51 protein-coding genes are annotated in these 52,664 nt (G+C 62.8%); 5 read left to right on the forward strand and 46 right to left on the reverse strand.

Translation table 11 applies throughout. The annotated features are described in order from the left end of the window. Nucleotides 1-82: 82 nt before the first annotated feature. The 37 genes from E3O11_RS15010 to E3O11_RS15190 form a co-directional block, all read right to left on the reverse strand. Nucleotides 83-367: an ATP-binding cassette domain-containing protein gene (locus tag E3O11_RS15010; RefSeq protein ID WP_092452689.1), complete on the reverse strand. Its 285-nt coding sequence runs from the start codon at nt 365-367 to the stop codon at nt 83-85. 54 nt (nt 368-421) lie between these two features. Further along, entirely contained in the window at nt 422-1,522 is a 1,101-nt protein-coding gene (locus E3O11_RS15015) for a substrate-binding domain-containing protein (RefSeq protein WP_092452692.1), read from the reverse strand. A gap of 93 nt (nt 1,523-1,615) precedes the next feature. Further along, nucleotides 1,616-2,500, reverse strand: coding sequence for a GntR family transcriptional regulator (locus E3O11_RS18605; RefSeq protein ID WP_092452695.1), 885 nt, complete (start codon nt 2,498-2,500; stop codon nt 1,616-1,618). A gap of 215 nt (nt 2,501-2,715) precedes the next feature. Further along, nucleotides 2,716-3,684 carry a hypothetical protein gene (locus tag E3O11_RS15025; protein ID WP_134495610.1) on the reverse strand — a complete coding sequence of 323 codons (969 nt, stop codon included), beginning with the start codon at nt 3,682-3,684 and terminating at the stop codon, nt 2,716-2,718. A gap of 615 nt (nt 3,685-4,299) precedes the next feature. Next, entirely contained in the window at nt 4,300-5,205 is a 906-nt protein-coding gene (locus tag E3O11_RS15030; RefSeq protein WP_092452698.1) for a cytochrome b/b6 domain-containing protein, read from the reverse strand. Continuing rightward, nucleotides 5,202-6,203, reverse strand: coding sequence for an electron transfer flavoprotein subunit alpha/FixB family protein (locus E3O11_RS15035; RefSeq protein WP_092452701.1), 1,002 nt, complete (start codon nt 6,201-6,203; stop codon nt 5,202-5,204). The genes E3O11_RS15030 and E3O11_RS15035 overlap by 4 nt, the downstream gene beginning before the upstream one ends. Before the next feature lie 38 nt (nt 6,204-6,241). Further along, nucleotides 6,242-7,006, reverse strand: a complete 765-nt coding sequence (locus E3O11_RS15040) for an electron transfer flavoprotein subunit beta/FixA family protein (protein WP_092452704.1) — start codon at nt 7,004-7,006, stop codon at nt 6,242-6,244. Further along, a complete protein-coding gene (locus E3O11_RS15045; protein WP_092452707.1) occupies nt 7,003-8,388 on the reverse strand; it encodes an FAD-dependent oxidoreductase in 1,386 nt (461 codons plus the stop codon). The genes E3O11_RS15040 and E3O11_RS15045 overlap by 4 nt, the downstream gene beginning before the upstream one ends. Beyond that, nucleotides 8,385-9,761 (reverse strand): MmgE/PrpD family protein, encoded by a 1,377-nt coding sequence (locus tag E3O11_RS15050; protein WP_166787601.1) that lies wholly within the window; start codon nt 9,759-9,761, stop codon nt 8,385-8,387. The genes E3O11_RS15045 and E3O11_RS15050 overlap by 4 nt, the downstream gene beginning before the upstream one ends. Next, nucleotides 9,758-10,375: a hydantoin racemase gene (locus E3O11_RS15055; protein ID WP_139226687.1), complete on the reverse strand. Its 618-nt coding sequence runs from the start codon at nt 10,373-10,375 to the stop codon at nt 9,758-9,760. Before E3O11_RS15055 ends, E3O11_RS15050 begins: the two co-directional genes overlap by 4 nt. Nucleotides 10,376-10,412: 37 nt before the next feature. Then, nucleotides 10,413-10,721, reverse strand: coding sequence for a muconolactone Delta-isomerase (locus E3O11_RS15060; RefSeq protein WP_092452713.1), 309 nt, complete (start codon nt 10,719-10,721; stop codon nt 10,413-10,415). Nucleotides 10,722-10,731: 10 nt separating this feature from the next. After that, nucleotides 10,732-11,436, reverse strand: coding sequence for an ABC transporter ATP-binding protein (locus E3O11_RS15065; RefSeq protein ID WP_233205658.1), 705 nt, complete (start codon nt 11,434-11,436; stop codon nt 10,732-10,734). Further along, nucleotides 11,436-12,152 (reverse strand): ABC transporter ATP-binding protein, encoded by a 717-nt coding sequence (locus E3O11_RS15070; RefSeq protein ID WP_092452716.1) that lies wholly within the window; start codon nt 12,150-12,152, stop codon nt 11,436-11,438. The genes E3O11_RS15065 and E3O11_RS15070 overlap by 1 nt, the downstream gene beginning before the upstream one ends. Further along, nucleotides 12,149-13,195, reverse strand: coding sequence for a branched-chain amino acid ABC transporter permease (locus tag E3O11_RS15075; RefSeq protein WP_198415608.1), 1,047 nt, complete (start codon nt 13,193-13,195; stop codon nt 12,149-12,151). The genes E3O11_RS15070 and E3O11_RS15075 overlap by 4 nt, the downstream gene beginning before the upstream one ends. Continuing rightward, a complete protein-coding gene (locus E3O11_RS15080) occupies nt 13,192-14,199 on the reverse strand; it encodes a branched-chain amino acid ABC transporter permease (protein WP_092452719.1) in 1,008 nt (335 codons plus the stop codon). The genes E3O11_RS15075 and E3O11_RS15080 overlap by 4 nt, the downstream gene beginning before the upstream one ends. A gap of 5 nt (nt 14,200-14,204) precedes the next feature. Continuing rightward, nucleotides 14,205-15,437 carry an ABC transporter substrate-binding protein gene (locus E3O11_RS15085; RefSeq protein ID WP_198415609.1) on the reverse strand — a complete coding sequence of 411 codons (1,233 nt, stop codon included), beginning with the start codon at nt 15,435-15,437 and terminating at the stop codon, nt 14,205-14,207. Between the two features lie 183 nt (nt 15,438-15,620). Further along, complete coding sequence (locus E3O11_RS15090) at nt 15,621-17,084, reverse strand: dihydroorotase (protein WP_092452725.1); 1,464 nt, start codon at nt 17,082-17,084, stop codon at nt 15,621-15,623. Between the two features lie 10 nt (nt 17,085-17,094). After that, nucleotides 17,095-18,564 carry an MmgE/PrpD family protein gene (locus E3O11_RS15095; protein ID WP_092452728.1) on the reverse strand — a complete coding sequence of 490 codons (1,470 nt, stop codon included), beginning with the start codon at nt 18,562-18,564 and terminating at the stop codon, nt 17,095-17,097. Beyond that, nucleotides 18,561-19,373: a cyclase family protein gene (locus tag E3O11_RS15100; RefSeq protein WP_092452731.1), complete on the reverse strand. Its 813-nt coding sequence runs from the start codon at nt 19,371-19,373 to the stop codon at nt 18,561-18,563. Before E3O11_RS15100 ends, E3O11_RS15095 begins: the two co-directional genes overlap by 4 nt. After that, nucleotides 19,370-20,566: a CaiB/BaiF CoA transferase family protein gene (locus tag E3O11_RS15105; protein ID WP_198415610.1), complete on the reverse strand. Its 1,197-nt coding sequence runs from the start codon at nt 20,564-20,566 to the stop codon at nt 19,370-19,372. The genes E3O11_RS15100 and E3O11_RS15105 overlap by 4 nt, the downstream gene beginning before the upstream one ends. A gap of 154 nt (nt 20,567-20,720) precedes the next feature. Continuing rightward, nucleotides 20,721-21,581, reverse strand: coding sequence for an HpcH/HpaI aldolase/citrate lyase family protein (locus E3O11_RS15110; RefSeq protein ID WP_092452734.1), 861 nt, complete (start codon nt 21,579-21,581; stop codon nt 20,721-20,723). A gap of 14 nt (nt 21,582-21,595) precedes the next feature. Then, entirely contained in the window at nt 21,596-22,372 is a 777-nt protein-coding gene (locus E3O11_RS15115) for an IclR family transcriptional regulator (RefSeq protein WP_092452737.1), read from the reverse strand. 288 nt (nt 22,373-22,660) lie between these two features. Beyond that, complete coding sequence (locus E3O11_RS15120; protein WP_092452740.1) at nt 22,661-23,905, reverse strand: hypothetical protein; 1,245 nt, start codon at nt 23,903-23,905, stop codon at nt 22,661-22,663. A gap of 2 nt (nt 23,906-23,907) precedes the next feature. After that, complete coding sequence (locus E3O11_RS15125) at nt 23,908-24,174, reverse strand: hypothetical protein (protein WP_092452743.1); 267 nt, start codon at nt 24,172-24,174, stop codon at nt 23,908-23,910. A gap of 143 nt (nt 24,175-24,317) precedes the next feature. Then, nucleotides 24,318-24,929 carry a hypothetical protein gene (locus E3O11_RS15130; RefSeq protein WP_139226689.1) on the reverse strand — a complete coding sequence of 204 codons (612 nt, stop codon included), beginning with the start codon at nt 24,927-24,929 and terminating at the stop codon, nt 24,318-24,320. Beyond that, the gene (locus E3O11_RS15135) at nt 24,902-25,477 is read right to left on the reverse strand and encodes a helix-turn-helix domain-containing protein (protein ID WP_092452749.1); all 576 of its coding nucleotides are present in this window, start codon (nt 25,475-25,477) and stop codon (nt 24,902-24,904) included. The genes E3O11_RS15130 and E3O11_RS15135 overlap by 28 nt, the downstream gene beginning before the upstream one ends. Nucleotides 25,478-25,508: 31 nt before the next feature. Further along, nucleotides 25,509-25,916, reverse strand: a complete 408-nt coding sequence (locus E3O11_RS15140) for a sulfate permease (RefSeq protein ID WP_174775761.1) — start codon at nt 25,914-25,916, stop codon at nt 25,509-25,511. Nucleotides 25,917-26,362: 446 nt separating this feature from the next. Then, nucleotides 26,363-27,880 (reverse strand): NAD-dependent succinate-semialdehyde dehydrogenase, encoded by a 1,518-nt coding sequence (locus E3O11_RS15145; RefSeq protein ID WP_170851602.1) that lies wholly within the window; start codon nt 27,878-27,880, stop codon nt 26,363-26,365. Then, on the reverse strand, nt 27,877-29,100 hold the full coding sequence (locus tag E3O11_RS15150) for an iron-containing alcohol dehydrogenase family protein (RefSeq protein ID WP_241994748.1): 1,224 nt from the start codon (nt 29,098-29,100) through the stop codon (nt 27,877-27,879). Before E3O11_RS15150 ends, E3O11_RS15145 begins: the two co-directional genes overlap by 4 nt. After that, on the reverse strand, nt 29,097-30,170 hold the full coding sequence (locus tag E3O11_RS15155) for an NAD(P)-dependent oxidoreductase (RefSeq protein WP_092452755.1): 1,074 nt from the start codon (nt 30,168-30,170) through the stop codon (nt 29,097-29,099). Before E3O11_RS15155 ends, E3O11_RS15150 begins: the two co-directional genes overlap by 4 nt. Before the next feature lie 34 nt (nt 30,171-30,204). Beyond that, nucleotides 30,205-31,728 carry an aldehyde dehydrogenase gene (locus E3O11_RS15160; RefSeq protein WP_241994749.1) on the reverse strand — a complete coding sequence of 508 codons (1,524 nt, stop codon included), beginning with the start codon at nt 31,726-31,728 and terminating at the stop codon, nt 30,205-30,207. Next, a complete protein-coding gene (locus E3O11_RS15165; RefSeq protein WP_092452758.1) occupies nt 31,725-32,828 on the reverse strand; it encodes a mandelate racemase/muconate lactonizing enzyme family protein in 1,104 nt (367 codons plus the stop codon). Before E3O11_RS15165 ends, E3O11_RS15160 begins: the two co-directional genes overlap by 4 nt. After that, on the reverse strand, nt 32,825-33,373 hold the full coding sequence (fae, locus tag E3O11_RS15170; protein ID WP_092452767.1) for a formaldehyde-activating enzyme: 549 nt from the start codon (nt 33,371-33,373) through the stop codon (nt 32,825-32,827). Before fae ends, E3O11_RS15165 begins: the two co-directional genes overlap by 4 nt. Then, nucleotides 33,373-34,311 (reverse strand): glycine betaine ABC transporter substrate-binding protein, encoded by a 939-nt coding sequence (locus E3O11_RS15175; protein ID WP_092452770.1) that lies wholly within the window; start codon nt 34,309-34,311, stop codon nt 33,373-33,375. The genes fae and E3O11_RS15175 overlap by 1 nt, the downstream gene beginning before the upstream one ends. An 81-nt stretch (nt 34,312-34,392) precedes the next feature. Then, entirely contained in the window at nt 34,393-35,181 is a 789-nt protein-coding gene (locus E3O11_RS15180; RefSeq protein WP_198415611.1) for an ABC transporter permease, read from the reverse strand. 1 nt (nt 35,182) lies between these two features. Beyond that, on the reverse strand, nt 35,183-36,223 hold the full coding sequence (locus E3O11_RS15185; protein WP_277871288.1) for an ABC transporter ATP-binding protein: 1,041 nt from the start codon (nt 36,221-36,223) through the stop codon (nt 35,183-35,185). Continuing rightward, on the reverse strand, nt 36,216-36,878 hold the full coding sequence (locus E3O11_RS15190) for an ABC transporter permease (protein WP_307725708.1): 663 nt from the start codon (nt 36,876-36,878) through the stop codon (nt 36,216-36,218). The genes E3O11_RS15185 and E3O11_RS15190 overlap by 8 nt, the downstream gene beginning before the upstream one ends. Nucleotides 36,879-37,162: 284 nt before the next feature. Here E3O11_RS15190 and E3O11_RS15195 point away from each other — a divergent pair, with 284 nt between their 5' ends. Beyond that, on the forward strand, nt 37,163-37,906 hold the full coding sequence (locus tag E3O11_RS15195; RefSeq protein WP_241985244.1) for an IclR family transcriptional regulator: 744 nt from the start codon (nt 37,163-37,165) through the stop codon (nt 37,904-37,906). A gap of 132 nt (nt 37,907-38,038) precedes the next feature. Here E3O11_RS15195 and mobF read toward each other — a convergent pair whose 3' ends face one another. The 4 genes from mobF to E3O11_RS15215 form a co-directional block, all read right to left on the reverse strand. Continuing rightward, the gene (gene mobF / locus E3O11_RS15200) at nt 38,039-41,530 is read right to left on the reverse strand and encodes a MobF family relaxase (RefSeq protein WP_092452833.1); all 3,492 of its coding nucleotides are present in this window, start codon (nt 41,528-41,530) and stop codon (nt 38,039-38,041) included. A 438-nt stretch (nt 41,531-41,968) separates the two neighbouring features. Continuing rightward, nucleotides 41,969-43,036, reverse strand: coding sequence for a GTP pyrophosphokinase (locus tag E3O11_RS15205; protein ID WP_092452779.1), 1,068 nt, complete (start codon nt 43,034-43,036; stop codon nt 41,969-41,971). A 383-nt stretch (nt 43,037-43,419) separates the two neighbouring features. Beyond that, the gene (gene istB / locus E3O11_RS15210) at nt 43,420-44,184 is read right to left on the reverse strand and encodes an IS21-like element helper ATPase IstB (protein WP_092452782.1); all 765 of its coding nucleotides are present in this window, start codon (nt 44,182-44,184) and stop codon (nt 43,420-43,422) included. Continuing rightward, on the reverse strand, nt 44,181-45,029 hold the full coding sequence (locus tag E3O11_RS15215) for a Mu transposase domain-containing protein (protein ID WP_241994750.1): 849 nt from the start codon (nt 45,027-45,029) through the stop codon (nt 44,181-44,183). Before E3O11_RS15215 ends, istB begins: the two co-directional genes overlap by 4 nt. A gap of 112 nt (nt 45,030-45,141) precedes the next feature. Here E3O11_RS15215 and E3O11_RS18320 point away from each other — a divergent pair, with 112 nt between their 5' ends. After that, nucleotides 45,142-45,282, forward strand: a complete 141-nt coding sequence (locus E3O11_RS18320; protein ID WP_166787599.1) for a hypothetical protein — start codon at nt 45,142-45,144, stop codon at nt 45,280-45,282. Between the two features lie 202 nt (nt 45,283-45,484). Here E3O11_RS18320 and E3O11_RS15220 read toward each other — a convergent pair whose 3' ends face one another. Both E3O11_RS15220 and E3O11_RS15225 read right to left on the reverse strand, forming a co-directional pair. Then, complete coding sequence (locus tag E3O11_RS15220) at nt 45,485-45,736, reverse strand: hypothetical protein (RefSeq protein WP_092452788.1); 252 nt, start codon at nt 45,734-45,736, stop codon at nt 45,485-45,487. A gap of 425 nt (nt 45,737-46,161) precedes the next feature. Next, on the reverse strand, nt 46,162-46,743 hold the full coding sequence (locus E3O11_RS15225; protein ID WP_092452835.1) for an ArsR/SmtB family transcription factor: 582 nt from the start codon (nt 46,741-46,743) through the stop codon (nt 46,162-46,164). A 55-nt stretch (nt 46,744-46,798) separates the two neighbouring features. Between E3O11_RS15225 and E3O11_RS15230 the strand changes: the two genes are divergently transcribed. Beyond that, nucleotides 46,799-48,019 (forward strand): MFS transporter, encoded by a 1,221-nt coding sequence (locus E3O11_RS15230; RefSeq protein WP_092452790.1) that lies wholly within the window; start codon nt 46,799-46,801, stop codon nt 48,017-48,019. 607 nt (nt 48,020-48,626) lie between these two features. Here the strand turns inward: E3O11_RS15230 and E3O11_RS15235 are convergent. The 3 genes from E3O11_RS15235 to E3O11_RS17735 form a co-directional block, all read right to left on the reverse strand. Then, a complete protein-coding gene (locus E3O11_RS15235) occupies nt 48,627-49,934 on the reverse strand; it encodes an MFS transporter (RefSeq protein WP_092452793.1) in 1,308 nt (435 codons plus the stop codon). Between the two features lie 12 nt (nt 49,935-49,946). Next, nucleotides 49,947-50,534: a helix-turn-helix domain-containing protein gene (locus E3O11_RS15240; protein ID WP_194087759.1), complete on the reverse strand. Its 588-nt coding sequence runs from the start codon at nt 50,532-50,534 to the stop codon at nt 49,947-49,949. Nucleotides 50,535-50,880: 346 nt separating this feature from the next. Then, a complete protein-coding gene (locus tag E3O11_RS17735; RefSeq protein ID WP_166787602.1) occupies nt 50,881-51,060 on the reverse strand; it encodes a hypothetical protein in 180 nt (59 codons plus the stop codon). Between the two features lie 60 nt (nt 51,061-51,120). On the opposite strand from E3O11_RS17735, the gene E3O11_RS17740 reads away from it, so the two are divergent. Then, nucleotides 51,121-51,432 carry a hypothetical protein gene (locus tag E3O11_RS17740; RefSeq protein ID WP_092452802.1) on the forward strand — a complete coding sequence of 104 codons (312 nt, stop codon included), beginning with the start codon at nt 51,121-51,123 and terminating at the stop codon, nt 51,430-51,432. 37 nt (nt 51,433-51,469) lie between these two features. After that, a complete protein-coding gene (locus tag E3O11_RS15250; RefSeq protein ID WP_092452805.1) occupies nt 51,470-52,402 on the forward strand; it encodes a hypothetical protein in 933 nt (310 codons plus the stop codon). The last annotated feature ends 262 nt before the right edge of the window (nt 52,403-52,664 follow it).

A 52,664-nucleotide genomic window follows, 5' to 3' on the forward strand; every position in this document is an offset into this window, starting at 1 on the left:
CTGTGAGGAACTTTGAACGGTTCTCACTGACCATCGCACGGTGGTTCGTTACGTTGTTATTCCAACGATCGAACCCCGGGAATTACACCACTGCACGGGACGTGACCTGATGCACCACGCTTATACCGAGCGCCAACGCATCCTTGGGACTGCGTAACCGAACAATCTGATCTCCGACTCGGATTTCGCCGGCATCCGGTACAACCCCGCCACCTAGAACTTTCATGAGAGTGGACTTGCCTGCACCGTTTTCTCCGGCCAGCGCGTGGACCTCGCCGGCCCGCAGATCAAAGTCCACCCCTTTGAGCGCAACTACCCCCGGGTACTGTTTGGTGATGCCACGTAGCTCAACTAACGCGTGTGTCATAGGATTCTCCGGTCAGGCGTAACTGATGTACGTGAATTCCACGGCGATTGTCAATTAGGCGCATGGGTCGACAGGCGTTTCGAAGTCACCCCAGCCATTGGGGATCCATTCATCGGCATTGTCCGGGACTACTGCCGGCAGGCTCGGGAGCTGCAGTTTTAGACCCGGCTCGTCGTATGCCTCCGCACCAGTAATCTCCTCGCCCTGAAGTGCCAAGATGGCCGCTCGGACACCTATATCGCCGATAAAGGGACTGTAGTTTCCATCGGCTTGGAACCCGCCGTCGCGGACCCACTCAAAACCTGGGGCTGAACCGTCATGCGTATAGTGCCTGATGCCGTCATCACAGCGCCCAGCGTTGGCTATTGCCTGCTGAGCTCCCCATGAAGACTCTTCAGCGTGCGAGAAGACAGCATCAATTTGGTCGTATTTCGTGAGCCAGTCATCCATCACTCCGACGGCAGGTTCCCGAACCCACTCCCCGTCGCCTACCGCAAGGATTTCGATACCGGGGTATTCTTCCAGCGCCTGACGCAGACCGGCACTGCGGTCGGTAGCAGCGGAGGACCCAGACAGGCCTGTAATCTCTAGAATTTTGCCCTGACCGCCCAGGTCATCGATCATTGCCATCGCAGTGTCATAGGCCATCTCCACGTTCGATTGACCGACAAACACGGTTTTCTCCGCAGGCACATCACGGTCCAGCACAATCAACGGAATTCCGGCGTCCATTACGCGCTTAGCAGCAGGTGCAAGTCCGGCCGATTCCACCGGGCTGAGAATGATAGCGTCCACTCCACGCGACATCAGATCGGACACATCATTCGCTTGGTCTGCCACATCGCAATTACCGTCAGTCACGACAAGCTCAACTCCAGGGTGCCGTGCGACCTCAGCTTCCGCGCTTTCAATCATGGCAGTCCGCCACGGATGGTTAAAACATGTTTGAGAAAAACCGATAGTGATCACATCTGAGTCGGCACCGCCAATGGCACCTTCATCCACGGGCAGAATATCCGTGTAGGGCAAACTCTCGTATTTTTGGCCCCCACCGTCTGTTGATCCGCTATTGCTGGCGATACTTGAGGCCTGGCACCCGGTCGAAGCCAATACCAAGGCGACGGCCGCAACTGAAAAACCGACTTTTTTCAACATGAACTCTCCTTTGAGTGATGCCTATTGCCCCTGGCGACTGCCGCGAGCTTGGGTGTTAGTTAGTTAGTTGGTTGAACGAATAAAATTTGGATGCTAGCTCGGTGAATGAGAAAGCTCGACGCGGTACTCGTACCGATCCGCCGGAAACGTCATGACAGTCCATTCAACCGGTCGGTTCGACGGCGTGTAACTAACACGTCGAACAATGAGAGTAGGGCTGTTGGGAAGACACATCAGATGATGCGCTTCTTCATCGCTCGCCGCTCCGGCCCGCACAGTTTCGACTCCGCGATCCAACTGGAGCCCGATCTCGGGACCCTGCAGCAGTTCATAAAGAGAGTTCGCTTCGAGAACCTCGGCGTTGAACAGATCGAGCCTCCCAACGAGCACTTCAACAGGTAGCCATGTTTCAGCTAAACCAATCGGGTTGCCATCAGCGAGCAACAACCGCCGCACAAACTGACACGAACCGTTCAATCCGATTACCGACTGAATGACCGATGGACTATCGACAATTGCGGAATCCAAGAGCCGCCTCTTAGGGTCATAGCCTTGCGATCTCATGTTTTGAGTGAATGACGTGAGTAATGACTGATGACTTGGACGGGGCTTACCGACGAAAGACCCAACTCCCTGAATCCGCTCAACTTGACCGTCAGCCACTAGCCGTGACAGTGCTTGGCGAATCGTTTGGCGCGAAACCTCATAGGTCTGAGCTATCTCCGCCTCAGTGGGCAATTTATCCCCGGGCGCCAGTTTCCGCTCATGGATATACGACAAAAGCGCCTGCTCCAGCTGGACATAAAGGGGAGCGGGACTGCGTCGGTCCATCCTTGTTGTCATGACAACATGTTTACCCATCAACTGGATGGTGTCAAGGGTTTCTCTCGAACCCGCGTTTTCTCCGCCACGCTTCCCAACCACGCATCCGCCAAGTGCTGATATGCGATTGGATGTCTCATCTCCGGACCGGTGCATCCAGGCTTAGAGGTCTTCGCTTCGTCGCCTACCGTCTCATTCAAGGAGCGAATTCGCCGCGCCGCCGCATTCCCACCAATAACCAGTCACACCGTCGAAGACACTGTCCACGAATAAAATACTTGATCAAAGCCGTACTTAAGTCCGGAGGTCAAGATAAAGGGTCTTTCCTGCCGCTTCTTTCATGTAACAGCGGGAGCCACTGCCCAAATCGCCTATCCGAGCAATTGGCGGTCGATAGGATCGTCGCCCAGTGCATCTGGCGTCTCGAAGGACCCGGCAAAGTACTGCTTCGCGATGCGGGCAGCGTTTCGCGCGTCATCGGCAGTGAGCATATTCCTAGGCACACTCTGAAAGACGTTCTGCAAGGCGAATTCCACGATCAGCGATTCGAGAGCAACTGGCGCCATTCCGCGGTTCACCCTTGCTCTATTCTCAAATTTCGAGTCGGACGAATACCGCTCCCTATTGCGGTTCGCATTTCTAACGACTGTCTTAACTAGATTGCCAAACTGCCGCTGCCGCCCCACCCGCCGAACCTCAGCCTTCGTGCTTCGCACGGCCGCGGCGACGTCGCGGCCGGTCAGGAGGTCGACCCGGCGCATCCGCTCTGCGACTATCTCCACGGTGCGGGCGTACACGACGTCCTCCACCGACACCGGCGGTAGCCCGACGCGTGCACGCGATGACACGTAGGCCTCGGCGAACTCGCGCATTCGCGCACCGTTCTTGAGCATGTGCTCGGTCAGCGATTCAGCGAACACCGTGAATTGCCGCAGGTGGTCGGGCCGCGACGGGTCATGGAAATACGCGTCGGCCTCGCGCTCGTTGATCCGGCGCTCAGCCGCGGTCGCTACGTGAATACGCTTCGGTGGGAGGCCGGCCCGGCTCAGGCTGCGCTTCAGCCGCCGCGCGGCAGCGTTGGCCTCCAGCTCGGACTGGTATATCTCCGGATCGCTGCGCCGATTGCGCTGCAACTCGGCCCGACGCTCCTTGTTGCGCTCAGCCCACTGCCGCGTGATCTGCTTCGTACGCTCCGGGTCCGCATCCCGCTTGGCCGCAGCCCGGGCATTCACCTCGTCACGATGAGCCTCGTAGTAGCAGTTGTAGTACTCGCGTACCTTCTCGCGATTCTCCGCCACCCACCGCTGCTGAGACTCACGCCGGCGCTCCGGATGCTCCACCCGCCAGCGCTCCGCCCGCTCCCTCCCCCGCGCCCGCACCGCCGCCTCGCGTTGACGCCGAACCGCGGCCCGACGCATCGAATCACGATTGAGCTCCCGGGCCCGGTCCAGGTGTTCCGACCGCCAGAGCCGATTCAGCTCGCGGATCCGCGGTCCGTGGGACGCGTCGAGGTACCCGACTGCTGCGAAAAACACGGCAACCGCTGGTGCCAGCATGTCAGCCCGGCATCAATGACATTTCAGCAATGACCACAGACGAAATGCAAAGGTGACCTTAACGCCTTGGCGCTCGGCTGGCTGGCGGGTTACTTCTGGATAGCTGCCATTGAAAGAGACTGAACGATTTGAATTGCTGGGATCCGGGTACCAGCCCGCAGTGCCGATCATGCGTTTATCGAACCCCACGGCGAGCAGCTGGAGGAACGGAATGGTGCATCGTTCCAACGCCGTCACTGGACGAAAACTCTGGTCTGGATACAGTTGGAGCGGCTCGCGACTCCCATGACAAACTTGACTTACGTGACTTGAGCAACATTTCTATTGCCTTTCCTTGGCTGGACTAACGAGTCAACACTCAGAATCTAAACTTTTAATGACGGCCCTGATCATCTATAACTAGCGGGACACCGAGCCGGTCAGCGAGGCAATAGACCGCAGCACCAACGGCCTTGATACCACCCACACAATGATCATGAGAACAAGCGACGCTGCGAAAATCCAAAACCCTACCCAGCTGTCGTCACTGCGAGCGGCGTACATATGGTTGAGATTTCGCAGCGCCCCGGTCGCCAGCACAAGGGTCACGTGCACCGCCGTGAACGCCACAAAAAAGATCATGACCGGAAAGTGAATTGCGCGCGCCACCGTGATCGGCACGAGCTTGCTGAATCGGGATGAGATGCCGGCGGGTGACATGCGCAGCCCCGTGATCAGCGCCAGAGGAGCGGCGATGAACACGACCGCAAAATAGCTGAGCGTCTGAAGTGCGTTGTAGTTGACCCAGCCGTCTTCGACCGGCCAGTTCAATGACAGGTATTGCAGCGCCGCCGACAATGCGTTCGGAATGATTTCATAATCAAGCGGAACGATGCGCACCCACTGCCCCGTCACGAACAGCAGCACATAGAAAACGACACCGTTGATGACCCACAACGTGTCCGATGTGAGGTGCGCCCAGAGGTTGAGGCTGATGCGGGTCGGCGCTCGCTTGGTGCGAATGCGCCCTGTATTGTTGCGCTGCCAGTACGCTGCTGGGCGGGTGGAGGTGCGCACTTGCCAACCGGATCGCACGATGAACAGCAGAAAAAATACGTTCAGGCCGTGCTGCCAGGCGAGCCAAGCGGGGATGCCGACCGGCGCGGTCTCCGGTAACGTAGCGGTCCCAGGATAGGCCGCGAGAAAGTTCTGGCCGGCCGCGGTCTCCCGCAGAGCCCGGGCAGCCAGAACCAAAGCCAGCAGTATTGCGAGGGCGAGGGGTATCGCCCAGAGCAATCGGATGAGAGTTTTCGACGGTCGTGTCATGCGGCGCTGTCGCGGGCGGCGATGGCCGCGATAAGTTGCGGCACCACAGCGAAAACATCGCCGACGATACCGAAGTCGGCGATGTCAAAAATGGGGGCGTTGGCATCCGTGTTGATGGCCACGATGGTGCTCGCTGTCTGCATGCCGGCGCGGTGCTGGATAGCACCTGAGATGCCCAGAGCTACGTAGAGCTCGGGCGACACAGTCACGCCGGTCTGGCCCACTTGGGTAGTTTGCTCGGCGAAGCCGGCGTCGACTGCCGCGCGAGATGCCCCGACCGCCGCCCCGAGCGCTGCGGCCAACTGTTCTACGAGTGCGAACTGTTCACGGGATTGCATGCCGCGGCCCCCTGACACCACTGCGCGTGCGCCACGCAGGTCGGGGCGGTCGGATCCGGCCTCAACGGCATGAAATGCCTCGATCACGGCAGAGTGGGCTCCGGCCACATCCGTATCCAAAATGTTGATTGTCGCGACCGGATGCTGAACTACAGGAGTCTCGTCGGCCGTACTCTGCCGCAGGGTCACTATAGCCGGCTTCCCGGTGACCGCCGCGTCGACCAGATAGGAGCCGCCGAAGATGGAGTGCGTCGCTACTATTCGATCGTTGTCCTGTCGTACGTCGAGGGCATCCACGAGGAGTGTGCCGCCGAGGCGCACCGCCAGGCGACCGGCGATCTCTCTACCCTCGATGGAATTGCACAGCAGAACACCGGAGGCGGCGAGCGTGGTGGCGGCAGTAGCCAGTGCCTCAAGTTGCGGCCAATGCATGATCACGCCGACGTGCTCGCTCGCAACCAGGTAGACCTGCTCGGCTCCGAGCGTCCCGAGGTGCTCGCTGATGCGTGCGACCAGTTGCCGGTTATTCGTGATCTCGGCACGCACTGCGGCGACAGCCACAGGGGTTCCGAGCCGCGCCGCTGCACTCAGGAGCTGGGCAGCAGTGTTAGCGATCTCGCCAGCGGGTGTGATGTCGATGAGGGTGATGATGTGTGACACGTGAGTCTCCTTACAAGTGAGATGAGCAGCCGGCAGCGTTAGATGAGGCGTTTGCCAGCGAGAAAGCCGGCCAGCTCGGTTCCGGCGTCGCCGGCGTCGACGATCTTTATCCCGGCGGCGCGTGCGGGGGTGCGTTGGGCAGCGAGAGTGATGGCATCCGCTCGGGGAGCAGTGTCGACTGCCAGGTCTGCGAGGGTCATCACCACGACGGGCTTCTTCTTGGCGCGCATGATGTTTCGAAAAGTGGCGAACCGAGGTGTGGCTGACAGCTCGGTTATCGAGATGACCGCCGGCAGAACGCTGCTCACAGTGAGGGTGCCAGCCTCAGTGGCGCGCTCCCCACGCAATGCGTCGACTCCGATCACGACCGAATTTAGATTTGTGGCCTGTGACACGCCGAGTAGCTCGGCCACCATTGAGGCAATGACGCCTCCACGACCATCCGTCGATTCGTTGCCGGCGATCACCAGGCCGAAACCTGTCTGACGCAGCGCTGCGGCCAGCACTGTGGCGGTGCGCACCAGATCAGCCCCAGCCAGCAAGGGGTCGAGCACGTGCACGGCAGAATCGGCGCCCATAGCGAGCGCCTTGCGCAGCGAGTCTTTGGCTTGCTCTGGTCCCATGGTGAGCACCACAACTTCGGCGTCGTGCGAATCCTGGTACGCGAGCGCTACCTCGAGGGCACGTTCATTGATCTCGTCGATCACAGCCGCGCCAGTGCGGTCAATCCATCCGGTGTTCAGATCGAGCGTGCGCTCATTCCAAGTGTCGGGCACGTGTTTAATCAGTACAACAATTTTCATGACACATTTCCAGCGTTGGCGTGCAGGTGTTCGGCGGCCAGATAGGCCAGGCCGAGTGCAGGAAGCAGCCCGTTGCCGGCGAGATAGCCGGCGGCGCCGTGACCAGAGATGCCCATTGCAGCGCCACCGGATGCGTAGAGTCCGGTGATCGCGTCACCCGTGTCGCGCAGTACCCGGCCTTGACCGTCCACTCGCAGGCCACCCTGGGTGTGGAACAGGGCGGGCTGCACGAAGATGGCGGCGAGTTCGCCATTCAGTGGCGCTTCCCAAAGGGTGCGACCGAAGGCATCCGCTGCCCGCGCCGCTGCGTACTCGCGAGTCTCGGCGAGGGTTTGGGTGAGACCCGCGGAGTCGATATTCACGAGTTCGGCTAGCTCGGCCGCGGCGGTGGCCCAGCGGATCCCGTTGAGATTGACGGTGTCCTGGTAGTCCTGAAACGACAGGCACGCCTCGTGAATACGCCGGTCGAGAATGATCCACGCCCGGCCGTTCGCATGCCGGAGCGACTCCTGCGCGTACTCGGAATAGCCGCTGGTCTCGTTGCCGAACCGTGCACCCGCCTCGTTCACGAGAAACCCGCCGTGCATGACCGTGGCCCAGCCGGCGAGGGTGGCCGAGGGCATCGCGAGGGCGGCGTGTCCCTGGTAGGCGTCGAGATAGGCCGTCGCGGCGCCGAGCCGGGCGCCGATTTGAAGCGCCGTTCCGGTGGACTCGTCACTGCCGTAGTAAACGGCGCCGGCGATCTCCGGCAGGTACCGGCCCACGAGCTCGGCGTCAGCGCCGAACCCGTTGGTGGCGAGCAGCACGGCCCGGGTGTGGATCGTCTCGAGCCCCGCAGGTGTGTCGACGACCACCGCCGACACGGTGCCGTCGGTCATGATCACATCGATAAGCCGGGCCGGCACGAAGAAATCGATGCGTGGTGAGCTCTGCGCCGCTTCGGCCAGGTGCTTGAGCAACACGGCGCCGGCGCGGCCGGGCACGGTATGGCAGCGCAGCTGAGAGTGCCCCGGGTAGGGAAAATCGGTCACGAGAGACATGGGCAGGCCCACCTCGTCGGCAAGCCATTCCACGAGGGGGCCGCTCACCTCGGCGAGGGCCCGCGCGAGATTCTCGTCGGCCTGCCCCTTGGTCTTGGCCACGATGTCGGCGTAGAACGTGTCGGCGGAATCCGCGATGCCGGCCTCGGACTGCCAGCGCGAGCCCGCCCCGGGGATCATCGCAGTGGACATTGCCGTGTTGTTCGCGCTGAGAAAGTGCTCGCTGGCATCGATGACGAGCACGGAGAGACCGTGCTGCGCCGCCCGGATGGCGGCGACCAGGCCGCCCCCTCCCCCAGCTACGACGAGGTCAACAGTATCTTCGTCGGGATTGTCGGTCATAGTGCGGCTCCTTGAATCGTGGGCGAGAGCGCGGTGAGGGTCGCCGCAGCGTCGGCGCTGGTGGCGAGGGTGCCGACCAGGTCGGTAACGTGTGCGGTGTCGCCACGCCCGATTAGAACTTCGAGCTTGGCGGTGATCTGCTGCGCACCGAGCGGAGAATTGTCGGCATCCCCGATGGCGTTTGGCGATGCGTCGGTGAGCACCGTTCCGTCGGTGAGGGTGATATCGACCCGTACCCAGCGAGCGTCGGGCAGCAGCCGGTCGAAATCGTCCGACGCGGCCATGCGCACCCGAGTGCTGAGCGCCTGCGCTTGGGCGAAGGCCGGCAGCGCCGGGTTCATTGCCTGCGGGTCGACGCGTTCATTGAGCAGGGCGGCCGCCACAACGAAGGGGAAGGAGAACATGGCCGATAGTCGGTTGTGGGCGGCGCCGTCGAACAGAGGCCGTGCCAGGGCTGTGGTGGTCACGAGCACATCGGCCACATCGGCCAGGGCGAAGGCGCGCCGCGCCTTGAGCGCCTGGATGATGTCGATCGCGCCGTGCGTGAAAGCGCAGCTTGAGTGCGACTTTACGTAGCCCTCGGTGATAAACCAGCGCTCACCGAGGTCGTCGACCAGGGCTGCGGCGTCGAGGGTGCCGATGATGGTGCCCAGGCTGCTTGCCAGGGCACCGGTGTTGGCGACCAGTCCTGACCCGGCCAGCCGCGCGGCGTGCAACCCCGCTGTGCCGGCGTTGGCGGCCCACAGGTTTCGGGTGAAGTTGCCCTCGAGCGCCATGGACCACGGCGTCACCGTCATAAGCCCACCCGAGGCATCCATCGCCGCCGCGATGCGCTCGGCCGGTTGCCCGGCAACCAGTGCCGCGGCGCACGCCGCTCCCACTGCACCCCAGTGTCCGTGTGGGTGCCACAGCGGATGTCGATCCAGGGCCCGGCCACACCGTGCGGCTACCTCGTACCCCGCGACCACAGCCACCAGGAACTCCGCCCCAGTCACTGCCTGGCGGGAGCGTTGCACTGCGGCCATGGCGGCGAAGACGATGTGCGCCGCCGGGTGGCCCTGCGAATGCTTGTTACCTTCGTCGAGCTCAAGCACGCAGGCCGAGACGGCGTTCAGAAAAGCGGCCTCCTCAGCGGTCGTAGTGTCGCTCGTTCCGAGGATGGGGGCACGGCCAGGCTCGGCGTCCCACTCGGCGAACAGCCGCGTCAGTTCAGGGGTGCGGGCACCGGCCACGGTGACGCCCCACAAGTCAGTGAGCAGCAGGAGCACCCGTTCGCGCACGCTCTCGGGCAGGCTCTCGAACGTGAGCGCGGCCGCGAATTCGGCCAGCTGGTTGACGGCCCCGGTCAACGCAGTGCGGTCGGTGGTGCTCACGCTGCCGCCCGCGGCGGCAGCTGTAGGTTGGCCCTTACGCCGAGTAGTTGCAGCGCGAGGGCCGTGGGGTCGATGAGTCGGGTCTCTCCGGCCTGCACGTCTACCGCGGAGCATCCGTTGATGACCGCATCGTCAGTGGCGGTGGCCAGGAGGTCTCGCGTGGCTCTCGCCCACCGGGCTTCGTCGGAGATGTCGTCGACCGAAAGTTCGAGTACAAAAGTGCTGCTGTCGCCGCCGCCGTAGAGCGCGAGCTGGCGATCCAGCTCCCGCGCAATCGTATCGTTGCGAGCGACGGCACCCACAGTGAGGCCCTGGCCGAGGAAAAAAGTAGTCGTGAGTTTGAGAATGCCGTAGACCGGCCGGGCAAACAGGCCGGGCGGGCTGTCGACTACCGGGTCGAGAACGCAATCCGGCAGGAAGCCGCTCCAGCCCGTACCGTCGACGGCGCGATAGCGCGCAATGAGACATTGCTCCGACGCCACGATGTCGTCGTGCGTCTCGAGTGATCGGGGTGCTTCGGAACCGTCACCCAAGTTTTCCACGAGCACACGCACGCCCGCCGGCACGAGCCGGTCGTAGCGATGCTGGCGCCGGGCGATTTCTTCCACGCTCACGGCAATCGGAGTGATGGCAAGTAACTGCAAAACGACCTCAGCTCTGAAGTTGGGGAACGATCCCGAGGACACGGGGATCGTTCGGGTGGAGGGCGAGTGGATGCGCGGTGATCGACATCCAGGGATACAGCGGCAGCGAGGATAGGGCTTCATGAAGTTCGGTGGCATCGGCCACCTCGTAGAGACTCCAGTTGGCCCAGCGCCCAGGAATGCGCCATATTCGCCTGAGTTTCCCGGCGCGGGCAAGAACCTGGCCCTGTTCAAGCTCCCGCTGAAAGATTGCTTCCTTGCGGGCCGCGTCACCGTCGGCCGGCCAGGCTATGTCAATATGAACGAGAAATTCCATGCCGTGCCCCTTACATACCGAGATAGGCTTTGCGAACCTCGGCGCTGTCGGCAAGCTCTTGCCCGGTGCCCTCAAGCACGACAGAACCGCTCTCGAGCACATAGGCACGATCGGAGATCGCCAACGCCTGTGATGCGTTCTGCTCCACGATCAGCACGGTCGCGCCATCGTCGCGAATCTTCTGGATCGCCGCGAAGACCTGAGCGACCAAGTTGGGCGCAAGTCCGATCGACGGTTCATCGAGCGTGAGACATTTGGGCTGCGCCATGAGCGCACGACCGATGGCCAACATCTGTTGCTGCCCGCCTGACATGGTCTCGGCACGCTGGGTTCGCCGGGATTGCAGAATGGGAAACAAGTCGAAGACACGCTCGAGGGATGCACGAACCGACGATTTCGGCTGCGTATACGCACCCATCACCAGGTTTTCGATGACCTGAAGCCCACCGAACAGCGCCCGGTCCTGGGCGACGTGCACGAGACCGGCCCGCACGATCTGATCCGGTCGGGCGCTCTGCAGGGGAACACCCTCGAACAGAATTTCCCCGCTACTGGGGTGGATGAGACCGGCCAGCGAGCGCAAGGTGGTCGTCTTGCCGGCTCCGTTGGCGCCGATCAGTGATACGATCTCGCCGCTGCCGACGTGCAGCGACAGCTCGTGGAGAATCTCCAGTTTTCTATAGCCTGCACGAACATTCTTGACCTCGAGCAGCATCAGTAGTCCTCTCCCAGATAGGCATCCACGACCGCTGCATCCTGGATAACGTCTGCCGGAACACCCAGTGCCAGCTGTTGGCCTTCGTGCATCACCAGAAGTCGCTCCGACAAAGCCAGCACGGCGGCCATGATGTGCTCCACGAACAACACTGTGACGCCGTCCTGGTGAATCTCGCGAAGCAGGTCGATGATTGGTGCCCGTTCCGTCGGCACCAGACCGGCCAGAACCTCGTCGAGCAAGAGCACGCGCGGTTCGAGGGCGAGCGCCCGGGCGAGTTCAAGGCGCTTGAGACCCGCGGTCGGCAAAGTACCCGACATCGCATCTTTATAGGTCCCGAGTCCGACGCGGTCGATCACGTCGGCGGCGTGGTCGCGCGCTTTTGGAATGGACCGAATCTTGTTGTGCGAGGCGATCGCCACGTTTTCCAGCACCGTCATGCTTTCGAAAGGCCGCATCAATTGAAAGGTGCGCACGAGTCCGACCGAGGCCACTCGATCGGCCGACCAGCCGGTGATGTCCTGCCCATCAAACACGATCTTGCCTGAGGTCGGGCGCAATTGGCCGGCCAACACCGACAGCAGCGTGGTCTTGCCGGCACCATTGGGGCCAATGATGCCGAGATACTCACGATCGGCGATTTCGAGGTTCACATTGCCGAGGGCGGCCAAGCCGCCGAACGACTTGGAGAGCCCGTCAAGAACGAGAAGACTCATTTGCGCCTTCTTTCACGGATTGTGCCGTATATGCCCTTGGGGAGGAACACCACGATCAGGATGAGCAGGATGGCGTAGATGGCGATGTCGAGACCGCTCGTACCGTACAGAAACTCCAAGAATGGCGGCGGGTCCCGCAGGAATCCGGCCACGACGGCGGAGAGCGGACCGATCACGGCGGCGCCGATAAGCGGTCCCCAGATCGTTCCGATGCCGCCGATGACAGCGGGGATAATCGCGTCGGTTGATACGTGCAGTCCAAACGCCTGATCCGGCCCAATGAAGAGGTAGTACTGGGTGTAGAAGGCACCGGCGACGGCGGTCACCGCGCAGCTCAATGCCACCGGAATCAAGCGATACTTCATTACCTTGATACCGAGCGACTCCGCCGCCGTCGGGTCGTCGCGAATGGCTTGGGCAAACTGGCCCGGTCGCGAATAAACGAACGAGATAGAGACGGCCACCGCGACGCCCAATAGAACGAGCGGAATCCAGTAGTAGTACAGACTGCCCTGGTCAAACTGCAGCATGGACCACGACTCCTCGGGCAGCAGCGGAATGTTGATGCCCTCGCTCTTGTTGAGAAACTCCATGTTGAGCGTGACGAGCAAGAACATTTGAGCAAAGGCGAACGTCGCCAGCGCGAAGTACGAGCCGGCCAGCTTGTACTTCAAACACAAGTAAGCGATGAGAACGCCCACACCCGCCGAAAGACCAGCACCCACGATCATGCCGATCCAGGGAGAGACGCCGAAGGCGGTGAGCAGATAGGCGTTGGTGTACGCGCCCACTCCGAAGAATGCGGCGTGGCCGAAGCTGAACATGCCGCCGTACCCACTCATCAGGTTCCAGCCGACGGCCATGATGGCGAAGATTAGGGTACGAATCGCCACGGGAAGGGCAGATTCCGGCACGACGAGGGGTAAGAAAGCCATCACGACCAGCACGAGTGCCAGTACCGAAAAATGTAACCGAGCGCCGGTGGGAAGGCGTCGTTTCAGGTCGGCCAGTCGCTCTGGCGCGGCAACTCCTAACGCAGTCACTTGTTAGCTCCAAACAGTCCTTGAGGACGAAGAAATAGCACCAGCACGAACATGCCGAACACCAACAGGAGCGGTCCGCTTCCCGGTAGGAACAACGAGCCGACCGTCTGCAGCAGCCCAATGAAAATGCCGCCCACGAGCGCGCCAGGCACGCTGCCCAACCCACCCAGGACCACGATTACGAAGGCCAGCGTGGTGAATTGGTCGCCCGCCGACGGCACGAGGCTGGTGAACGGGGCCAGCAGTCCCCCGGCAACACCAACGGATGCCGCGCCAAGACCGAAGGTCATCGCGTAGATACGCTTCACGTTTACCCCTACGAGCGACGCGCCCGTTCCGTTCGCCGCGACGGCACGAATGGCGAGACCGACTGGGCTCTTGCGCAGAATCACGATGAGCCCGCCCGCGACGATTACCGCTCCGACGAAGGCGATGATGCGGGGAACATCGGCGATCGCACCGAGAATCTGTACGGAACCCGCGTAGGGAGAAGGCACGTTCAACGGGCGGCCGCCGAAGATCATCAGCAACGTGTTCGAGATCAAAAGAGACAGGCCAAGGGTTACGAGAAGCGGTCGTGAGTGACCGACATCCGTTATGAGCCTATTCATGAGGGTCGACTGCACGAGCCAGCCAAAGCCGAACATTATGGGCGCGCTCAGGACCACGGCCAGATAAGGATTGATACCCGCGGACGACACCATGAAATAGACCAGGTACATGGCCATGGCCAGCATGGCGCCCTGGGCGAAGTTGACAATGCCCAACACCCCGAAAATGAGGGTGAGACCGAGTGAAACCAAAACGTAGACGCCACCGAGCAGCAGGCCCGTTACAACCGTTTGAGTGACCAGATTGCTGTCCTTGCCGCCGAAAAGGTACACCGCAGCGATTCCGAGCACAGTGATGGCGAACAGGCCCAACACAATTCGGCCACGCTCGGTCGTCAACAAGTTCACACTCCTGGTCGGTGTTTCGACCGGTATGGAGACGTCTACGCTCATGGCGGCTACCGGCTGAACGCAGGAAGGATTGCTTCCTTCGTTGCGATTTCGGTCGGGAAGACCTGCTCTACGGCACCGTCTTGAACCTGCATGACCACGACCGTGGCATTGATGTTCTGACCGTTCTCGTCGAACTCGATCGGCCCGTTGAATTCCAGCAGCGGGTCGGTCAGGCTCAGAGACGAGATGGCGTCGCGCAGCACCTCTGGATCAACTGAACCGCTCTCTTCGAGGGCTGCCGCGATGACCTCTACGGCCTGGTACGACAGCATCGACGCCGTCTCCATTGACTCACCGTTGGCGGCTTCGAAGCGGGTGCGAATGTCAGCGGCACGATCGCTCGTCGCGCTGTAGTGGTAGTTGGCACTCAGAATGTTGCTGGCTGCTTCGCCCGCCGCTGCCGGGAACGAGTTGTCGTCGTAGGCGCCGCTGGCGATGCCGAATACCGCCTTGATGTCGGGCTTCAGCGCGTTCACTGCCTCGGCTATGAGCAGGTTGTCAGGAAAGTAGCCGGTGACCACGATGACGTCAGGGTCGCTGGCGAGGGCCTGGGTGACCTGCGTAGTCGCGTCCGAGAAGTTTGCGCCGGAGTAGGTGATCTCGTCGGCAACTGTAATTCCAGTAGCTTCAGCCTCGGTCTTGAAAGCCTCGAATACGCTGCCGCCAAAGGCTCCCTCGATGTGGATGTAGGCGACCGTGTCAATCTCCGTGCCGGTAGCCTCGCCCATCGCGATGAGCGAACGCGCACCGGAGGCTCCCATGCTCGTGGCATCCGGCTGGATGCGGAAGCTGTACGAGTACCCCTGCTCGAGAATCTTATCGTCGACGGCAACGTCGATGACCAGCGGCACCTTGGCACGTTCCGCGACGGAGGCCACGTTTTGCGTAACGTCTGACTGGTAGGTACCAATCAGGGCCACCGCGCCCTCACTGATCAGCCGCTGCGCTTCGCTCTGGCCGATTTCGGCCTTACCCTGACTGTCACCCTCGTTGAGAACGAGGGTCGCGCCGCCAAGGCTTCCAATGCCGCCGGCCTCGTTGATGTCGGCGACAGCCATCTTGGCGCCCGCATTCATCAAGCCACCGACACCGGAGAGCGAGCCACTGAGCGGGTGGATGGAACCGATGGTTACGCTGTCCACGCTGTCCCCACTAGCTGCCACATTGCTGGTCCCGCTGCAACCCGACATGCCCAGTGCGACCGCTACGGCCACTACAACCAATGTGTGTTTTTTCATGATGCTCCTTTGCTTCATAACCAGTTCCGCTTAGCGGACCGAGAATCGATTCGAGGAATCTCTCAATTCCTATTCTGTCGACTTGCTGCCTTATTTACTTACAATTATTTGAAATTTCTCCGAGATCCTTATTCCGCTGAGCGAACCCATGCTGGTTTCGCTCAGCAGAAAGAAGCAGAGACTCTATTCGCCGGACCGGTTAAGGAATCGCCCGCGTGGTGCGCCAACGATCTCACCGTCGGCGAACACTCCGGATCCGCGCAGGTAGGTATCGGTAACCTTGGCCGTGAGCTCGAAGCCCTCGAACGGCGTATGGCCTTGGCTCGAGAGCGAGTCCTCGGCCCGAACGGTGTAGGTGGTTGTGTCGTCAACGAGGCAGAAGTCGGCATCGAAGCCAACAGCCACATTGCCCTTGCCCGCCAGCCCAAAGCGCTCGGCCGGGTTCTTGGAGACCAGCTGCGCGATCGAGTTGTACGAAAGCCCGCGCTTGCGCCCCTCGCTGATGAGCCCAGCCAGGAGATACTCCGCGCCGCCGAAACCGGACTTGGCCAGAAAGACGTCGTCGCGCGGGTCACCGAACTTGGTCTCATCTTTGCAGCAGGCGTGATCGGAGGTCACCCAGGAGAAGTGACCGGCCAGCAGGTGATCCCAGAGCGCGTCAACATCTTCGCGAGAACGTAGGGGCGGGTTCACCTTGCCGCCGAGGTTGGCCGTCGTGAAGTCGGCCAGCAAGTGTCCCACGGTCACTTCCCTGCGAAAGTTGATGTGTGGGAAGGTTGCCTGCATCATCATGGCCGCCTCGATCGCCTTGCGCGAGGTGAGGTGGAGCAGATTGATGTTGGGGAGCTCGGTCTCGTAGGCCAAATACGAGGCGATTGTAATAGCGAGACCCTCAGAGTGCGGCGGCCGGGACGCACTGTACGCTTCGAGGCCGGTGAGGGTTCCCTCAGCCTCGACCAGCTTGGTATAGGCACGCATAATTTCGGCTGTCTCGCAGTGCAGGGAAAGTGAGATCTGGTCCTTGATCTTCGCGTACTTGGGATCGCGCCGAGCCTGTTCTATGCCACGCATCACGAATTCAAAGTGCGCAAAGTCATACGACTCGTCTTCGGGGATCATGAGAAATTTGCCCTGATCGTTCGAGTTTCCGTGCAGACCGTGAATTCCGTAGAACATAAAGATCTTGAATGACGGAACGCCCATATCGATCAGATCGGAGATCTCGTCGATATGTTCCTTGAGAATGGGGGCAACGTGGAAACCGTAGTCGATGAAGGCGCGTCCCTCAGCAGCGGCCAAAATCTGTGGAAAGATCTCCCGATAAGGGCCACTCTTGTTCATGTAATAGGCGCCGGTGCGAATGTAGGTAATGCCGCTCGTGACGCCGCCCTGCGCGCTCGCGCGGCTCTCAGAGTCGGTATCTTCGCTGAGCTCGTTGTAGATGCCCCAGTGCTGGTGCGCGTCGACGACTCCGGGGAAGAGATGCTTGCCCCCTGCATCGACGACCTTGGCGGCGAGGCTCACGTCGAGGTCCTGCTCGATCGCCGCGAACTTGCCGTCCTTTACGGCAACATCGAGCCTCTCAGTGGAATCGCTGTCTGGCCGAACGACTATGCAGTTTTTGATGATGAGGTCATAGGTAGACATGGTTCTCTTTCTAATCGTCTAAACGAGAGTGAGTTGCATCGGCGAGAGCGGCCGACAGCAGGGGGTCGACCGCGATCAAGTCCGCGAAGAGGAGCTGAACGCTGGTCGTGTCCTGCAAAGTGCGACAGGTCCGTTCCAGAGAGTCCATCGCCCCCTCTGACATCACGCGCCGGGCATTGTCGCGAAACTTGCGCGTGAGCTGATCGAAGCTCAGCGGATTGCCCGGTCCGCCGCGATTGACCAGAACTTCCTCAACGACTGTGCTGCCGTCATTGAGACGGGCCGTGACCACGGCCGGAAACTGGGAGGGGAAGATTGCGCTGCAGCGGTCATCCGCCACGACGTCGACCTTGTCCATCAGCGCGCGCCGATCGGCATCCCGGGCGAGTTCGTCTGTGTAGTCGTCGAGGCCCACCTCAAGTCCACCACCGCCGAGCAGTCCGGCGGCGATTGCATACGGGCCAGAGAACTGCGCCATATAGCCCGTCTCAGGGCGACGTTTGACCTCGATCGGTTGCCCGATCGTGCGCAAGGTCGGTAATGGCACCCCGAGCGTCACCGACGCTATGTCGGCAGGAACGATGCCCGCGCGACGTAACGCGGCGGCCGCGTCAACGGCCGCGTGGGTGAAGTGGTTCGCCGGGTAGGGCTTGAAGAATATACCTTCAATCGACCACTCCGCGCCCAATCCGGCCGTGATCGCGGTGGCGTCGAACTCGCCGTGCAGCCATGCCTCGAAGAAGCCGAACCGCCCCTCCAGTACTGTGGGCGGCCCGGTGAGCCCAACACGCACGAGTTCGACGGCGGTGACGGCCGAGTGAGCGGCCCAGCCACAGTGCATCCGCTTGACGGTACCGCCGGTTCGGTTCGACTCGATGATTCCCGAGGCCATCGATGCCGCTATACCAAGCGCGTTGCAGACGTCGGCTTCGGTGCCCGCGAGAGCCGCGACCGCGGCGGCGGCACCCATCGCACCACAGATCGACGTCGCGTGTTGGCCGTGCTCAAAGAAGGTTGAGTTCTTCGTCTCAGTGTTGTACCCCGCCATGCCGATGCGCACACACACCTCCAGGCCAATAGCAATGGCTCGAATCGCGTCTTTACCGCTGGCGCCGGAGGCTTCAGCCGCAGCGAGAACGGCGGGGATGACACTCGCGCTGGGGTGCAGCACCGAGGGAAGATGGGTGTCGTCGTAGTCGAGCGAGTGCGCGAGCACCCCGTTCACGAAAGCTGCCTGCGCGGCGGGCAAGGGACCAGCCACACCGACGGCGCTGGCCTGGGCGACACCGCCTTGAGATTCCACCCATTGACGCACCGCGCGACTCGTGTCGAGAGCAGATGCCGCGGCGCAGATTCCGAGGATGTCCAGCACCCGCGACTTGACGCTCTCCACGACGCCCTCGGGCAGATCGTCGAAGCGCGTCTGCACAGCGAAACGCGCGAGTGACTGCGCCAGGGTGAGATTCTGATCGGCGCTCATGCGGCCACCACGGCCAGGGGGCGCACGGGCGAACCCGTTGCCCCGAAGATATTGAGAGGAACGAGCACCAGGGTGAACTCGTAGATCTTACGCGCGGAGAGTTCTTCGAGGTCGAGCGCCTCGACTATGTAGATACCGTTTTCAACGAGAAAAATGCGGTGCGCCGGCAGGTGGGCGTGACCACCGCCGGGGGCGAGCCGTTCGAAGGCGATGGTGTCGGCGCCGACGGTATGAATTCCCTGAGCGGCCAACCAGGTGGCACCTTCCTCGCTGATGCCAGGAACGCCCGAGGTGCCACCAAGATAGGCGGCCCCCTCGGCAAACTTCTTGCCCCAGCCGGAACGAATGAGGACAACGTCGCCAGCGCGGATGACCGTTCCCTGACTCTGCAACGATTGCTTAAGGTCGCCGACGGTGATTTCTCGGCCGCCCTCCAGATCGGAGACTCCCAGCCAGGTCGGCGGATCGATCAGGATGCCCCGTCGGATCATGGGTTCGATCGTGTGCACCCCGTGTTCAACATACTTTCCGCCCAAGCAGGACGCCGAGGCGTCTACCCCTCCGAATAGTTTGCCATCCTGGCTCACGTGCGCCAGGGCATCGATGTGCGTGCCCACGTGCGTTCCGGTGGTGATCATGTCGTTGGCAGCACTTCCCCCGTCGCTGCGCATCACGTCGCCGTGGCGGCGCGGCATCGTGTGCCAAAATTGCGGGTGGTTCGGCGATTGCGGCATCCCCACTTTGAGCTGTCGCCCCAGGTCGATGACCTGCACCCCGCTTACAACGGCATCCAACAGGAGGTCACTCATCGAACGGACTCACTTTCTTTCAGGGCGGTAATGGCAGAACTGTCATATCCAAGCTCGCTCAGAATGACGTCCGTGTCTTGGCCGAGATCGCGCCCGGTGAACCGGATACTTCCCGGCGTTTTGCTCATACGCCACATGACGTTGTGCTGCAGCACCGGACCGAGGTCGTCATCCGGGACCTCGACGAGCATCTCGGTGGCCTGGATGTGCGGATCTTCGACAATGTCGCGGGCGTCGTATACCGGGGCAACGGCCGCACCAGCCTCGGCGAAAATGGCGAGCACTTCGGCTCGCTCGTGCTGCCCCACCCAATCGCTCACGTAACCGTCGAGCAGGTCGACGTGCTGGACCCTCCCGCTGCCGGTAGCAAACCACGGTTGAGTGATGACTTCGGCGTGACCGACGATCTCAAGGACCTTCTCGGCAATGCGTTGGGCGCTCGTCGAGATAGCGACCCAGCGGTCATCTTTGGTGAGGTAGGTGTTGCGCGGCGCGTTGTTGGTGGAGCGATTGCCATTGCGCTGCCCGATCAGGCCGAGTTGCTGGTAGACCGTAGGACCTGGACCAACGGCTGTCATGATCGGCTCCAGAATGCTGATGTCGATCACCTGGCCTTCTCCGGTGGCGTCACGGTGACGAAGAGCCATGAGCACGGCCGATGAAGCGGCAATCCCGGCAATGCTGTCAGCGAGGCCGAATGCTGGCAGCGTGGGAGGGCCATCCGCTTCGCCGGTGAGGTGGGCGAACCCACTCATCGCCTCGGCAAGGGTGCCGAACCCCGCGCGGGAGGCATACGGGCCGGTCTGTCCAAAGCCGGTGAGGCGCAGAACGACCAGTCCGGGGTTCAGCTCGAGAAGCAGTTCGGGGCCTATGCCCCAGCGCTCGAGGGTGCCCGGTCGAAAATTCTCGACCAAGACATCGGCGGTCTGGATCAGCTTGCGAAAGATATCGGTACCCTCAGCGGTACTCAGGCTTAGGCCCAGAGTGCGCTTGTTGCGGCTGATCTCCTTCCACCACAGCGGTACGTCGTTCTTGCTCTCGCCATGCCCACGCATGCTATCGCCCTGCTTCGGGTGCTCGATCTTGATGACGTCGGCACCGAAATCGCCCAGAATCTGGCAGCACAAAGGGCCCGCGAGAATCGTGGAGGCGTCAAGAACCCGAAGCCCGGTTAGGGGAAGAATTGGCATCATTGCATTTGCTCGTTCCGCTCAAAGAAACAGGTTCGAGTATGAGCCTAACGAGATTGTGCAGAAATGACCACTTAAATTGCCGATTTATCGCGCATCGTGTCGAAAAGTAGGAGATTAAATCGCAATTCCGGTCTACTGGTCGAAGCGAGGCGGATTAATCGTTCCGCTGGGCGGTACGGCTGAGCGTCTCCTGAGCACCCCGTACCACGGCGGCATCAATCATGCGTCCAGCGACATCGAGGGCTACCCCGCCGCCGGCCAGATCGAAGCGATCAATGACGTCACGCGCTGCAGCTAGCTCTGCCAGGCTCGGGCTAAAGACTGCGTGAATGACGGTTAGTTGTGCGGGGTGGATGGCCGTACGGGAACGAAATCCCAGGTTGAGCATCTTTTGGCTGGACTGCTCAAAGGCATCGAGCTCGCGAATGGCGGTCGACGTGGGCGCAAGCGGCGGGCGTAGACCGGCCGCGGCGCAGGCGATGACGAAGCGCGCCCGGATTGAGTCCAGCGCGGGCTCGGCGGCGAGGGTGCGGGCCATGCGTAGGTCGGCCATCAGGTCGACCTCGCCAATGGCAAAAGTGACGAGGCGGGGATTGGTGGCCATGGAGTCGAGAGCTTGCAACGACCGGGCATCTTCGACCAGGCCGATGATGCCGATCGGTTCGAGGCCGCGGCTACGCTCGAGGTCGGTGAGCGCAGCAGTCGCCTCCAGCAGCACAGCCGGGGAGCATTTCGCTTGCATAATGCCGGTTAGGCCCGGGCTGACGACGGCCTGCAAATCGGCCATGATGCTGGCTTGATTGATACGCACCCAGATCTGCTGGCGGCTCGTAGGGTTGGCGGCCAACCAGTCGCGCAGGGCCCGCCGGGCCTCATCTTTGCGGCCGAGTGGTACTGCGTCTTCGAGATCGAAGATCAGCGCATCCGCCGGTCCGTTGCACGCCTTTGCGAAGAGTTCGGGGCGGTCGGCGGGAACGTAGAGGAATGAACGCGGAAGTACAGCGGTGTGGTGCATGGGGAGCTTTCTGTTCAGCGAGCGAGAAGGGAAGTGATGGTGCGAGCTGCCTCAGCGACATGGTGGGCTTGGAGCTCAGCGGTCTCCGTTTGAAACCGAAACGCCGGGCCGCAGACACTGATGCAGCCGAGCACGATCCCGGCCTTGTCGAAGAACGGGGCCGCAACGGCTGCTGCGCCCGTTTCACGCTCGTTGAGCGACATCGCATACCCGTTGCGGCGCACGCTAGCGAGGGTTGCGAGGTAGTCGGCTTCGGAGAAATCGGAGTGTAAGGCCGCGAGCTGCTTCATCGCCTCATGGACGTAGACATCGGAGAGGTGGGCCAGGATCGCGCGACTGGACGCTCCCGAATGCAGGGGATAACGCACCCCGAGTTCGACCACCATCTTGAATTCCTGGGTGCTCTCATATTGATCGAGGTAGACCCGCTCGTGGCTCGAGACGACCGAAAGCGTCGTCGTCTCGTTGGTCGTGTCACGCAGTCGTCGCAGAATGGGACCGGCGACCGCGCGAATGTCGAGCTGGTTCCATGCTTTGTTGCCCATGCCGATCACGACGGACCCGAGCACGTAGCCGGGGGAATCGGGGGCCGACTGCAATAGGCCGCGTGAATTGAGTGACTGCAGAATGCGATGCACGACTGTCTTGCTCAGGCCTAGGCTTCGGGAAATTTCGCTTCCGCCCAGAGCCCCTTCGGCCTGACTGAATAGCAGCAGGATATCGGCGACGCGGTCGGCCGTTTCGGTTCCGCCAACGCTGGCTCCGAGCGTCACGACAGGAATAATCTTCATGTGGCCGCCTCTCAGTTAGGAAGAATACCCGACCAGCGCGCCGTTGCGGGCACCGGCGCCATGTATCGCGCCCACCGGAACCCGCATAGTTCGATAGCGGGGCTACACGTCCGCTCACGCTGGGCGACCTGGCTCGCACTCTGGATTTCTCCGCGAGAAATGGAAAAAGGAACGGCCTCAAGGTAGATGCGCGGTGCAAACGCTCGTGGATTTCGTGGCTGGTCGGATCCATCCAGAGCACGCTGTAACTCTGTCACAGCGTACCGAGTCGTGCCGAATACGATGTACTTATCCACCGGTCAGCTCCCGGAATATCCGTCGGTGAACCAAATTGTCCACCAAGTTCGGACGAGTCGTACGGGACATCGAAATCCGCAGACCCACGATGCGGGCAGCACTCCGAGCATCCTCGATCGTAAGCAGGCTCGTGGGCACCTCCCCAAGTACTTCCTGCATCGCGAGCATCGCGACCAAGGAATCGATGGGTGCACGCGGCTTTCCCTGATGCGCCCTCGCCTGGTTCTCCATCTCTGCATCGACGCCGTACCGCGCACTATTGCGGTGCACCTGCACCACGACCGTTTTCACAAGTCCATCGAACTGCTGCTGCCGCTCGATACGCCGAACCTCGGCTTTCGTACTCCGCACTGTCGCGGCGACGTCGCGGCCCGTCAGCAGGTCGACCCGGCGCATCCGCTCTGCGACTATCTCGACGGCGCGGGCGTAGACGATGTTCTCCACCGGTATTGGCGGGAGTCCCATACGTGCCCTGGTCTCCACGTACGCCTCGGCGAACTCGCGCATGCGAGGGCCGTTCTTAAGCATGTGCTGGGTCAGCGACTCGGCAAACACAGTGAACTGCCGCACATGCTCCAGCCGCGACGGGTCATTGAAATACGCGTCGGCCTCCCGCTCGTTGGCCCGGCGCTCAGCCGCGGTCGCCACGTGGATACGCTTCGGCGGGAGACCGGCCCGACTCAGGCTGCGCTTCAGCCGTCGCGCGGCGGCGTTGGCCTCCAGCTCGGACTGGTAGATCTTGGGGTCGCTGCGGCGGTTGCGCTGCAGCTCGGCCCGACGCTCCTTGTTGCGCTCAGCCCACTGCCGCGTGATCTGCTTCGTGCGCTCCGGGTCAGCGTCCCGCCTGGCCGCGGCGCGGGCGTTCACCTCGTCGCGATGGGCCTCGTAGTAGCGGTTGTAATACTCGCGCACCTTCTCGCGATTCTCCTCCACCCACCGCTGCTGAGACTCACGCCGGCGCTCCGGATGCTCCACCCGCCAGCGCTCCGCCCGCTCCCTCCCCCGCGCCCGCACCTCCGCCTCGCGATGCCGGCGAGCCGCGGCCCGACGCATCGAGTCCCGATTCAGCTCCCGGGCCCGATCCAGGTGCTCCGACCGCCAGAGACGATTCATCTCGCGGATCCGATCGCGGTTCGCCGCCACATACTGGCGCCGCTTCTCCGCCGCGTCATCAAGAGACGGATGCTCCACCAACGACTTCTGCGCCGCGGCGCCTTCCTCAGATGGGCCGTTCATGACTATTCGGCAGGCGGCGGAGCCAGCTCAATGACCAGGGAAAGCAGTTCAGAGCGATGGGCCGTCGGATTCGTAATCACACGCCCGATCGCGACCCGAAGCTGTTCGGCGTCCTCGTCAGCAATCCCGACGACGGGCTCCAGGCAGTACGCGATGTCGTTCTGCAGGTTCGGGCCGTCATCATCGACCGCGATCTCCGGATAGTAGAACAGCGCAGCCAGCGCGGTGCGGCTGAGCAGGTCGTCGAACTGCTCCTGCTGGATCATCATTAGTGAAGCCTCCTATGCGCGGTCGTGTGTGAGCCAATCATGCCGCTACCACGAGGTGCGCCAGCCAAGACGTACTGTCGGTGTCGATTTGGCGCGAGCTCCGGCGAGTGGATCTACTCAGGAGTCCTGGATCGACTCATTGGTCAGATTTCAACTGCACCAGGAGACAAGGGTACCGGTGTTGGTTCGCCGCTGAGGATTGCTGTCACGACCATCTCTGCCCGTGGCACGAGAAGGTCGCCCGGATAGAACTCCTCGTAGAGCTCCTCCGCGTGCGCGAGCGTGGAAATGTTACACAGAGCGAGCAGGAGGCGGATGTCGCGGGTATCGCGCCCGGGCCGGTTTGCTCGGAGTTTCATGGCCAGCATCGCCTCTTTTGATGCCACCTCAATGACGATGCCGCCCTGATCGTAAATTGTCTCCCATTCGACGGCGCGGCCGAGAGTGGGGATGGCGTCGGCGTTCGTGACTTCGAAGTTCAGCCAGTGCGCGTCCCACCCGTGCCGACGTGCGACCCGCCCCGCCGCGGCTGCGACGGACTCGTCCGAGCCGGGATGAACATGAAGGACATCTAAGTCCTGCGTGGTGCCCCGGTCGAAGTAGCGCAGGGCGAGTGCGGCCCCGCCGACGAGCCGAATCCCAGCCACCTCGTCCGCATCACGAAGTTCGGCAACAAGCTCACGCAGACCGATAATGATGTCGCCACGGTCGAGGGCAGTACCTGACATCAAACGCTCGCGAAGGTGTCGGCCCACGCCAGGATGCCGCGTTCGGCGAATTCGTTGGGCACGTCACCGGGTTCGGGTGCGGGGTCGGCCGGGTCGACGCGGAAGACGACAGGTACGGAGAGCTTGCGATCCGGGTTGTTCACCCATTCAGGGAGAGGAACGCGTTCCTCCTTGAGCCTCCACGCGACCAGGGCCGCGATGGCGGCATCCCACACGGGATCTCCGGTCGGTTCGGGCTCCGTCAGCCCAAGAATTCCTCGAACGAGTCCGTGTTCGGCGGTGAGGTTATCGTTGAGCTGGATGAGCGCCCGGAGCGCCCGGTCGGCGTCGTCGACCCGAAGGTATCCACGAATGGCTTCTGCCGCGCTGGCCGCGTCGTCTCGACGTGTGGGAGCGGCATAGAGGCGGTGCCCGGCGCCGGCGAGCAGCCGATCAACCGTGCTGTATGCCGCGTCTCGTCCGCGCTCGTGATGGGAGACGCTGGCCTGATCGATGCCAGTTAGCTCTGCCAGCCTCGCCTGCGTGAGATGTTTACTCCGGCGAGCGGCCCGCACGAGAGTGGATGAGACGGCCATGAGAACCTCACCTCCAAATATGACTGCTAAATCATATTCTAGGGCAAGTCAGGCCTGGTTGTCTGCCTGCGAGCATCCGCTCACCGAAGGGCTCAACGCCGTCGGCGAGCAGCGCCTTGGTCCTGCGACGGCGTGCCACTGCTTCGCGAACGCGTACCGCGATCAACTTCAGCAGGCTCATCGGCCCGATCAGAAGAAGCTTCAAGGTATCCCAAAGACACAAAATCACGAGCAGGTTCAGCCAACCGGGACCACCGTCATCTACCTGAGCTCGGAAATAGATAGCTGCGAGCGCATACGGAACGGCGAGCAGCATCGCCAGCACACCCCATTTCAGCCCGCGCCGCGTCTTGATCGCGTCGATCACGATGGCGGTCGGCATGAACCGGCGCAAGAAGAAGTAGCTGCGGGCGGTGGCTGCCAGAATGATTTCGAACATGGCGCGGCCTTTCAGATGGTCGGCAACAAGAACCTGAAGGACTGAAAGTCATACCACCGCAACAAGCGACAGCGCGTAATAGAGGTTGCCTACCAACACTGTAGAACCGGATGCTTATGGAGGAAAGCCCCCAGACACGGATCGCCCGCCCTCAGCACCGACACTCATCAGTCGGGCTGCGTGGCCGCCGTGCGGCCCCAGGCGGCCTGCTCGCCCGCGATCGTCTGCTGCCGCCAGCCCGCATATGCCAAGGCAGAATTTGCGTGCCGTCTTCTGCCCCACCGGGCCTCGGGCGGGCAACATTAGGCTGGTCTCGGCTTTGCACCCACATTTCGGACGCCGATGGTGACCGGCGTTCTTTCCGCGTGTGTTCGCTCGGTCGCGGACGGCTGTAAGGGTTCAGACGTGCCTGATGGGCGCATCGAAGCCCTCGATGCGCCCAAGGTCTAGTTCGCGGCTCCAAACGGGTCAGCGATACCCACATAGCGTGTTTCCAGGTATTCCTCGATGCCCTCAAAACCGCCCTCCCTGCCCAGCCCCGACTGCTTAACTCCACCAAACGGAGCTGCCGGATTCGAGACGATGCCCGTATTCACGCCGAGCATGCCCACCTCGAGCTCTTCCGACAATCGCAGGGCCCGATTGAGATCGAGAGTAAAGACGTACCCGACCAGACCGAACTCGGTGTCGTTGGCCAACGCGATCGCCTCCGCTTCGGTCTTGAAGGTGATGATCGGCGCAACGGGACCGAAGACCTCTTCGCGCATGATGCGTGCGGACGCGGGGACATCCGTCAGAACGGTCGCCTCGTAGAAATACCCGGGACCGTCGATGTAAGCGCCACCCAGCGCGAGAGTCGCACCCTCGCGTTGGGCGTCGGTCACGAGCTCGTGCACCTTGGCGCGGGTCGACTCGTCCACGAGCGGGCCGAGCAGCGTGGCTGGTTCAGTGCCACGTCCGACGGTGTGCGCGCGCATCCGCTCTACCAGGCGTCGGGTGAACTCCCCCGCGACGGACTCATGGACCAGCAGGCGGTTCGCCGCGGTACAGGCCTCACCGCCATTACGCAGTTTCGCAACCATGGCGCCGTCGACGGCGGCATCGAGATCAGCATCCTCGAAGACAATGAGCGGAGCGTTACCGCCAAGCTCCATGGACACCCGCAGCACCTGGTCAGCTGCAGCTTTCAACAGGTTGATCCCCACCGGGGTCGATCCGGTGAACGACAGTTTACGCAGCCGGGCGTCCGTGATCAGCGGCCCAGTTACGGCACCGGCGCTCGTGGTCTGCACGACGTTGAGCACCCCGGCCGGCAGCCCGCATTCCTGCAGCACCTGGGCAAAGAGCAGCGCGCTGAGAGGCGTGAGCGCGGCAGGTTTCAGCACCATCGTGCAACCCGCCGCAATCGCCGGGGCGATCTTGCGCGTGGCCATGGCCAGTGGAAAATTCCATGGCGTGATGAACAGGCACGGCCCGACCGCGCGCCTGGTCACCAGCAGGCGGCTTCGACCGTCGGGCGCGACCGCGAACCGGCCCGAAATGCGGGCGGTCTCCTCCGAGAACCAGCGCAGAAATTCGGCGCCGTAGCTCACCTCACCGCGGGCCTCAGCGAGAGGCTTGCCCATCTCGAGCGTCATCAGCAGGGCAAAGTCGTCGGCCCGAGCGGTTACCGCTTCGAATGCAGCCCGCAAAATTTCGGCGCGCACACGCGGCGCAGTCTTTGCCCACCCCTTCTGGGCAGCGGATGCCGCCGCCAGCGCCGCGAGGCCGTCTTGCGGCGTCGCATCCGCTACCTGAACCAGAACGTCACCGGTCGAGGGGTCGCAAACGTCGAAGGTGCCTCCATCACTCGCAGCTCGCCACTCCCCGCCGATGAACAGGCCGGTGGGCAGGCTCGCGAGGAGCGCCAGTTCGTCGGCGCGGGTTACACCGGCGCGTTGCGGGGTTTCGGTCGTGGTGGTCACAGGGATTCCTTCAGAATGCGCACCACGTCATCGACGGTGGGCTGGATGGGATTGTTGACGGTGACACTGTCGGCGAGGGTGTCGGCGGCGAGCGATGCCAGATCACCCTCGGTGACTCCGAATTTCGAGAGCGGGCCGGTCATGCCGACCCTCACGGCAAGCGCGGCGATGGCCTCGATGGCGCGCTGCGCGTTCTCGAACTCTGACACGTCGGTGCGTCCGACGCCGAGCGAGAAAGCCACCCGAGCGATTCGGGCCTCGCGCGCGACGAGGTTGAAGCGCAGCACACCCTCGATCACGATGCAGAGCGCGAGTCCGTGCGGAATATTGAACTGCCCGCCAAGCGGATGCGCGATGCCGTGCACGAGTCCGAGCCCGGTGTGTGAGAAACCCACTCCGGCCACGTGGCTGGCGAGCAGCAGTTCCGCGCGGGCCTCGATGTCGGTTCCGTCGTCGACGGCGCGGGGCAGAAACTCGGCGACGGTGGCGATGACCTGTAGGGCGATGCCGTCGCTATACGGGTTGGCGCGCACGGACAGGTAGGACTCGAGCGCGTGGGTGAGGGCGTCCATGCCGGTGGCGGCGGTCGCGCCGGCCGGCAGGCCGACGGTGAGATCGGGGTCGAGTACGGCCGCACGGGCGAGCGCACTGTCGTGACCGACGTAGAACTTGCGGTGACTGGCGACATCCGTGATCACGCCGAAGGCGTTCACCTCGGCGCCGGTGCCCGCGGTGGTGGGCACCGCGACGATCGGTAGTGCCGGGTACGCGAAAGTGCTCGTATAGTCGAGGCCGATGCCGCGCTGCGGGTTGCGCGCACCAAGGGCGATGCCCTTGGCGGCGTCCATCGACGATCCTCCGCCCACGGCGACGATTCCATCAGCTCCAGCGGATGCCGCGAGATCACTGCCCTCGTCGACGCACGTCGTCGTCGGGTTCGGGGTGACCCCGCCGTACACGGTGACGGTGAGCCCCGCTGATTCAAGGGCCTCCCGCACAGCTGCGACAACAGGGCTGGTGGCGAGAAACGGGTCTGTGACGACGAGCGCGTGCGTCACCCCGCTGGCCGCAGTGATACGGCCGACCTCGGTGACGGTGCCACGGCCGAAGTGCGCGATCGGCTTCGGGTCGAGCACGAGCGAGATGTCGCTCAGCGGCCGGGGCAGCGGGGCGAGTCCGGTCGCGGACATGGCTGCATCCGTCGGGCGGGTGGCGCTCATGCGGAGGCCAGATCGGCGTTGACGGATGACGCCACGGCCGATGCGGCAGCGGATGCCGCCACCGACGCGGCGACGGCGGCATTCGCGGACACTTCGGCAGCTTCCTCGGCCGCTGCGACGGCAGCGACTACGTCGGCGGGGCTCGACGGGGTGGAATCGTTCAGGCGCAGGTTGATTCCACTGAGGTCCTCATAGAGTCGCACCGGGCTCATCTCCCCCGCGGCGTCGCCGTATTGGGCGCGGGCGCGGCGGTAGATCTGTTCGACCAGGCCGCTGAGTTCGGCGGGTACTCCCACTGAGCGGGCCAGGTCGATAGAGAGTCCAAGGTCTTTACAGGCGAGGGCGATGGAGAAGCCCTCGTCGTAGTCGCCGTCACCGAGGATTGACAGTACGTCGTGCTGCACGAAGTTGCTGTTGGCGGGGCTCGCAATGAGCGAGGCGCGCAGAACGCCGAGGTCGACTCCGGCTTTGACGCCGATGCTGAGCACCTCCGCCGTGGCGACAAGGTGCGAGAACCAGAGCTGGTTGATCATGAGTTTCACGGCGTAGCCGGTTCCGGCGGCACCAACGTGCAAGATTCGCTCCGGATCTCCCATCGCCTTAAAGATCGGCAGCAACTCCTCGAAGTCGTTCGAGGAACCGCCAACAAAAATCTGCAACATGCCCGAGGCAGCACCGACCGACATTCCGCTGACCGGGGCGTCCAAGATACGCAGTCCGCGGTCCGCGTGGTCAAAGCGCACCCCGTTGGCCACGTCGGGAACGGAGGTGGACATGTCGATCCAGCAGCCGCCATCCGCTATGCCGGCGAGGATGCCGTTCTTGCCGTTGACGACGGTGTCGACGTGCCGCGGAGTGGGCAGCATCGTGATCACGACGTCGGACTGCGCGGCCACCTCCGCGGGGGTGTCAGCCCAGATGGCGCCGTTTTCGAGCAGCGCGGCAGCTGATTCACGACGAATGTCGTTCACGACCAGTGCGTAGCCCGCCTTTTGGAGGTTGTGGGTCATGCCGGAGCCCATGTTGCCGAGGCCAATGAAGCCGACTCGCGTCGACGGAGTAGCGGTCATAACAGTTCTCTCAATTCAGTCTGTGGTGGTCGGGTTAGTCGGTGGGGAGGGTGGATTCACCCAGATTGATCCAGGTGGTTTTGAGCGCGGTGTAGGCGTCGAAGGCGTGCAGCGACCGGTCGCGCCCGCTGCCCGAGTTCTTGAAACCGCCGAACGGCGTGATGATGTCGGAGGCATCGAACGTGTTCACCCACACGGTGCCGGCGCGCAGTTCGCGGGCGGCGGCGTGGGCGGTGGTGATGTTTCTGGTCCAGACGCTCGCGGCGAGCCCGTAGGGGCTGTCGTTGGCCACGCGCACGGCCTCGGCTGCGCCGCGCACCGTCGCAACTGCTAGGGCCGGGCCGAAAATCTCTTCCTGGCCGATGCGGCCGGTATTGTCGACGCCGTCGAAGACGGTGGGCTCCACGTAGTAGCCGTCGGCGAGTCCTTCGGGCCGCACCCTTCCGCCGCCGTGCACGTCGGCACCTTCGGCGCGCGCGATGTCGGTGTAGCCGAGCACGCGGTCAAGCTGTTTCGCGCTCGCGATCGTGCCGATCTGGGTAGCTTCGTCGAGCGGATCCCCCAGCACGAGCGAGCGGCCCACCGCCAGCACGCGGTCGACGAGTTCGTCGTGCACGCGCTCATCGACGATGAGGCGGCTACCGCCGTGGCAGGTCTGCCCGGCGTTGTAGAAGATGCCCCAGGCCACCGATTCGGCGCACGCAGCGAGATCCTCGGTATCGGCGAGCACGACCTGGGCCGACTTACCGCCGAGCTCGAGGGCCACCTGCTTGCCGTTCGATTCACCGGAGTAGGTGAGAAAACCACGTCCGACGGCAGGTGAGCCGGTGAAGGTGATCTTGTCCACAAGCGGATGCCGCCCGAGGGCCTGCCCGGCCACCGGACCGAGCCCGGGAACAACGTTGAAAACACCGGCGGGGATTCCCGCTTCGGCCGCGAGCTCGGCGAGTTTCAGCGCCGACAGGCTCGTCAGTTCGGCCGGTTTCAGTACGACCGAGTTGCCGGCTGCAAGCGCCGGTGCGATCTTCCACGCTGTGATGATGAGGGGGTAGTTCCACGGCACCACCGCGCCAACCACGCCAAGCGGTTCCCTCGTGATGAGCGCTAGAGCCGACTGGGGTGTGGGAGCTATTTCGTCGTAGATCTTGTCGATCGCCTCCGCGTACCAGCGCACTGTGCGGGCGGCCTGGGGCACATCGACCCGGCGGGCGTCCCCGATGGGATGCCCGGAATCGATGGATTCGAGCAGGGCGAGTTCGTCGAGGTTCTCGAGCATCAGATCACTGAGGCGGGTGAGCACCCGGGCCCGCTCGCGTCGGTCGGCTCGGCTCCAGACGCCGCGCTCGAAAGCGCTGGCCGCGGCGCGAACCGCGTCGTCGACATCCGCAACGCCTGCAGCACTGACCGTGCAGAGCAGGCGGCCGTCGCGCGGGGAGAAGCTGTCGAAGGTGGCGCCGTCGTGGGCGGGCCGAAACGCGCCGTCGATGAACAATCGGGTTTCTGGGTTGAGTGCGGCGGCCGCGGCGACCCAGCCGGAACCAGCCATCACTGTGGTCATACGGTGTACCTCTTTACTGCGTCCCAGTCGATCTGCGCGCCCAGCCCGGGCAGGGACGGCACGACCAGGTCGCCGGACGCGTTGATGTCGAGCGGGGTCATGAAGAAGTCGCGGCGTTCGGGCGTCCAGCCGGGCGGGTCGTAAGGAAACTCCAGGTACGGCCCCGCATCCACACCGGCGGCGACGTGCAGGTTGGCGAGCAGTCCCAGACCGTTGCTCCAGGTGTGCGGCGTAAACATGCGGTGCCGGAGGTTGGCAGATTCGGCAACCTGCCTCGCCCGGTACATGCCCACAGAGAGGGCGACGTCGGGCTGGTAGATGTCGTAGGCATCCGCTTCGATGAGGGCGTTCATCTCCCCCATGCTGCGCACCATTTCGCCCGCAGCGATCTGAATACCGGTTTCCGAACGGATGCGCCGGGCACCGACGATGTCGGCCTGCGGCAGCGGTTCCTCGAGCCAGAGCACACCGAGTTCCTGCAGCTCGGCGGCGATGCGACGTACCCGGGCCAGCGGCAGGGCTGCCTCGATATCGCCACTCATACGCCACATCTGGTTGAGGTCGACCATGATGTCGAAGTCGGGGCCAACCGCTTCGCGCGTGGCCCGCACTGCGGCGATGCCCTCGGTGATGCTGTCGCGGGCAATGCGAATCTTCATCGCCTTGAAGCCGCGTTCCCGGGCCGCGAGCGCCGATTCGGCTCGGGCGCCGGGCGGTTTCAGCTCGCCGCATGATGCATACGCGGTGAGTCGGTCCCGCGCCCCGCCAAAGAGCACGCTGACCGGCAGGCCGGCGACCTGCCCGATGATGTCCCACAGCGCAGCTTCGAGCGGCCAATAGCGGCCGCCGTGAAAGTTGATCGTCTCGATGCGGCGCACCTGATTGAGGATCTGTAGTGGGTCGGTTCCGATGAAAAGGTCTTCGTAGGCTTCGAAACCGTCCATGGTGTCGCCGGAGCCGACGCCGATCAGTCCGGCATCCGTTTCGACCTGCACGAGGGTGGCGGGAAAGTCGCGCCGCGGAACGGGGTCCCAGGCCGCCGAGAATGGCGGATCAAGTGGCAGATTCAAGCGGATGAGCCGGATTGCCGTGATCTTCATGTGGACGCTCCCGAGAGGGTTGGTGCCGGAGCCGCGGCGTTCGCGGGCGTGAAGAACGGGTTTGACGGGCTGTCGCGGGCTGCGATCACGGCGTCCGTGCTCGGCAGGCAGGCCGCACCGTTGACGAGCGCGGTGTGCACGGAGAGGCGGTTGTGGGCGTAGACGGCTTCGGCGTCGTCGGCGCCCGGGTTCACCCACACGGCGGCAATGATCACGTGGCTGTCGGCCTGTTGCCGCGAGATGGTGCCGTCAGCCAGGGCTTCGGCGACCCCGGCCGCGATGCCGGCCTGCGCCGGTCCCCAGATCAGCAGGCCGTGGGCATCCGTTGCCGGAGCGGCCTTGGTCACGAACAGGGTGAGCGGTTTGACCGGCAGGGAAGGGCGCAGCACGGTGACGAAGGGAACGTGCCCCGCGCTCGGGGTGGCAAGGGCGGTTGCCCAGGCCACCCCCGCCGGACCTTCGCGGTGACCGAAGACCGTGTTGACGTGGGCGGCGTTCACTCCTTCGCCGATGAAGCTCTCGCCGATCTGGAGGGCCTGCGTCATCAGATCAGGCCCTGTTCGGTCAGCCAGTCGTTGGCGATGTCTTCGGGGTCTTCGCCGTCAACGTCGGCCAGCGCGTTGAGCTTCTGCATTTCTTCGGTCGTGAGTTTGTCGCTCATCAGCGCCATGACCTCGGCGATGCCGGGGTATTCATCGAGGGTGCTCTGCTTGAGCGTGAACGCGCCCTGGTAGACCGGGAAGAACTCGAGGTCGTCTCCGAGCACCACAAGGTCGAGTGCGGTGATGCGGCCGTCGGTCTGGAACACCTCGCCGAAGTTGCAGTCGTCGGCTTTTTCGGTAGCCGTATAGATGACGCCGGTGTCGAGCAAAGCCACATTGGAGTCCGGCACGTCGAGGCCGTAGGCGGTCTTGAGCCCGGGCCATCCGTCGTCCCGGGTGGAGAATTCGCTCTCGATGCAGAACGTCTGCTCGTCGATGGGCAGATCGGCGATGTCGCTGAGGGTCTTCACTCCGAGTTCGTCGGCCTTGTCGGCGCGAATCGCGAAAGCGTAGGTGTTGTTGAGGGGGGCCGGGTCAAGCCAGGCGATGCCGTTGGCCGCGTCGGCCTCCTTGGTAGCTTCGAACTGGGCTTCCTCGCCTTTAACCGGAGCGGTGTTGTTGTTGTAGGTGATCCAGGAGGTGCCGGTGTACTCCCAGTAGCCCATGAAGTCATCGCTTTCGAGGGCCGCGCGCACGTTGGCCGAGCCGACGACCTGGGTGTTGGCATCCGTGTCCGCGCCGTGGGCGTTGAGCAGCGCGCTCGTGAGGTGGGCAAGGATGTACTGCTCCGAAAAGTCCTTAGCACCGACGGACCCGGTGAGGCCGGCGACTTCGTCACCCTTTCCGCCAGCTGCGGCGCCGCCTCCGGAGGAGCAGCCGGCGAGCGCGAGGGCTCCAACGGCGGTTAGGGCGAGGAATGACAGGATGGTGGGTTTCTTCATGGTGACTCCTTGGTGTCGGGGTGCGTGTCTGGAATGGGTATGGAGGGATGAGCGGGGTTGCTGTGAAAGAAATTCTGAAAGTCAGGTGCCGCGGGGGCGCAGCACGTCCTCGGCGGTGGCGGCTACCCAGTCGATGAGCAGCGCGATGCAAGCCACGAGAACGGCTCCGGTAACCAGCACCGGGTAGCGCTGGAGCTTGAGGCCATTCACGATCATGTCGCCGAGTCCGCCGGCATTGATGAAGGTCGCGATGGTTGCCACGCCCACACAGAACACGAGGGAGGTGCGCAGTCCCGCGAGGATCACGGGCACCGCCAGGGGCAGTTCGATGCGGAGCAGCACCTGGTTCTGGGTCATGCCCATGCCGAACGCGGACTCTCGCACGTTTTCGTCGACCTGCTGTAGGCCGATCATGGTGTTGCGCAGCACCGGCAGGAACGAATAGACGACCAGCCCGACGAGGGCCGTGAGATACCCGGTCTGCCAGATGATGGCCAGCAGAATGATGACGCCGACCGCCGGGGTGGCCTGGCCCACGTTGGCGATGCCGAGCACAATCGCCTTGAGCACACGCGAGCGGGTGCGGCTCAGCAAGATACCCGTGGGGATGGCCAGCACGGCTACGAGAGCGGATGCAACCACCGTGAGCCCGAGATGTTCGCGCACCCGGGCGACGATGTAGTCCAGGTTGAGGGTGCGCAACTCGATCGAGTCGAGCGTCAGGCTCGACAGCCAGAGAAAGAGCACGACGAGCACGAGCAGCACCAAAGTAGGGGTAAGGAACCGCTTGGCAGACCAGATTTCATCGCTGCGCCTGGCCTTGCGGCGCAGCACTGTCGGGACTGCGCTCGTGGCGGTCGGGAAGACCACGTCACGCCTCCGCAGTGGGACTGAGAACGGGCACCTCGGCGCCGAGCACGCCAGAAATCTGGTCAACACTGATCGAACCGACTGCTTTGTTCAGCTCATCGACTACGGCCAGTGCCGGAAGTCCCGACAGCACGAGGGAATCCAGGGCATCGCGCAGGGAATCGGTCGTACGAACCTTGGGCCCTCCACTGGCCGCGGCGTTTGCGGGGCCGAGTCGAGCTGCGGTCACGGGGATGAGGACGAGACGTTTAATCGCAGTGCCCAGGCCGATAAACGAAGAAACGTAGTCGTTGGCGGGGTTCGAGAGAATGTTCGCCGGGGTATCGAATTGTTCAATCTGACTGCGGTTGCTGAGCACGGCAATGCGGTCGCCGAGACGCACGGCCTCGTCGAAGTCGTGCGTGACGAAGATTATCGTCTTGCCGATCGAAGCTTGCAGGCGCAGAAACTCGGCCTGTAGCTTCTCCCGGGTGATCGGGTCGGTCGCGCCGAACGGTTCGTCCATAAGCATCACCGGCGGGTCGGCGGCCAGGGCACGAGCCACGCCCACGCGCTGCTGCTGTCCGCCGGAGAGCTGCTTGGGGTAGCGGTGCGCGAAGTCGCCGGGTTCGAGGCCGACCGTACTGAGCAGTTCGTCCACCCGGCTGCTGGTCTTCTCTTTGCTCCAGTTGAGGAGCTTGGGCACAACGCCGATGTTCTCGGCGATGGTCATGTGCGGAAACAGCCCGATCTGCTGGATGACATAGCCGATGTGGCGGCGAAGTTCACTTGGGTCAAGGGAGAGCACATCACGGCCGTCAATCGAGATGGAGCCGCTGGTGGGTTCGATGATGCGGTTGATCATCTTCATGGTGGTGGTTTTGCCGCATCCGCTCGGCCCCACGAACATGATCAGTTCGCCGGGCTGCGCGGTCATCGAGAAGTTCTGAACTGCGGCGACAGGCTGGTTGGCGTACTGCTTGGTGACATTGTTGAGTTCGATGAGCGCACCACTGGTTTTGCCGGCGATCTGCAGCAGGGCGGTGTTGGGTTGTTTAGGCACGGAGTCCCCTTGAGGTGGTTGAACGGGTGATGGCCACGAAGGCGGCATCGACGACGAGGGCGAGAAGCACCACACCGAGTGTTCCGGTGAGAGCGAAGTTGAGGGCGTTCTTGGAACCGAGCGAGCTGAGGCCCTGAAAGATGAATTGGCCTAGGCCGGGGCCGGCTACGTAGGCCGCAATTGCAGCGACACCGATCGTGAGTTGGGCAGCCACGCGCACCCCGGTGAGAATGATTGGCCATGCCATCGGAAGCTGCACGCGGACCAGCACCGTGAATGGCGTCATACCCATGCCCATGGCGGATTCCATAATCGCTGGAGAAACCTCGCGAAGGCCGACGACCGTATTGCGCACGATTGGCAGCAGCGAGTACATAACGAGGGCGATCACCGTCGGCGTCCAACCCAGGCCAACTGCGGGAATCAGCAGGGCAAGCAGCGCAAGCGACGGGATGGTGAGGGCCACGCCGGCAGCGGTGATGACGGCGGACCGAGGTAGGGGCTTATCCCACACCAACATCCCCACTCCGACACCGATCACCATGGCGATCACGAGGGCCACGGCCACAACGGCAAGGTGTTCGCCGAGCAACTCCAGGATGTCGTCCCATCGACGTGCCCAGAACGTCAACAGTCCGTTCAGGTCTAAAGTCACGGGCGGGTCCTCCTTCACTCAACTCTGCGTGAACCGCGATTCAACTGAATAGCGGTGGAATACAGCGAGACTACGAGATCGTGCTCTTTTGCACAACCGTGGTTGTGCATATGGCAACTGTAAACTAGTCTGCAACCATGATGATCACGTTCAGCGGCTCGGATCCTGGCACACCCAAAGCAGCCCCACGGCGAAATTCCGCTGGATTACGTCGGGATCTCGAGCTTCTAGAAATTCTCGGTTCTCCAGAAGCTGACTCCTCTGGTGGGCTTGGAGTTCTTCGTGTGGCCCAGTTGGCCGGACGCGACAAGGGCCTCGTGTCGCGCACTTTGGCGACTCTTGCCGAGGTCGGTTTGGTTTCCCGCGACGAGGTCACGCAAAACTATCGTCTGGGTTACCAGCTCTACGCGCTTGCAGCGCGCACGTTGGAATCTCGGCTCGTGCGGGCATCTGTGCCATACCTTCGACGGATGGTCACGGCGACTCATGAGACCACCCACCTGTGTGTCTTGCGCGGGGGGAGCGTGCTGACGTTGGCGAGCGAACTCAGCGAGTATGCCTTTCGCGGGCTCGGCTGGGAGGGTGTCAGTACGGCCGCCTGGCGCACGTCGTCAGGACGAGTGCTCGTGAGCGATTGGGCCGAGGACGATCTTCGGCGCTGGTATGAAGCCCACGGACATGATGAACCGGTGTTGGGTCCAGTCACACCGCTGCTCATGTACAGCGACACAGCCGAAGCGACCTCACGCGAATCACAGGGCGTACCCCTCGTCACCGATTTTGAGAGTCTGAAGCGCGAAGTGGCGCACATCCGTCAGCGTGGGTACGCCACCGTCGACGAGGAATTCGAGAAGGGCGTCGTGGGGGTCTCCGCACCTGTCTTCGATTTTCGACGCAATATCATTGCCGCTATCAACGTCAGCGCTCCCAAGACGAGACTGGGAACTCACCTCAATGAGGCTGGAGTGTTGGCTGCCCGCGTCGCGGCGGAGCTCTCGGTGCAGCTTGGAGCGCCCGCCAAGACCTAATCGGAAGAACGACGGCGCTGAGACCGCGAGCACCTCGTAAGTCATTGCCAAGCCAGAGTTGATGCGCTCGGCGCGACCTCGGGTGAGTGCATCATCACGTGGTTTCGAAACTGTCGGCCACTGTCTGGTGAGCTACCGCGCAAGGCGCGGAACGACAGCTGATCGGGGCGCAACGTAAGCGTGATCTTCCGCCAGCCGCTGCGCCGCGACGAGCGCAGCATGGGCACGAGCCGCATCGAGCTTCTGGGCCGTCGACTGTGGAATGGCGCCGAGCGGCTTCGCATCGATGATGGCGTAGCGGTCTCGGTAGGCCGCGACCGTGCATCCGCTCTGGCGCCACGCGACGGATGCCGACCCGCAGGGCGCGGGGCCGAGCGCTCGAGTCCAGGGCTCCCCCGCGAGCAACGCCTGGTCCAGCACGGCGGCAGCCCGCGACTCGATCAGGGCGGCGCGCTCGACCAGCGCCTGGTGCATGGTGGTATCCATCGGCCCGAGCGCGCGTGGGATCAGCCCGGCGACGAGCCGCGGCGCGCGGCGGGTGCGACCTGCTCCAGTATCCCGCGACACGAACGATGCCACCCTGGCCCGCAGCACCGCGGCGATGTCCTGTGCATCCTCGAACCCACGCGCCGCAACCACCCTCGGCAGCATGATCGCCACGTCGACGAACTGGGCCTCGGCCCGCCGAAGCTCCGCGGTCAACGGGCCGAAGGCATCCGAATTGACTACCTCTGAAGCCTGACCAGGCGAGAGACCGCTCACTCGCACCAACGAGGCCCACCGGTCGTACTGCGCGGCTGCCGCCAGGGTCTCGTACTCTGCCGCGAGTTGCGCCACCGAACCCCACGCATCCTGCTCGGCCGCCAGAGTTTCGTGCGCGGACAGCTCGGCGCCGACGTGCTGCAAAATGCCACAGAGGATGCTGCGCGCCGTCACGTCCGCAGCGTCACCAGGCCGCGGCCCCACGTGGGCGACATCGGGCCGGTCGACGGCGACGTAGGCGGTGTTCGCCTCGCGACCCCGCGTCATCGCCACGTACAGGTTCTCGCGCGGCATGCTCGGCGCGACGACAACGTGCGCGGTGTCAGCTGTGATTCCCTGCGCCCGGTGCGAGGTCATGGCATAACCCAGCTCCACATGCTCAGCAACGTAAGGCGCGGGCAGCAGCACCGCGCTCCCCCACCGCCGACCCTGCCGCCGCACCTCGACCGAACCGTTGCGATGCACACCGATCACGTTCCACCGGTCGCCGTTCCGCACCCACCTGCGAGACGCGTACAGCCGGCGATCGTTCCGACGGGTGATCACCGTGTCGCCGACGGCGGCGCGGGTTCCGTCGTGCAGGGCGACTTCGCGCAGCGCGTCGACACGCCCTTCCAGAATCAGCTCGGTGCGAGCGCGCACGTTCAGCGCCGCGACGGCCTCGTTCGAGTCGCTGATCAGCACGGTCGACTTGCCCGAGCGGATGTCCGCGCGCCACGCCTCGTAGGCAGCATCCGCCATCGCCTCGGTCGTGCCATCAAGCAGCCGGCCGTGTGCAGCGTACAGGTCGATCGAGTTGGGGTTGCCCCGGCGCAGGCCGAGGGAGGCGGTCTTCTCCCACTCGTGCACGAAGCGGTGCACGTCGATGAGTTCGGGCGCGTCCGCTCGGTCGTGAACGAGCAGCGGGAACGCGCCGCCCGCGTCGACCGACTGCAGTTGGGCGTAGTCGCCGACCAGCAGCACCTTCGCGCCCACATCCACAGCCAGCGCCGTGACCCGATCCAGCGGCAGGGTGCCCGCCAGCGATGCCTCGTCGATGATCACGAGCTGCCCGGCGCGAAATGACGAACCGAGATCGACATGGGTCTGCCACCACTTCGCCAGGTTCTCCGTCGCGATACCCAGGTCCGTCGACAGCACTGACGCGGCGGCCGCCGAGGGAGCCAGCCCGACGACCGAACCTGCACCGTGCTTGGCCTCCCAAGCCCTCCGAAGCGCGTTCATCGCGGTCGTCTTGCCCGTACCGGCCGGCCCCACCAGCACATCGATAACACGACCCGAGCCAGCGATGGAAGAGAGCGCCGCGAGCTGGTCCTCGGCAAGCCGCCCACCACCCGGCAACCGCGAAAACGCAGCCGAACCGAGCGCCACACGTGGAGCGGTCAGAACAGCAGCGCGCTCCAGCAGGCGAGACTCAGCTTCCAGAAGCTCAGTCGAAGTGAACACGACGGAGTGCTTCGGCCGAAAGACCGACGTGCCGTCATCGCGTTGAAACTCCACAGGGCTCACAGCGAGCTCTGGCGGCGTGAGGCGCAGGGACGCGCGCTCGGCGGCATCCACTATGAGGCCGACGACGGCTTCTCGATCGGATGCCGACGCGAACCGGTACGGCATCGTTTGGCGTGCGGCCTCGGCGGTGAGATTCCAGTGCCGCCAGGTGGCGCGCTTCTCACTGACGGCCGTCATCACGCTCACCCCGAGCGCAGCCACTGCCTCGCGCGGCAGGTCCTCCGCATGCAGCAACACCGGAGTCGACCCAACCACCGTCAACGCGTCGTACCCGAGCACGCCTGAAGCGCGTTCCCGCCACGACGCCGTGAGATCGGCCAGCGAGTTCACCTGCTTCGCGGGCCGCGTGGCGAGCGTGGCCTGCGCGCGCAGCTTCATGATCGTCACCGGCCTCGGACGACGCCCGTGACTGGTCACATACTCCTCGATCAACCGATCCGTCTCAACGTCAATGTGCCGGGACCGCGTCGAGAACTCCGCAACGAGCGCCTCAGGCACGCCCGTCAAAGACCACCCGGGGTGGCGATCGCGCCCCCGCTCCCGCATCTGCCACCGCACGCCGAGCGATCGCGTGAGCTCGTCGGCAAACAGGCTCTCGTGCAGTTCCGAAAGCGCCACCACGGCCTCGTGCATCGGCCGGCCGTCGAGCGAGCGCCACTTTCCGTCGAGCACGGTCTGCACCTTGTTGCTGATCACGACGTGCGTGTGCAGGTGCGGGTCGCCGGCCCGGCTGTCGAAATGATCGAACGCCGTCGCAATCAGTCCGGTCACATCGACCTGCGCCACGGCGCCGCCCTGCGCGGTCGTGCCGGTGCGCGTCGCCGCGACCTCGCGCTCCATGTAGGCAAGCACCTCGGCCACCGCCGCATGGTGAGCCTGCACGATGAGCTCCTGCGTGGCCGTGTCGCTAACACCCCAGAGGATACTCGCCGACTTCGGAATCGAAAATGTGAAGTCGTAGCCGGCCACGGCCCGCCGCCGTTTCTCGTTCGGCTGTTCCACAGCAGATGCCGCAGCCCGCTCGGTAACACCGTCACCGTCGGCGCGTGGCCGGTCCAGGGCGTGGTCGGCGGCAGAGCGATACACCGGGTATGCGCGCCCGAGGGGCTCGCCGCTCACCGGGTCGCGGCCTAGCCCGATGAGCAGTTGAAGCTGCGCTTCGGTGACCACATCGCCATCAACGACGAATCCCTCGCCAAGACCATGGAGCCCGCCGCCCATCCACCGGCCCGGCGGCGTGCCTTCCTCGGTGTAGTAGCGAGTCAGCGGGGTCGACAGCAGGCGTTTGCCGTCACCTGCGGCGACCGTGCGCAGCAGGTACTTGTACCCGTCGCCGGCGCTCATCACCCGCATGGACACCGTCACCGTGGTCACCTCCACCGTCGTGACGAAGGTGCGCTGCGACCCACAAAGGAATTCGAGGGACGCTTCTACGCCATGTTTATGCGCACGTATCGGGCGACTGCTCTCGCCTGCCACGAGGAAATGGGTCGTCGTGGCCAAGAGCCCGATGCACCCAGGGTGGCCACACTCTGGGTGCATATCCAAATTTGCTTCCCGCTGTTACTCCTCGCTTCCCACCTCGGGGAATACGGCGGTCCTTGGCCGCTCGCCGTGCCGGCCACCGAGATCCACCCGGATCAGCTTAGAAAACCGCTGCGGGCCCACTCGGTCAGCTTCGCGACGGCTTAGAAGTCGAGCGCAATTGTGGATGCTCGCAATCTTCCAACTAGCATGTGGCAGTCCACCGCCATCAGTGGTCTTTTCATGCCGCAACTCCTCGTGACGAATCTAGACCGTAACCTCTTTGGTAGAGTCATGGATTTTGCGCACCAAATCAATGGCTTCCTCAGTCTGGTCTCGCTCGTGGAAGAACTCTTCAAGGATTTGGGCCTTCGATCCTGATTGGAGGAGCAAGTGACGGTAGGCATACAACAAACCGATACCGCTTGGCAATGCGCTCCTTTGAGACTCTTCTCCAAATCGCGTGTATGATCCTTCGGGCTTCGGTTCGACTAACCACGCAGCGGCAAACCTTACTATCCAGTCTTCGGTACCTTCGATAGATTTCAAGAACGCTCTGGTTGATTTGAAGTCCAGACTTAGCAGGTCTGAGCTCCTGTCAGCCGCATAGTAATCCTCGACCGGCTCTAGATAAGCGCCCGCCAGCTGGGCAATCTGCTTGTCGAGGCGCTTAGATGTCGGGTCCTCTCTGATAAGCGCGATAACCGAGTCTCTATTAATGTCGGCATCCTCCCCGGCGGACACAGCTTTAAGCACTTCCGTCTCATAATCCTTCAGCTCGTCGCGGATGCTTACAAACTCCGCATCGGCTAATTCGAGTAACCCCGCAAGCCGCGAGAACCGCCTGCGCACAGCATTCGGGACAGAGCCCGGGGCCTTATAGCCAAGATCATGCTCAATCTCCGCCCACGAATGCTGAAGAATCGATCGGATTTGAATCTCAAACTTCACTCCTTGGTACGCCGTCCACTCGGTAAGCGACGATCTCGAAGGACCGATAGACACAACATAATGCGTAGACAAGTAGCCGAAGCGATCAGGATCGAGAATGGCACGCTTATCAACAGACTTCTCAGAATCGACCAGAAACTCACGCTCAATGAGCATGGCTATCAGGTCAACTTGATCCGGAAAGTACGTGATGATCCGGAGGCCCAGAAGGTCCGTCAGAGGAACAATAGACGCCGAATTGAGTTTGTTCTGCGCCTTAGTACGCGCGCTCTCTCGCGACTTTATCCGATGTGTCACGTTGTGGACATCGAGATTCACCATATGAAGGAGATCACGGACCAGCAGTTCCGCCTTGGAGCCAAGTGCTTTAAAATCAATAGCCAACTGCTGATATTCGTCGTCGATGATTCTGCTCCAGATCCAATTGGGCTTCGTCTCGAATCTAACACTCTAGCGAAGGTAATATCCATCCGCTGTTGCGCACGAGCGACGCCCACCCGGCGCTTGCGGCCGTCAGCAGGATCTCGTACTCGACTGCGTAACGCTGCTCAGCCAGTATTCGTAGCCGTCGCGCTTAACCCGCATCTTAAATTTACCGCTGCTCGTCCCCATTGCTCGGGACGTGACGCCTCGATCTGCAAGAGGCGTGGGAGTTGCAGCGGTGCTTTCAGAGCAGCTCATCTGACGATCCCTCAAGACACATCTTAACGCCAACTGAAAATGGGGCCATTTCTGCCAACTGAAAACAGGGCCACTTTCGTGTGTTTCTAGTGTGCCGTAGTTGCGGCGGGCTCGTGTTTCTTGAGCCGGTAGCTGTTGCCTTTGAGGCTGATGACGTCGGCGTGGTGAACGATGCGGTTGATCATGGCGGAGGCGATGGTGAGGTCTCCGAAGACGTCACCCCACCGGGCGAACGGCAGGTTGCTGGTCATGATCAGCGACGCGTGTTCGTAGCGCGAGGACACCAGTTGGAAGAACAGGTTCGCGGCGTCCTGGTCGAAGGGAATGTAGCCGACTTCGTCGACGATCAGCAGGCTGTAACGGCGCAGCCGGGTTAGTTCGGCGGCAAGTTTGCCCCGTGAGTGGGCTTCTTGCAGGCGGGCTACCCAGCCCGTCGCGGTGTCGAAGAGGACCCGGTGGCCGGCTTTGGCGGCTTTGATCCCGATGCCGACGGCGAGGTGCGTTTTCCCCGTTCCGGGAGGGCCGAGCAGGACAACGTTCTTCGCTTCGGTGAGGAACACACTCGTGCCCAGGTGCGCGATCAGGTTTCGGTCGGCGGAGGGCTGGTGCTCAAAGTTAAAGTCCTCGAGGGTCTTGAACCCCGGGAACCGTGCGGCTTTGATTCGCAGTCCGGCGCCGGAAGCTTCGCGTTCGGAGACTTCTTTGGAGAGCACGGCGGCTAGGTATTCCTCGTGGGACCACCCCGCGTCGCGGGCCTTGTCGCCGAGGCGGCGGAACGCTTCACTGATTCGGGGTGCTCGGAGAGCCCGGGCGTAGTACTCAATCTGCGAGGCCGCTTCCGGGCCGATCATGACGCGACCGCCAGCACGGTCGGCGCCGGTTCAAGGTCCACGTTGAAGAGTTCGTCATAGCGAGTCAACGACGCGATCTCGACGATGGTCGTGCTCGGGGGCCGGCGGGCGCGTTGAGCTTGGAACTGGGTGCGCAGCTCGGCCGCGCGGAGGACGTGCGCGGGGTCGGTGACGGTGAGTTGTCGCGCCCATTTTCGGCGGTGCGCCGCGATGAGGACACCGTCGTGGTGAACAGTGACACGGTCAAGGCTCGCCGCCACGTCGACGACGCGGCCGATCATGGCCGGGTCAACGGAGTAGTCGTTGCTGAACGCTCGAACGTAGTAATCGCGTGGCAGCCGAACGCTGTTGCGAAACATCACCTCCGGTGCCATCGGCGGCAGCCCGCGCATCGCGGCCCGATCACTGCTGACAAGGTCGTTGGGTCGACCACGGCGGGACCGGGAGAGACGATTGTTCGCCACGGGTAACCACGCGGCGAGCTGCTCGTTGAAATCATCAGGAGAGGTGAAAGTGCGGCCTGACATGAAGCGGCTGCGGAAGAACCGATTCATTCGTTCGACCATGCCCTTGGACTCGGGGTCGCGGGCTTTGAGCAGTTTGATCTGAGTGCCGAGGGTGCCAGCGAAAGCGGCAGCGGGCTCGGTGAGTTTCCCACGGCCGATGCCCGTCTCGTTGTCCCACGTCAACCGCGTCGGAACAGCTTCGGCCTCCTGCAGCAGCGACCACATTCCGCCGAGCAGATCCGGTGTCGTCCGCGACGGCAACATGCGCGCTTGGATGAACCCCGAAAACGTTGACGTCATCACCAGCACCGGCGGCGCAGCAGCCTGGCCATGCCCCATCGGCAGGTCCTCGTGCGGGAACCAGAGATCGCACTGGATCTGGAAACCGGCAGGGTGCACCAGTCGGTCTGCAGGATCCGGGACCGCATACTCCGGTCGGAGCTCGGCGACCTTGGCCCGAAACAACGACGGAGATCCCGACCATCCCACCCGCTCTGCAGCCGTCGCGGCCGGCATCCTCGGTGTGGCCGCGAGCAACACCCGCACCTGGGCGGCGAACGAGTCAAAGCTCGACCCCGTCGGCTCCCGTTGATACGTCGGCGACCGATCGACGGCCAACGCCCGATCGACCGTCCCGCGAGACACCCCAACGAGCCGCGCTATCTCCCGTTTCGAATGCTTCCCCGTCAAATGCAGGTGGCGAATCTCAGCCCAATCATCCAATTTGATCACCTTCCATAATGGTTGGTGGCCCTGTTTTCAGTTGGCGTTTCTGGCCCTGTTTTCAGTCGGCGTCAACAGTTACCGATGATCGAGGTCCACTGCATAGCGGGGTGCACGGTGGCGCCGGTAGCTTGAGCAACGGCGCCCCAGCTCACTGCGGTGAAGCCTGTTCCTTCCATGGAGGTGACCGTTATCGCCACACCAGGGTGAAAAATTCGCAGGTAGGCTTCGTAGCCGCCTGGGACGGTGCCTATGACGCGAGCAGAAAACTCAAGCGCAATATCAATCCAGTCGGCCTCGGCCGCACCGGTTATGAGTTGCACGGTTCCCTCCGTTCGTACGCACAAACCGGTTCGCGTCCACAAAAAGGTGAAGGCCTACTTCGGTTATGCGACATCGTCACGATTCTGGGCCCGAAGTAACCGATACCTGAGCGGTATGTGGCCGCTCATGCGATCACAGGCTGGCACACTTTCCTTTAAGGCGCAGCAGAACCGCCATTCTGAAATGAAAGAACACCGCCATTTCGCGGCAAAAACCACAAGGGACGGCGTGTCGTCGACGTCGACGGCCTCCGATAACCCCGACTCAGAAACGATCGATTTAGGCACAGACGTTCACAACCGCACCATGGCACGGGCTTTCCGCGACTCGTCCCGCAAGGGGTTCCCCCTACGGGACCGGCCCGACGCGTTGCAGACGAGTACGGAAAATGACGAGTGCCTCCCGGCACACCGCACCCACGCTCTCAGTTGGCAGAATGGAGCGCCGGAAGTGCATCAAAGTAGACCAACACGTGTCGGGTCTCGGCATCCGGCTGTGGAGGCGATGCCTGGTAGCGAGCGATGACGTCCCTAATTTCACAGACCATGTCAGTAAGCGATCTGGCACTCAGATTCAGAGATTCGGACGTGGTGATGCTGGCGTCGACCCAGGCTCGAGATTCGCGATCCAGGGCAGAAGCCCAGTCCGTCAGGTGGACGACGCGTTCGCGAGCGGTTCGGTTTAAGAGTAGGGCTACGGCAGCCGCTGCTTCGGGATCGTCGCTGTGCAGACTCCTATTGACGGAGAAACCTTCGGGGTTTGCCCGCCACCATCGTTCCCTTCCTGTGCCGAGGTCGGGCGCGTCTTCGAGGAGATGATACTTCGCCAAAGCGCGGAGGTGGTAACTCGTATCACCGGTGGACTCTCCTGTGGATTTGGCGAGCATTGTCGCGGTGGCCGGACCATCGTTGACGAGCGCCCAGTAGAGACGTAGGCGCAGGGGGTGCCCGAGTGCTTTCAGCGCGGAGGCATCGAGGGCGGGCGCATCATGTTTGCGATCAGTCATATTGCAGAGTACCTTTGCAGAAAAAGTTTGCATAACTTATTTGAAATGAGTTTACATGAAGCGTCCACCGCTCGGCGGGAAGTTCGCGACACTCCTGACTGCAACGGGAATTGGCAACCTTGCGGACGGCCTCCTACTGACCGGGGCGCCGCTGCTCGCGGCAAGCCTGACCCGTTCACCGTTGCTGGTATCCCTAGTCACGGCCATGGCTTCCCTTCCGTGGCTTATCTTCGCGTTACACGCTGGAGCGCTGGCGGATCGACGAGACCGGAAGAAGATCATCGTCGCTCTCGCCTGGACGCGTGCAGCACTGCTCCTCAGCGCGGCAATAGCGGCCGTTGCCGGAGTGGCTCCGCTTCCGCTGCTCTATGTCGTCGTATTCCTGGCAGGAATCAGTGAGGTATTTTCGGACGTCTCCTCGCAGTCCTTGATCCCACTCGTCGTGACACGCGCGCAACTCACAAGTGCGAACAGTCGGCTCACGGCAGTGCAGAATGCCGCCAATAGTTTCCTGGCTGCACCGTTGGCCGGCGTACTGATTGGATTCGGCGCGTTTTGTGTTTTCGGCATCGCCGGTTTCCTGTTCACCCTGTCCGCTCTCGTCCTGATCAGGCTCCGAGGCTCGTTCAGGGCCGATCGCCCGGAAAAAACCACAGTTCGTGCTGACATCGCCCAAGGGATCTCCTTCCTAGTGCACCACCGCCTGCTTCGCAGCGTCGCCGTGCTGTCCGGCACTCTCAATCTCGCCTTCACGGCCTATTTCTCCATCTTCGTGCTCTGGGCATCCGGGCCCGGGTCGGAAATCGAACTCACGCCCCCCGAATATGGCGTCCTGCTCGTCACGCTGGCAGTGGGGTCAGTAATGGGAGCGTTTCTGGCAGAGTTCTTGGTGCTGCGACTGGGTGAGACCATGCTGATCCTCGGTGGGCCTTCCGCCATCTCGCTCCTGCTGCTCGTGCCCTGGATAGTCCCCTACGTCCAAGCAGTGGCCCCCACCTTCGTACTCCTGGCCATCTGCCTGGGAGCAACCAATGTGGCGCTCGTGTCCATGCGGCAAAGGCTGATCCCGCCGGAATTGTTGGGTCGGGTCAATTCCAGCTACCGCCTCATCGGAATGGGTACCGTGCCGCTGGGCGCCCTGGTCGGCGGCGCCATCGGAAGTGCGACCAACCTCGAGACTGTGTTCGTCAGCGCAGTGGTGATCGCCCTGAGCGGAGTGCTGGCGGCCGCAGCCAGTGTTTCGCCACGCAGAATACTCGCGGCCGAAATTCCGTAGACCCCTCGTGCGATCCGGCCTGGGACATCCACCAAGGTGTTTTCACCGACGATCTGGATTCGGGGGGCATCGCGCCGCGTTGTATATCGTGGCTCCAACGTGCTCCGTCAAAGCAACTTGTGGAATCGTCAATATCGGCGGCGCTGACAAGCTGGCGGCGGTTGGGTCGCTTGTCTGAATTGTTGGATTGGGCGGCGGTGCCTTGGCTACCGCCGCGACGTATCTTACTTCGCCGACCAGTTGGCCGGCTCCGGTCGCCAAGACCGTTTGTTCATCTCGCAACCTCGGCGGAGGGGGAAAGTCCCGTAGAGGGTTCCCTTTACGGGAATTGAGGTTCGTCGGTGGCTGGCGCGAGGTGTGGACGCGAGTACGGACATCTGTGCAGACGAATTCGAAAAATGACACCGATCAGTTTCGTCATTTCTGCTCTCGGGGTGTCTCATAACCAGTGGTGGGTACCACGGTTCAGGCATGCGGTTATGCGACGTAGTTATGAGAATCGGCGCGTCGCACGATTCAGGCGAACGTGGTGGAAGTTGAGACATGGGCGTGAGACGTCTTGTATCCCATGGGTGGAAAGACGTTTGCCGCGATAAATGGTGGTCGCTCACCGGGCGTTGGAACCGTCGATCGTGGCTGTCTTGTCCGGACGTCGTTCCATGTGCGTCCAGGAACCGCCCGTGAGCGGGCTCAGGGTAACGAGTGTGTAAACGACTGCGATGATGCCGAAAGCTAGTGGTAGGCCGATCGTGTCGGCGGCGATGCCCCCGAGTAGAGCACCGAACGGCACACCAGCCCAGGCGCCGGCATTGATGAGGCCGAAAACTCGGCCGCGCATGTGTTCGGGGACGCGTTCGAGCTCAACGGTCCCGAGAATTGGATTGATCGCTCCCGCTGCGAGGCCGGAGAGCGCGGTCATTGCGACGAGGACTGGTAGGGGTGCACCGACGGCGAAGGCGGCGCTGGATGGCCCGCCAGCTAGCGCGAAGCACACTGCCAAAGTACTGCGCCGGGGAACACGGTGTGCGACGAAGCCGAAGGCAATATTGCCGACCAGCGCGCAACCGCCCATCACTGCGACGAGTAGGCCCAGCGCGGCAGCGCCGTCTAACCGATCGTTGGCGTAAAGAGGCATCAGGGTTGACCCGCGGGCGGCATCGAGGAGATTGGTGAAGAGAACGAGCCCGACGATCAGTCTCATCAGAGGGTCTCGGATGACGAATCGAAATCCCTCGGCGAGGTCCGACCAGTAGGACGCGTGGGGAGGGTCGGCGTCGTTGCCGGTTTCAGGCTGGTCGAGCAAGGCTGGCACGGCGGCCACGAATGTCCAAGTGAGCAGAGCCGAAACTGCGAACGTGGCAGCGTTGACGAAGAGGGCCGCGATCGGTCCTACGGATGCCACAAGTAGTCCAGCGATTGAGGCGCCGATCAGCTTGGCGAACCGCTCGGAACCGTCGAGTAGGCCAACACTTTGCTCGAGTCGCACACCCGCGCGAGCCGTCAGTTTGGGCAGCATGACGCGTCGGGCAGTCTGTCCGGGAGTGTCGAGCAGTCCGCCTGCGAATACCAGAAGGAGAAGCGACCAAAACGGCAGCCCGACAGTCAGCGCCAGTACCGGAATGGCCAGAACGGCCGCTCCGCTGACGAGGTCTGCGACGATTGCTGCCCGGCGATGGCCGACTCTGTCAACGACGACGCCGCCGAGTGCCCCGCCGACGACCACCGGTACGGTTGCGAAGAACGCGGCGATTCCCACATCAAAGCCTGACCCGCCGAGGCCGAGGACGTAGAAAGGGACGGCGAATGCCGTGACCACATTGCCGGTTTGCGAGATAGCGTGTGCGGCTAGGAGTGCTGAGAGGGAGGCGGTGGCGCGGCGGTCGCGAAGACGATGATCCGCGTTGTTCTTCGTCATTGGCGGGCTGACTCAGGGCCGGCGATAGGCCTGGTACACAAGGACCACGGGTTCGGCGCCATCGGCGGTAGCCGTGTCGTGGGCGGCACTCGTGTCGAGCCACCGGTCAACGAGGATTTCCAGCTCGGCTCGCATAGCGGTGAGTTCATCGACGGTGAGGCGCAGGCTGCGGTCGCTACTGGCGCCGGCGGCGACCCATTCACGTGGCAGGGTGGGCGCCGCGTCGATGTAGTCGGTGAAACGAGTGGCGTACGCCTGAGCGATCGACTTTTGCAGGGTGGAAGATGCAGCGAGCTTGTCGGGATCCTCCAGCAAGTCGGCGGGCTCCCAACTCGTGAGCAAGGTAGTGGCCTTCCACCAGCGTTCACGCTGGTCGGCGCTCTGTACGGCAGCGGGCTCTATCAGAGCGAACGACGCAAGCTTGCCAAGGTGATAACTAATGGTGCCAGGGGCTTCGTCTACGACGTCACCAAGTTGGGTGGCAGTTTGCGGCCCGCGCTCGCGCAACAGACCGAGAAGACGCAGACGCGTTGGATGAGCGAGTACGCGCATCGACGCAGCCGAAGTGAGCGTGGTACGCAAGGTATCGCGAGGTGTCATGAGAACGACCATATACAAACAACAGTTATTGCGCAACACTTATTGTCTAATGACTACTGAACTTCCCCAACACCACATAGCGATCACAAGATGCCGCCAAAGAGCGCCAAAGTCACAGTACGGGGTCGCCAAGTGAGCCGTCCCGTAGGAGGTTCGGCTACTGACCTGTCGCGACGTTTCGCTTAATAGTTCATTCGCGTGCTCGGTAAGGTCGTTGAAGATCCCGAGCTCGGATCGCCTGACGGACAGCACGTTGCAACATAACAGCCGGCCGATTGCCGTGACCCGGCATGATGGAGTCATGCCGTTGACGCCGAACGACCTAGCGAACTTAGTCGCTATCCGATCACTTCGAGATCTCGCAGCCGGTCAAGCCAGAGCGCCCGGAGCGGTGCACCGTCAAGCGGCGGTGATTCTCCTTGACGCTGCCATTGAGCGCACCGTATTCACCGCGGCCGAGTACTTTCTTGGAACTTTCACCGACCGCGATCTTGTCGAGAAACCCTTGCAAGCTCTCCGCGGTCATGGCTGGATACCTGATGCCGGTGTTGAAACGTCCCGGCGGCGGCTGCACCGAGTTCGCAATGTGATCCAGCACGCCGGCACCGGTGTCGACCGCGACGAACTTCCGCAATGGGTCATCGCCACCCAGCGGGTAATCGCCAGTGTCGTGACGTTCGCCTATGGCGTTGATCTCGATGACGTGCTTTACTCGAGCGCGGTCGAAGACGAAAAGATCCGGGAGCATCTCGATGTTGCGGAGGCGCTCATGCGGAGCAGCGACTCGGCCGCTGCGATGGCCTCGGTTGTCAAGGCTTACGACGTTGTCGCTGGGATCTGGGGCAGCTTCGTGGTGTCGTCTAACTCAAAGTTGGCACCCCCGTCACGCTCGCTATGAGCCAGGGTTCGGGTCCATTGGCGGCGACGACCCCAAAGTGGTCGCGCTTCAGGAGGTCGCGCTGCTGACTGCCATCGCCCTTGAACCGAGCGAGGCATTATGGTTCCTCGAAGCAAAACAGCGTCCCGAGCTGCTCAATCTTGAGGAAGTGCAGCGTGCCCTCGTGTTCGTCTTCACCTTCGCCACAGCCGTTGAGGCAAGCCCAGCTGCTCGGCAGGAGGATCGGCGACGCCGCCGAAACAAGGCGCGACGGCACGAGCGGCGGTTCGACGATGCTCACGCTAAAATTCGCAGCTATCGGGCCGAGCTGACCGGCGACCGCACGACGGTTACCTTCACCCTTGAAGATGTGCCGTCGCCGTCGGAATACAACGAATGGGCCGGCGCGATTTCCGAGGAACTGAACGGGCCATGGCCGGGCCACCGCCGGTTCTTGATCCACGAGGATGGCGAACTCGTCATTACTGAGATCGAGGGTGACTTTGCTACTGCTATGACTCGCATCGAGGTAGCTCTTGCTGGTGCGGAATCCGCCGTCCTGGCTCGACGCGCGACGGTTGCCTCCGAACGCGCTGAAGAACAGCAAGCGGAGGACGACTTCCGAGCTCGAGTAATCGCGGCGACTCCGCCAGTTCTACTGTCATGGTTGCGAATTGGGATGATCGGGGACGCCCACGGTCCCAGGCAGTACGCCGTGCAGGTGCAGATCGATCGCGAGGCCGTGCGCTCGTACAGCGACGATATGCGTCAGATGTTCGAGGAAGCTGGCGCCCCGGCCTACGTAGCGAGGGGCGGCTGGGTGGTCAGCTCTATGGACCCTGAGGAGATTCCCGAATTCGTGGTCAAGTTCGTACCTGGTGTCGATGCAATCATCGCAAAACGAAACAATGCAGAAGCCGAGCGAGAACAGCAGCTGCGCCCCGTCCTCGAAGAACTCACGCGGCGCGGCTACCCCCGCGATGTCGACTGAAGGGCTCGGCGCTGCGTAGCTAACGGCCGCCGGAGGATCCCTAACCGTACGCACCGATGTCCCGCTGACGTTTCCTTTGGGACCGCCCAGGAATTCACGCCGATTTCGTGTGAACACAGCCCGGCTCCCACCACAGGAAAGTCGCTTCGATCTCGGTCACGTCCCGTGCAGTGGTGTAATTCCCGGGGTTCGATCGTTGGAATAACAACGTAACGAACCACCGTGCGATGGTCAGTGAGAACCGTTCAAAGTTCCTCACAGA

This window comes from Cryobacterium levicorallinum, assembly GCF_004402405.1.
In the GTDB taxonomy this organism is placed as follows: Bacteria; Actinomycetota; Actinomycetes; order Actinomycetales; family Microbacteriaceae; genus Cryobacterium; species Cryobacterium levicorallinum.

Coding starts and splice junctions, on each gene's coding strand:
- E3O11_RS18605 (WP_092452695.1), bottom strand. CDS start 2,500: ATGCACCGGTCCGGAGATGAGACATCCAATCGCATATCAGCACTTGGC.
- E3O11_RS15150 (WP_241994748.1), bottom strand. CDS start 29,100: ATGAGCGCCACCCGCCCGACGGATGCAGCCATGTCCGCGACCGGACTC.
- E3O11_RS15095 (WP_092452728.1), bottom strand. CDS start 18,564: ATGAGCGCCGATCAGAATCTCACCCTGGCGCAGTCACTCGCGCGTTTC.
- E3O11_RS15230 (WP_092452790.1), top strand. CDS start 46,799: ATGAAGCGTCCACCGCTCGGCGGGAAGTTCGCGACACTCCTGACTGCA.
- E3O11_RS15160 (WP_241994749.1), bottom strand. CDS start 31,728: ATGACCACAGTGATGGCTGGTTCCGGCTGGGTCGCCGCGGCCGCCGCA.
- E3O11_RS15085 (WP_198415609.1), bottom strand. CDS start 15,437: ATGAAAAAACACACATTGGTTGTAGTGGCCGTAGCGGTCGCACTGGGC.
- E3O11_RS15100 (WP_092452731.1), bottom strand. CDS start 19,373: ATGAGTGACCTCCTGTTGGATGCCGTTGTAAGCGGGGTGCAGGTCATC.
- E3O11_RS15165 (WP_092452758.1), bottom strand. CDS start 32,828: ATGAAGATCACGGCAATCCGGCTCATCCGCTTGAATCTGCCACTTGAT.
- E3O11_RS15110 (WP_092452734.1), bottom strand. CDS start 21,581: ATGCACCACACCGCTGTACTTCCGCGTTCATTCCTCTACGTTCCCGCC.
- E3O11_RS15105 (WP_198415610.1), bottom strand. CDS start 20,566: ATGATGCCAATTCTTCCCCTAACCGGGCTTCGGGTTCTTGACGCCTCC.
- E3O11_RS15120 (WP_092452740.1), bottom strand. CDS start 23,905: ATGAACGGCCCATCTGAGGAAGGCGCCGCGGCGCAGAAGTCGTTGGTG.
- E3O11_RS15090 (WP_092452725.1), bottom strand. CDS start 17,084: ATGTCTACCTATGACCTCATCATCAAAAACTGCATAGTCGTTCGGCCA.
- E3O11_RS15080 (WP_092452719.1), bottom strand. CDS start 14,199: ATGAGCGTAGACGTCTCCATACCGGTCGAAACACCGACCAGGAGTGTG.
- E3O11_RS15115 (WP_092452737.1), bottom strand. CDS start 22,372: ATGAAGATTATTCCTGTCGTGACGCTCGGAGCCAGCGTTGGCGGAACC.
- istB (WP_092452782.1), bottom strand. CDS start 44,184: ATGATCGGCCCGGAAGCGGCCTCGCAGATTGAGTACTACGCCCGGGCT.
- E3O11_RS17735 (WP_166787602.1), bottom strand. CDS start 51,060: ATGACCGCGGAGAGCTTGCAAGGGTTTCTCGACAAGATCGCGGTCGGT.
- E3O11_RS15060 (WP_092452713.1), bottom strand. CDS start 10,721: ATGGAATTTCTCGTTCATATTGACATAGCCTGGCCGGCCGACGGTGAC.
- E3O11_RS15015 (WP_092452692.1), bottom strand. CDS start 1,522: ATGTTGAAAAAAGTCGGTTTTTCAGTTGCGGCCGTCGCCTTGGTATTG.
- E3O11_RS15070 (WP_092452716.1), bottom strand. CDS start 12,152: ATGAGTCTTCTCGTTCTTGACGGGCTCTCCAAGTCGTTCGGCGGCTTG.
- E3O11_RS15135 (WP_092452749.1), bottom strand. CDS start 25,477: ATGGCCGTCTCATCCACTCTCGTGCGGGCCGCTCGCCGGAGTAAACAT.
- E3O11_RS15215 (WP_241994750.1), bottom strand. CDS start 45,029: ATGGGGCATGGCCAGGCTGCTGCGCCGCCGGTGCTGGTGATGACGTCA.
- E3O11_RS15030 (WP_092452698.1), bottom strand. CDS start 5,205: ATGACACGACCGTCGAAAACTCTCATCCGATTGCTCTGGGCGATACCC.
- E3O11_RS15125 (WP_092452743.1), bottom strand. CDS start 24,174: ATGATGATCCAGCAGGAGCAGTTCGACGACCTGCTCAGCCGCACCGCG.
- fae (WP_092452767.1), bottom strand. CDS start 33,373: ATGACGCAGGCCCTCCAGATCGGCGAGAGCTTCATCGGCGAAGGAGTG.
- E3O11_RS15045 (WP_092452707.1), bottom strand. CDS start 8,388: ATGACCGACAATCCCGACGAAGATACTGTTGACCTCGTCGTAGCTGGG.
- E3O11_RS15140 (WP_174775761.1), bottom strand. CDS start 25,916: ATGTTCGAAATCATTCTGGCAGCCACCGCCCGCAGCTACTTCTTCTTG.
- E3O11_RS15225 (WP_092452835.1), bottom strand. CDS start 46,743: ATGACTGATCGCAAACATGATGCGCCCGCCCTCGATGCCTCCGCGCTG.
- E3O11_RS15010 (WP_092452689.1), bottom strand. CDS start 367: ATGACACACGCGTTAGTTGAGCTACGTGGCATCACCAAACAGTACCCG.
- E3O11_RS15155 (WP_092452755.1), bottom strand. CDS start 30,170: ATGACCGCTACTCCGTCGACGCGAGTCGGCTTCATTGGCCTCGGCAAC.
- E3O11_RS15040 (WP_092452704.1), bottom strand. CDS start 7,006: ATGAAAATTGTTGTACTGATTAAACACGTGCCCGACACTTGGAATGAG.
- E3O11_RS15235 (WP_092452793.1), bottom strand. CDS start 49,934: ATGACGAAGAACAACGCGGATCATCGTCTTCGCGACCGCCGCGCCACC.
- E3O11_RS15240 (WP_194087759.1), bottom strand. CDS start 50,534: ATGACACCTCGCGATACCTTGCGTACCACGCTCACTTCGGCTGCGTCG.
- E3O11_RS15065 (WP_233205658.1), bottom strand. CDS start 11,436: ATGCTGCTCGAGGTCAAGAATGTTCGTGCAGGCTATAGAAAACTGGAG.
- mobF (WP_092452833.1), bottom strand. CDS start 41,530: ATGCGGGTGATGAGCGCCGGCGACGGGTACAAGTACCTGCTGCGCACG.
- E3O11_RS15175 (WP_092452770.1), bottom strand. CDS start 34,311: ATGAAGAAACCCACCATCCTGTCATTCCTCGCCCTAACCGCCGTTGGA.